The organism is Streptomyces sp. NPDC101234, from assembly GCF_044767525.1.
Classification (GTDB): Bacteria; Actinomycetota; Actinomycetes; order Streptomycetales; family Streptomycetaceae; genus Streptomyces; species Streptomyces sasae.
The window spans coordinates 1-54,615 of record NZ_JBIWOA010000001.1 but is presented as its reverse complement, the minus strand read 5'-3'; the positions used below and the strand labels follow the sequence as shown (position 1 = coordinate 54,615).

Below are 54,615 nucleotides of genomic sequence, written 5' to 3'. Positions count from 1 at the left end.
CACGGGCAGGAACGTAAGTCCGAATTATTAGGGGAGTGTTAGTGGAAGCGCGGTGAAGAGGTTTTCTTCGGAAAATCTCACGCTTCTCAGTCCCAGCTCACCCAAGGGTCACACTGGGCACGGGATTGCTCCCGCTCCAGGACGCGTTGAACCCGAAGGTCACCGAACTCCCGTCCGCGACCGTCCCGTTGTAGGAGGCGTTCGCACAGGACACATCCGCGCCCGACTGGGTGCAGGTGGCGTTCCAGGCCTGGGTGATCTGCTGTCCGGCGCCGTACGCCCAACTCACCTTCCAGGACGAGAGGGCGGCACCCGAGCAGGAGATCGTCACCTGGCCCGTGAAGCCGGTGTTCCACTGGTTCGACACGCTGTAGGCGGCGGTGCAGGCACCGGTCGGCGGTGTGGTGGTCGTCCCGCCGAGTGCTTCCGAGATGCCGTAGTACGCCGGTTTCGGCGCGTAGTTCGCGTCATACGGTGTCGCCGCCCCGTACCCCGGGAAGGTGCTGTCCACCCAGGAGTCGGAGTCGGTGAAGCCCCACACGGTGACGTTGACGCAGCGGGTCACGGCGACGCACGCGGCCACCACCGACTTGAAGTCGGCTTTCTGCTGGGCGAGTTTCGTGCTGTCGGCGGGCAGCGCCATCCGTACGTCCAGCTCGGTGATCGCCACGTCGACGCCGAGGTCGGCGAAGCGCTGGATGTTCTGCTGGAGCGTGGACGGGACCTGGCCGAGGATGAGGTGGGCCTGCAGACCGACCCCGTCGATCGGGACGCCCGCCGTCTTCAGGGACTTGACCAGGTTGTACAGGGCGTCGGACTTCGCGTTCACGCCCTCCACGTTGTAGTCGTTGATGTACAGCTTGGCGGCCGGGTCGGCCGCGTGCGCCCAGGTCAGGGCGTTGGCGATGTAGCCGGAACCGAGGCCGTTGTACCAGAGGGTGGACCGGTAGGTGCCGTCCTCGTTGAAGGGCTCGTTGACCACGTCCCAGGCGGCGATCTCGCCCTTGTAGCGGCCGACCTCGGTACTGATGTGGTTCTGCAGCAGACTGCTGAGCTGGGCGGACGTCCAGGTGCCGTTCGTCAGCCAGCTGGGGTTCTGGCTGTGCCAGACCAGGGTGTGGCCGCGCACCTGCTGGTTGTGGGCCTGGGCGAAGGCGACGATCTGGTCGGCCTCGGTCCAGTTGAAGGTGCCCTGGGTGGGCTCGACGGTCCCCCACTTCATGGCGTTGCCCGGGGTCAGCGAGCTGAACTGGCTGCCGGCGAGGTCACCGTACGTCCCGGTGAGCTTGGAGCCGGTGACCGCGGTGCCGATGACCTTGCCCTGCGCCGCGGCGAGGTCGCGCAGCGGGGTGTCGGCGGCGTGCGCGGGGAAGGTGCCGACGGTGAACAGGCCCGCGACGGCGACCAGGCCGGCCAGCCCGGCCCGTAACAGACCGCTGAAGGTTCTGGAGGTTCTCATGCGGGTAGCCTCCGAAAGTTTCGGTCGTGCAACCGATTGACTTCGGAGGAGTGTGGGGGCGGTCGCACCACCCGTCAATACGTCAACTTTTGGCCAAGCCCGCCTCACCCGGTCGCGGGCGCCGCCGTACTCGACCGCACCACCAGACTCGTCGCCAGCTCCACCCGGGTAGCCGTCGTGGCCTCCTCCGCCCGCCCCATCTCGAGGACCAGCCGCGCCGCCGCCTCGGCCATCTCGGTCAGCGGCTGCCTTACGGTCGTCAGCGGCGGCCCCACCCAGCGGGCCACCGGCAGATCGTCGAACCCGACGACGCTCACGTCCTCCGGGATCCGCAGCCCCAGCTCGCGCGCGGCCTCGTACAGCCCGAGGGCCTGGAGGTCGTTGCCGGTGAAGATCGCGGTGGGCCGGTCGGGCATCCGCAGCAGCTCCAGGCCGAGCCGGTGGCCGGCGTCGTGGTGGAAGTCGCCGGCCTTGATCAGCTCCTGGTCGACGGGCAGTCCGGCGGTCTCCAGCGCGGCCCGGTACCCGTCCACCCGGGCCCGGCTGCACATCATCCGGGACGGCCCGCTGATCGCCCCGATGCGCCGGTGCCCCAGCTCGACCAGGTGCCGGGTGGCGGCGAGCCCGCCCTGCCAGTTGGTCGCCCCGATCGACGGCACGTCCGGCCCCGGATCCCCCGCCGGGTCCATCACCACGAACGGGATCGACCGGCTCTGCAGCAGCGCCCGCTGCGACTCGTCGAGCCCCGACAGCACCAGCACCACTCCGTGCGGCCGCCGGGCCGCGACCTGGTCCGCCCAGGTCCGCCCGGGAGTCAGCCGCCCTGCGGACTCGCTGAGCACCACGCTCAGGCCGGCGTCCCGGGCCACGTTCTCCACCCCCCGGATGACCTCCATCGCCCAGGCGCTCTCCAGCTCGTGGAAGACCAGGTCGATCAACGGCGAACGGGAGGCCTCGGCGCGGCGGCGCCGGTAGCCGTAGGCGCGCAGCAGCTCCTCGACACGGGTGCGGGTCGCCGGGGCGACGTCGGCCCGGCCGTTGAGGACCTTCGAAACAGTCGGAGCGGACACGCCGGCCTCACGGGCGATTTCGGCGAGCGTCGCCGTCTGCGTTTCTGTGGGCTTGGGAGGCGTCATGCCCGCGATCGTATCCCTGCGCTCCCCCTTGACGAAGACCTTCGTGCGCCATAGGTTCCCGGAACATTCGGTGTGTGGTACGAAACATTCGTAGCAGCGTTCGTAGCAGAGAACCCCGCAGTGAGCACGCAGTGAGCACGCAGTGAGCATGCAGAGAGCAGAGACGGGAGTTTCATGACCACCGCTCCTTGGCGCGACCCCGCACTGCCCGCCACCACCCGAGTCGACGACCTGCTCTCCCGGATGACCCTGGAGGAGAAGACCGCGCAGCTCTACGGCGTGTGGGTGGGCGCCGCGACGGACGGCGACGGAGTCGCACCGCTGCAGCGCGAGATGACCGCGGACTACGCATGGGACGAGCTGATCACGCTCGGCCTCGGCCAGCTGACCCGTTCCTTCGGCACCGCCCCGGTGGCCCCGGCGCTGGGCGCGCGAGCACTGGCCCGCGCCCAGCGCCGGATCACCGCGGCCGGCCGCTTCGGCATCCCGGCGATCGCCCACGAGGAGTGCCTGGCCGGTTTCACCGCCTGGCAGGCCACCGCCTACCCGGTCCCGCTCGCCTGGGGCGCGGCCTTCGACCCGCCACTGGTCGAGGAGCTGGGCCGGAGGATAGGCGAGGACCTGCGCTCGGTCGGCGTCCACCAGGGCCTGGCCCCCGTCCTGGACGTGGTCCGCGACCCGCGCTGGGGGCGGGTCGAGGAGACGATCGGCGAGGACCCGTACCTGGTGGGCACGGTCGGCACGGCCTACGTCCGGGGTCTGGAATCCGCCGGGATCATCGCCACGCTCAAGCACTTCGCGGGCTACGCCTCCTCCGTCGGAGCGCGCAACCTGGCCCCGGTCCGGGCGGGCGTCCGGGAGTTCGCGGACGTCACCCTCCCCCCGTTCGAGATGGCGCTCCGGGAGGGCGGGGCCCGCTCGGTGATGGCGGCGTACAACGAGACGGACGGCGTACCGGCATCGGCGGACCCGCAGCTGCTGACCGAACTCCTCCGGGACGAATGGGGCTTCGAGGGCACGGTGGTCGCCGACTACTTCGGCATCGGTTTCCTGCAGTCCCTCCACCGGGTGGCCGGTACGGAGGCCGAGGCGGCCCATCTCGCGCTGGCGGCGGGCATCGACGTCGAACTGCCGACGCTGAAGTGCTACGGCCGCCCACTCGTGGCGGCGGTCCGCGAGGGCACGGTCCCTGAGGCGCTGATCGACCGGGCGGCCCGCCGGGTCCTGCTCCAGAAGTGCGAGCTGGGCCTGCTGGACGAGGACTGGGAGCCCGCGCAGGAGGGCCCGGTCGATCTCGACTCGACGGCCAACCGCGCCCTGGCCCGCCGCCTCGCGGAGGAGTCGGTGGTCCTGCTGGACAACCCCGACGGCGTCCTCCCCCTCGCCCCCGACACCCGTATGGCGGTGGTGGGCCCCCGGGCCGCCGACGCGCTCGCCATGCTCGGCTGCTACTCCTTCCCGTCCCATGTCCTCACCCACCACCCCGCGGTGGACCTGGGCATCTCCATCCCCACGGTCCTGGACTCCCTCCGCACCGAACTCCCGGACGCGAAGGTGACGTTCGCCGAGGGCTGCGACGTCTCCGACCCCGACACGTCCGGCTTCGAGGAGGCGGTGGCCCGTGCCTCGGAGGCGGACGTGTGCGTGGCGGTGCTCGGCGACCGCGCGGGCCTGTTCGGGAGGGGCACGTCGGGCGAGGGCTGCGACGTGACGGACCTGGGGCTGCCGGGCGTCCAGGGCGACCTGCTGGACGCGTTGGTCTCGACGGGCGTCCCGGTGGTCCTGGTCCTCCTCACCGGGCGCCCGTACGCACTGGGTCGCTGGCACGGCCGGCTCGGCGCGGTGGTGCAGGCGTTCTTCCCCGGGGAGGAGGGCGGCCCGGCGGTGGCGGGAGTGCTGTCGGGCCGCGTCAACCCGTCGGGCCGCCTGCCGGTGAGCGTGCCGAGCCTGCCGGGGGGCCAGCCGTGGACCTACCTCCAGCCCCCACTGGGCCTCGCGGGCGAGGTCAGCAACCTGGACCCGACCCCGCTGTACCCCTTCGGGCACGGCCGCTCGTACACGACGTTCACGTGGGAGACGGTCTCCGGGAGTGCGGCCGCGATCGGCACGGACGGTTCGTACGACGTGACGGTGACGGTCCGCAACACGGGCGAGCGGGCTGGCGCGGAGGTCGTACAGCTGTACCTGCACGACCCGGTGGCGTCGGTGACCCGCCCGGACGTCCGGCTGATCGGCTACCAGCGCGTGGACCTGACCCCGGGCGAATCGAGAAGGGTGACCTTCCACTTCCACGCGGACCTGTCGGCGTTCACGGACCGGGAGGGGGCGCGGGTGGTCGAACCGGGCGCCCTGGAACTGCGGGTGGCGGCGTCGAGCGCGGACGTCCGGGACACGGTGGCGCTCCAACTGACGGGACCGGTACGACGGTTGGGGCCGGACCGGGTACTGCGCTGCGAGACGGAGGTGGACTGACCGTCAGAACGCGGCGGAGTACGCTCCGCTGTCTACGGCTTCCGGGAATGCGGCAGCGGCAGCGGGAACAGCCTCCTCAGCCTGCGCAGCGCCTCCTCGTCACCGTCGGCCGACGCCTCGCCCGTCTCGATCGCCTCGGTGAACGTGAGGCCCTGGCCGGTCAGGCGGAGGAACGCCTCCTCACTGATCGTGACGGTCGCGTCGGGGTACTGGGCCGGACCGTGCACCGCCTCGACCGTCCCGTCGTCGATCCGGGCGTGGAACACCTCGTCGTCGACACGGAACTCGTACACCGCACGGAGCCCGGTCGCGGCCGCGGGGTCGAAGCAGGCGCGCAGGCCGAGCACGGCCCAGCCCGGATGGAACACCTCGGCGTCGCGACGCTCGCCCATCGCCCATTTGAGGCCCCAGCGGGCCAGCTCCAGGACGGCGGGACCGAGTTCTTCGCCGGCCGGAGTGAGGGCATAGGCGGGAGTCCGGGCCGGCGGCGGGAGTGTGATCTTGTGGGCGAGGCCCTCGCGCTCCAGGTGTTTCAGGCGGGCGGCCAGCAGTCCGGTGCCGAGACCGCGCAGGCTCGCCTGGAGATCGCCGTATCGCTTGGGCCCGGTCAGCAGTTCGCGGATCAGGAGCAGGGTCCAGCGTTCGCCGACGAGGTCGAGGGTGCGCGCGGTGGCGCAGTACTGGTTGTACGTTCGCTGTTCCACTTCGTCATTTTAGATCTCGTACTTCAATTTTCTGAAGCTGCGCCAGGACCCGGTCGTCGAACTCCTCCAGCCCCGGCAGCTCCGCCATGCGGCTGCCCTCCCGGCCGTCCTGCACTTCCGGATCATAATCCATTGACTTCTTGATTTTGAAGTGGGAGTTTCGAACTACGGTAACGACAAAGGGGGTTGGGATGAGCAACGCGCTGTACACGGCCCAGGCACATGTCACCGGAGGCCGGAACGGCCATGGGCGGACGGACGACGGGCGGCTGGACCTGGATCTGCGCCTGCCCAAGGAACTGGGCGGCGACGGCGAGGGCGTGAACCCCGAGCAGCTCTTCGCGATCGGTTACGCCGCCTGCTTCGGCACCACGCTCGCCCTCCTCGGGCAACGCGACGGGCTCCAGGCGGACGACGCGGAGATCGACGCGTCCGTCTCCCTGATCCCGGCCGGAGGCGGCCGCCTCCGGCTCGGCACCGAACTGCGGATCTCGCTGCCCTCACTCGCGGACGAACAGGCGACCGAACTGGCCAGGGCGGCCCACCAGGCCTGCCCGTACTCCAACGCCACTCGCGGCAACATCGATGTGGCCCTGACGGTCAACGGCACGCGGATCTGAGGACACCACCCGGGCCCCGGACCGGGCGTCGGACGTAGAACGCCCGGCGCCCGGTGCCGCTGCGCCGAGGCTGTCAGCCGTGGCCGTGCCGACTGCCGTGGGCGTGGCAGTCGGAGAGCCGGAAGGAAGCGAGCCTGGTGTTCCAGTTTCCGGTGCCGTCGGCCGGCTGGTACTGGTTGGTGTACCAGAACGTGCAGTCGTCCACCGGGTCGATCGCCATGGAGGTGTAGTCGCCCCAGCGGTTGCTCCCGGTCTGGGAGCCCGCGCCGGTCCACACGGTGGTTTCGCGGAACGTCATCCGGTTCGGCGGGTCGTTCGCCAGGCGTCCGGTGATACGGATCGAGGGACGGGTCCGGGAGGACGACTGCGAGTATCCGAGGGCGATGTCGCCGTTCCTGTTCATGGCCGCGGAGCCCATCCACCGGTAGGTGGAGTCCGGGGCATAGGTGTTCTGCTGACGGACGACCGGCCGGCCGTTGCGCAGCCCCAGTTCGTACCAGCGCACGCCGACAGCGCCGCGGGCGTCGACCGCGTGGTTGACGACCAGGGACTCGTGGTCGCCGAAGTTGCGGTAGGCGAACCGGTACATCGGGGAGTAGGAGAGCGAGTCCAGCTTCTGGGCGGTGCCGGCCTGGGGGACGCACTGGGTGGGATCGGTGCTCGCGCAGGCCGGGGTGTAGGGGGCCACCCGCAGCCGGAACGGTCCCGCGAGGGTGGTGCGGTCGTGGTTCTTCCAGTCCACGTGGAACTGCCAGTACTGCAGGCTGTCGTGGGTGGGGCCGAGGTTGATCAGCAGGTTGGGCTCGCCCCGCGGGGGCGGGGTCGTGCCGTCGAGGTCCGAGCCGATCGGGATGGTCGCCGCCGGGACGTTGAAGCACTGCTGGTCGGCGTCGGCTCCGCGCAACATCCTCTTCCGGTCCCAGGCGCACGACTCGAAGAGCGGACCGGCCGCGGTGGCGTTCATGTAGTAGGCGTCCGGCCACACCGCGAACTTCGGGTGGTCGGGGAGGTTCCGGTACCCGAAGGCGTAGCGGTAGTACTGGCCGGTGGCGTCCTCGGTGCGGGACACGGCCACGCACAGCCGGTTCGTGTTGGTCGCCACGTCGCTGGCGAACTGGTTGATGACCCAGCGGCGGGCCAGGGAGTCCCAGCGGACCTCGGGGTCCCCGAGAGCCTCGGTCGAGGCGTTCTCGCACGGTCCGCCGAACCCTTTGAACAGGGTCTGGGTCGTGAGCGGTCCCAGCTGCGTGGCACCGGACTTGGAGTACACCGCGAGTTCGAAGTTGGTGATCTCCACGACCTGGCGGGAGCCCACCGAGGCGTTGGGGTCGGGCGGGGTGCCGCCGCCTTCCCGGATGCCGTCGAAATTGACGCCCAGCCGGATCCGGTCCCGGCCGCCGGCCTTGGCGAGGGGCGGGTGCGACGCCTTTCCGCGGGGCACGGCCTGAGGGGTGGACCGAAACATCCTGGATCTCTTCCACAGCTCCCGCAGCGGTGGCGAGGTGTCATGGTGCACCGCGGGGCCGGAATCGGGGGACCGGGTGGCCCCCGTATGGACGGCCGGTTTGGGTACGGTGCCGGCGGCAGGCGTGGCGGACCACGCCGGGGAGGCCGTCAGGGCCGCTCCCACCGAGGCGACGGCGACGATCGAACGCAAGGCGCGGGGTACGTGCATCTACCCTCCGAACAGGTCGGTGAGCCGACCCGTTCGGCCAGGTAGCGAAGCCACACTGCGAGGGCGGGCGGCTCACTGCTGGTGTGGAAATCCAGTTATCCACCTCGCCCGTCCGGCGCTCGGCCGACCGACGTCGTGTCGGGTGCGGCTCAGCCTTTTGGCGCTGCCCGCGTGACGGCCGTCCGGGAACCGGGAACCCGCCGCCGCCCTCTGGCCGCCACCCTCTAGGGGGTGTCGCCCACCGACTCGAACCGCCAGCGGTGGACCGGCCGGGTGACCAAGTCGCCGGGCGGATCGGGGAGTTCGGGGATGCCCGGGTCGTCGTACGACGCCTCCCACCACGTGATGACCAGCACCCGGTCCTGCGGCGCCCGGAAGGTCTCCCGGCGCAGCGGCTCCACGGTGAGAGCCTGGCGCCGCGCCCAGGTCAGCAGCTCCTCGCCCCGGCCCTCCGTCGCCCGCGCCTCCCACATCGCCGCGACCGTCATGAGTAGAGGTTCTCCTTGCTGACCTCGTGCACGTGGTCGTGGTGGTGGCTGCCGGGGACGTGCGGGTCCGTCACCGGCAGGGAGCTGTCCGCCGAGAGGTCCCAGCCGGACGGGGTCCGGTTGCGCGCGACCATCTCCGCGCCGAGCGCGGCCACCATCGCGCCGTTGTCCGTGCACAACTTCATACGAGGCACCCGGAGCCGGATGCCGGCCGCCTCGCAACGCTCCTGGGCCAGCGCGCGCAACCGGGAGTTGGCGGCCACACCGCCGCCGATCATCAGGTGGTCGACGCCCTCGTCGCGGCAGGCGCGGACGGCCTTGCGGGTCAGGACGTCGACGACCGCTTCCTGGAAGGAGGCGGACACATCGCGGACCGGGACCTCCTCGCCCGCCGCCCGCTTGGCCTCGATCCAGCGGGCCACGGCGGTCTTCAGACCGGAGAAGGAGAAGTCGTACGCCGGGTCGCGGGGGCCCGTCAGACCGCGCGGGAAGGCGATCGCCCGCGGGTCGCCCTCCTTCGCGTAGCGGTCGATGACCGGGCCGCCGGGGAAGCCCAGGTTCAGCACGCGGGCGATCTTGTCGAAGGCCTCGCCGGCCGCGTCGTCGATGGTCGCGCCGAGCGGTCGTACGTCGGAGGTGATGTCCGAGGACAGCAGGAGAGAGGAGTGGCCGCCGGAGACGAGCAGCGCCATCGTCGGCTCGGGGAGCGGGCCGTGCTCCAGCTGGTCGACGCAGATGTGCGAGGCGAGGTGGTTCACGCCGTACAGGGGCTTGCCCAGCGCGTACGCGTACGCCTTCGCCGCCGTGACGCCGACCAGCAGCGCGCCGGCCAGGCCGGGGCCGGCCGTGACCGCGACGCCGTCCAGGTCCTTGGCGCTCACGCCCGCGTCCTTCAGCGCCCGCTCGATGGTCGGGACCATCGCTTCGAGGTGGGCACGGGAGGCGACCTCGGGGACGACGCCGCCGAAGCGGGCGTGCTCGTCGACGGACGAGGCGACGGCGTCGGCCAGCAGGGTGGTGCCCCGGACGATGCCTACGCCGGTCTCGTCGCAGGAGGTCTCGATCCCCAGAACCAGGGGTTCGTCAGCCATTGATCTCGGTTCCTTGTTCGGAGGTGGATCCGCCGGCGGAGCCACTGTCGGGTTTCGTGGTCAGGCGCATCACCAGGGCGTCCACGTTCCCCGGCTGGTAGTAGCCGCGTCTGAACCCGATGGGCTCGAAGCCGAACCGTTCGTAGAGCTTCTGGGCGCGGATGTTGTCGACCCGGCACTCGAGCATGACCTCGGCGCATTCGAAGGCGGTCGCGGCCCGCAGCAGTTCGGTGAGGAGCTCGCCGCCGAGCCCGGTGCCCCACTGGTCACGGCGTACGGCGATGGTCTGGATGTCGCCCACCGCGGCGGGGCCGCTGTCGGACGCGCCGCCCTGGGCGGCCAGCCCCGCGTACCCCACGACCTGGTCGCCTTCGAGGGCCACGACGTAGCGCCGGGTCGCCTCCGGTCCCCTCGCGTGCGCCAGCTCGGACCAGAACATGCCCCGCGACCAGGCGTCCTCGGGGAACAGGTCCTTCTCCAGCTCCAGGACCCGGTCGATGTCCCACCAGCGCATCTCGCGCAGTTGTGCGGTCACTTGGGCGTGACCACCTTGTAGTTCTTGGGCACCTGGGCGTCCGGGCGGCGCAGGTACAGCGGCCGGGGCGCGGGCAGTTCCCCGCCCGCGGCCAGCCGCTCGGCGGCGAGGGACGCCAGGGCCGCGGCGGAGACGTGCTCGGGTTCGTGCACGACGGGGAAGGTGTCGGGGTAGAGCAGCGCCCCGGCCCCGACCGCGGGCAGCCCCGCGACCTTCTCGGCGATGTCCGCCGGCCTGTCCACGGCCGGTTCCGTGAGCCGGGTGCGCGAGTCGGCGTACGTCGCCCAGTAGACCTCTTTGCGACGAGCGTCGGTGGCCACGACGAACGGGCCCTTCTCGATGTCGGCCGCGTAGGCCAGCGCGTCGAGCGTGCACAGGCCGTGCACGGGCACGCCCAGCGCGAGTCCGAAGGTGTCGGCGGTCATCAGACCGACCCGCAGGCCGGTGTAGGGGCCGGGACCGATGCCTACGACGATCCCGGTGACGGCGTCCAGCTTGACCCCGGCCTCGGCAAGGACGCGGTCGACGGCCGGCAGCAGCAGCTCGCCGTGCCGGCGTGCGTCCACCTGGCTCGACGAGGCGATGACGGCCTCACCGTCGTGCAGGGCGACGGTGACGGCGGGGGTGGCGGTATCCAGAGCGAGCAAGAGCACGCGAACAGCCTACGGCTCCGGCGCCGCGAGCACGGCCGCCAGGGACGGACGGTCACCGACTGCTACGGTCTGTACGTAGTACGACATATACGGCTAGACACGCAGCTACATACACGACCAGACGCACGGCTGGGCATTCGGCGAGTCAGAGGTGGCGCACGTGGCAGGGACCAGCTCGGGAATCGTGGCCGGCCTCACCGCGGCGGCCGTCGGGGCGGTCGGCCTCCTTGCCTACCAGGCCTCGGCCACCGTCCCGCCCGGCCTCGGCGGCAGGCCGGCGGCGAGCGGTATGCCCGGAGCACCGGGAGCGTCGGCATCCAAGGCCCCCCGCGACCACCGCCACCCCACCGCCCTGCCGGGCGCCTCCGGAACAGGTGAACGAGTGGTGTACTCGGTGGACGACGACCGGGTCTGGCTCGTCAACGAGCGCAACCGCGTGGAGCGCACCTTCAAGGTGAAGCCCGGCACCCTCGACCCGGCCCTCGGCGCCTACTGGGTGACGTCCCGCGCCAAGGCCGTGACGGGCACGGACGGCCTCCCCATCGAACACGTCGTCCGCTTCACCACGACGAAGGACGGCATGGCGATCGGCTTCAGCGCGGCTACCGCGAACGCGGCCACGGAACCCCCGGACCCGACGGTGCCGACGGGCGGCATCCGCGAGACCCGCCGCGACGGCGACGCGACCTGGAAGTTCGCAACGATCGGCGTGAAGGTGATCGTGATCCGCTAGCTGTTCAGGGGCGCCGGCACAGGCGCCCCTTCAGGGGCGCTGGGGGTACCCCCGGCCGAAGGCTGGGGGAGGAACTGCGCGACCAGCCACAACACACCCGCACAGACCCACCGGCCGACCCTGCCTAGGCAGCCTTACGGCCCTGCTCAACCGGCCTCACCGGCAGCTCCGGCGCTCTCGGAGGCCGGGACACCGCGTCAGCGGCCGCACAGGCCGCCAGAAGCTCACGCATGGAAACCCCGGCCACCACAACCGGCGGCCGCTCCGGGCACGGACCCGCGGACATGGGCGCCTCCTGAGGTACGGGGGCGGACGTAGTTAGGTACACCTAACTACGGACTGGATACCATGTGACCACGCCCGATACGTCCGGCGCAATATCTTGCCGACGCCTTGTCGGAATGTTCACGAGGTCCTCAGCCCGCACCCAGCACCCCCCCAGGCACCTCAGGCACCTCAGGCACCTCAGGCGGAGAGCACCCCCAGCTCCACCCCGGCCCACCGCTCCCCCAGCCCCGCCAGGGTCACATGGCGTACCTCGTCGGTCGTGTCCCCGACCGCCCGGTGGATCCGGACCATGAGCCGGTCCTCGGTCAGCTCCTCGACCTTGCCCTCGCCCCACTCCACGACGATCACGGACTCGGGCAGCGAGACGTCGAGGTCCAGGTCCTCCATCTCGTCGAGCCCGCCGCCCAGGCGGTACGCGTCGACGTGGACGAGCGGCGGCCCGTCCCCCAGGGCCGGATGGACCCGGGCGATCACGAAGGTCGGGGAGGTGACGGCGCCGCGCACGCCGAGCCCCTCGCCCAGTCCACGGGTCAGCGTCGTCTTGCCGGCGCCGAGTTCCCCGCTGAGCATCACTAGGTCACCGGCGCGCAGCAGTTTGGCCAGTCTGCGGCCCAGCTCCGCCATCTGCCCCGGGGAACTGACGATCAACTCGGTCTCAGCCTGGCTGTGCCGTGCTGCTGGTGCTTCCATAGCCACTTACCGTAGCCCCTGCCGGCACCGCGCCTGCGCGGGTGAGCAGGTCGGCAAGGCGGTCGGTGACCACTTCCGGGTGCTCCAGCATGACCAGGTGCCCGGCGTCCGGGACCAGCACCAGCTCGGCGTCGGGCAGCAGGTCGGCGATGACCTCGCTGTGCTCGCTGGGCGTGACGAGGTCCTGGACCCCGGCCAGCACCAGCACCGGCAGGTTCTGGAAGTGGGCGAGGGCCGCGGTCTTGTCGTGGTCGACGAAGGCCGGGTAGAACTCGGCGACCACGTCGATGGGCGTGGACTCGATCATCCGCTCGGCGAACCGCTCGACGGCCGGGTCGATGTCCCTGCTCGCGAACGAGTACCGCTTGATGACCCCGGCGAAGAGGTCGGCGGTGATCTGCCGCCCCTTCTCCACCAGCGCGGCCTGCGTCCCCAGCGCCTTCAGCACCCCGGGCAGCACCCGGCGCACCGCGTTGACGCCGGCGACGGGCAGCCCGAAGTTGACCTCGCCGAGCCGCCCGGACGACGTACCGACGAAGGCGGTCGCCACGACCCGCTCCCGCACCAGCTCGGGGAACTGCGCGGCCAGCGCCATCACGGTCATGCCGCCCATCGAGTGACCGACAAGGACGATCGGCCCTTCAGGAACGGCCGCGTCGAGCACGGCCTTCAGATCCCGGCCCAGCTGGTCGATGGTGACCGGCACGCCGTCCTCGTGCTGGGCGACGCCCCGCCCGGAGCGGCCGTGGCTGCGCTGGTCCCAGTGGACGGTGCGGACGACCCCGCGCAGGGCCGCGCGCTGGAAGTGCCAGGAGTCCTGGTTGAGGCAGTAACCGTGGCTGAAGACGACGGTGACGGGCGCGGGGGCCTTGCGGCCGAAGAGGCGGCGACGGCGCGGGGAGACGGCCTGGCCGGTGTCGGGTTCGGCGTCGTCGACCTCGTAGTACAGCTCGGTGCCGTCGTCGGCGATCGCCTTGCCGGGCGTGCCGCGCAGGGTGCCGTACGGTCCCGCCGAGTCCAGGGCCAGCCGGGCCTTGCGGCGCATCCCGCGGCCGACGGTCATCCGCTCCAGGGCGACCCCGGCGGCCGCGCCGGCGGCGAGCACTCCTATGGCGGCGCCGGCGACACCGGTCACCTTGCGCCAGCTGCCCCCGGCCGCCTCCGTGGCGGAGACGACGGCCGCCGCGGCGTCCGCTACGGCCTCCGCACTGCTCTCGCTCACGTACCGCTCCTCTTCGCCGTACTGCAGTTCGCTGCTTCGATGACACGGGTGTCACTGACGAGGCGGCGGCTGTTACCGCCGTTACGGCTGTTGCCGTTGTTGTGACTGTTGCCGCTGTTACAGGTGTAACCCGGTTGCGCCGCTGCCGAACCCCGGAGACTCAGTCGCCGTCCCCTGGTTCCTGCCCATTCGGTTCCTCGTTCACATAGACGCGGGGAACCCGGGTTCCGATGCGCGTGACGATTTCGTATGCAATCGTGCCCGCGGCCTGGGCCCAGTCCTCGGCGGTGGGTTCGCCCCCGTCGCCCGGGCCGAACAGCACGGCCCGGGAGCCGACTTCGGGCTCGTCGCCGCCGAGGTCGACGACGAACTGGTCCATGGCGACGCGCCCGGCGACCGTCCGCCATTTGCCGCCGACCAGCACCGGTCCGGTGCCGGAGGCGTGCCGCGGGATGCCGTCCGCGTAGCCCACGGGGACGAGCCCGAGCGTGGTCTCACCGGGCGTGACGTAGTGGTGCCCGTAGCTGACGCCGTGCCCGCCCGGTACGTGCTTCACCAGGGCGAGGGAGGCGGACAGGGTCATGACCGGCCGCAGGCCGAAGTCGGCCGCGCTGCCCAGCTCGGGGCTGGGCGAGACGCCGTAGAGCGCGATGCCCGTACGGACGAGGTCGAAGTGGGACTCGGGGAGGGTGAGGGTGGCAGGCGAGTTGGCGATGTGCCGCACCTCGGGGCGCACGCCCTGCTCCTCGGCGTACGCGAGCATCTCCCGGAAGAGGGTGAGCTGGGCGGCGATGGAGGGGTGCCCGGGTTCGTCGGCGCAGGCGAAGTGGGACCACAGCCCGGTGATCCGGACCCGTCCCTCGGCCTCGGCACGCAGCGCCGCGCTCACCAGCTCGGGCCAGTCGGCGGGCTGGCAGCCGTTGCGTCCGAGGCCGGTGTCGGCCTTGAGCTGGACACGAGCGGGCCAACCGGCTTCCCGGGCCGCCGCGACCACCTCGCGCAGGGCCCACATGCCGCTCACCGACACATCGAGGTCCGCCTCGACGGCCTCCCGCCAGGGCCCGCCCGGGGTCCACAGCCAGCACATGATCCGTACGTCCGCCGGCAGCCCGGGGTCCGCGCGCAGCTCCAGGGCCTCCTCGGGGGTGGCCGTACCGAGCCAGCTCGCGCCCGCCTCGACGGCCGCGCGGGCACACCGGACCGCCCCGTGGCCGTACGCGTCGGACTTCACCACGGCCATCAGTGCCGCGCCCGGCGCGAGGGCACGCAGGGTCCGCACATTGGCCCGCAGGGCGGCCAGATCGATCTCGGCGCGGGCGCGCAGGGGCGCGGTCGGTGCAGGTGCTGTCTCACTCATCGCGCCCCCAGTGTCTCAGAGGCCTCCGACAGCCCTCCGGCGCAGGCCCCCGGTACCGGGCCGGCAGTGGGCCCGGACACCTCAGGTACCCGTACGGTGGCCCCACACGTAGACCTTGTCGCCCTTCTTCAGCACGTCCCACAGCTTCTTCGCGTCGCCGAGCTCGAGGTTCACACAGCCCCAGGAGCCGACGGTGGTGTAGATGGAGCCGTACACGGCGTGGAAGGCCTGTCCGCCGTCGAAGAACTGGGCGTACGGCATGGGCGAGTTGTACAGCGTGGACCAGTGGTTCTTGTGCCGCCAGTAGACGGAGTGCCACCCGGCCCGGGTCGCGTACCCCTTGCGCCCGCTCCGCATGGGCACCGGTCCGAAGACGACCTTGTCGCCCTTCTGCACCCAGGTGACCTGCCGGTTGAGATCCACGCAGGCGACCTTGTACGACTTCACGGGGCAGTTCTTCTTGGCGTTCGGGTTCTTCTTCGCCGAGAGGAGCATCATCTGGTACCAGGTCACAGGGCCGGCGAACCCGATCGCCGGCTTGATCCTGTGCTGCGTCTGGAACTTCTGGATGGCCTTGCAGTCGGACGCGGACTGCCTGCCGTCCACCTTCAGCTTCAGCCACTGCTCGATCTGCTTCTGATACGGCCCGGTCTGCTTGGAGCAGCTCACCTTGGAGGCGGCGTCGCTGAGCGGCACGTACTCGATGAGGTCGTACGTCCCCGGCAGCGCCGCCTTGGGCTCGACGGCGTCCTCCTCGGCGCTGGGCGTGTACACCTTCGGCGGCAGCGCCTGGTCGGGGGTGTCGATCTGCCAGGGCTGCGCGGGCCCCGGCGCGACGCCGGGCACCAGGTCCGACTCGGGGATGGCGGCGGGGGGTTCGGGAACGGTGTCGGCGGCGACGCTTCCGGCGCCGAGGGAGAGCACGCTCACGACGGCGACGAGCCCGACCGCGACACCGCGAGCCGCACCACCCCGATCACGCACGATTCGTCCACTAATCATGCGATCAGACAACCCCGCACACCCAACGATTCCGCGAAGCCGCGCGGCGAGGTCACCCGAGGGATGCACGCGCCCGAGCCGAAGCGCCCCGCCAGGGGCGCGGGGAACTGCGCGCCCAGCCCCCCACGCACCCGCAGCCGAACCACGACCGCCTCCCGCAGGGTGACTCCTCGGCCTACCGAGGAAGCGCCCCGTAGGGGCACGGGGAACTGCGCGCCCAGCCCCCACCCACCCGCAGCCGAACCACCACCGCCTCCCACAGGGTGACCTCTCGGCCTACCGAGTCGGGTGGGTGGGTGGGAAAACCCCCCGCCAAGCCGACCCCAGCCGCTCAGCGACCGCGTGCGCAACCGTCGGCGCCCCCTCCGCCGCGAACCGCCCCGCGAGCCCGTGCAGATACGCGGCCACACTCCCCGCGTCCCGCCCGTCCAACCCCGACGCCAGCAGCGACCCCGCCAGCCCCGACAGCACATCCCCGCTCCCGGCGGTGGCGAGCCACGGCGTCCCCGTCGCGTTCACCCGTACGGCCACCTCTCCCCCCGGCTCCGCCACCAGCGTCGTCGACCCCTTCAGCAGCACCGTCGCCCGATAGGCCGCCGCCAGCTCCCGCACCGCCGCGAGCCGCCCGGCCTCGACCTCCTCACGCCGTACCCCCAACAGCGCCGCGGCCTCCCCGGCGTGAGGCGTCATCAGCGTGGGCGCCGTACGCCCGCGCACCACGTCCCGGCCGGCCAGCCGCAGCCCGTCCGCGTCGACCAGCACCGGCACCTCCTCCGCCAGCACCTCGGCGACGGCGTCGGCGTCGTCGCCGACCCCCGGTCCGACCACCCACGCCTGCACCCGTCCGGCCTTCCGCGGCCCCCCATCCGACACCAGCGTCTCGGGAAAACGGGCCAGCACCTCGTCCCCGGCGGGCCCGACGTAGCGCACGGCGCCCGCCCCGCCCCGCAACGCCCCCGCGACCGCGAGCACGGCCGCCCCCGGATAGCGCGCCGACCCGGCCGCGATCCCGACCACCCCCCGCCGGTACTTGTCGCTCTCCGCCGACGGCGCCGGCAGCAGCCGGGCCACGTCCACGTCCTGCAACGCCTCCAGCCCGGCCTCCTCGGGCAGCTCGAGGCCGATGTCGACCAGCCGTACCGAACCGGCGTACTCCCGCGCGGGGTCGATCAGCAGCCCCGGCTTGTGCGTCCCGAAGGTGACGGTGAGGTCGGCCCGTACGGCCGCGCCCCGCACCTCGCCGCTGTCCGCCTCGACCCCGCTCGGCAGGTCCACGGCGACGACGGCGGCCCGCGACCGCTCCACGACCGCGACCAGCGCGGCCGCCTCGGGCCGCAGCCCGCCCTTGCCGCCGATCCCCACGATCCCGTCGACGACGAGATCGGCCCGCAGGACCAACTCCTCGGCGGCGAGCGGAGAATCGGCCGCCACGACCCTCCCGCCCGCCCGGCGCAGCGCCGCGAGTCCGCCCCCGTGCGTACGCTCCGGCGCGAGCAGCACGGCCGCGACCCCCGCCCCTCGCCTCGCCAGCCGCGCCCCGGCGTACAGCGCGTCCCCGCCGTTGTCCCCGCTGCCGACGAGCAGCACCACCCGGCTGCCGTACACCCGTCCGAGCAAGTCGGCGCAGGCGGCGGCCAGCCCGGCGGCGGCCCGCTGCATCAGCGCCCCCTCCGGCAGCCGTGCCATCAGCTCCCGCTCGGCCGCCCGTACCGTCTCCACGCTGTAAGCAGTCCGCATGCCCCGAGTCTCCCCCGGAACCCACGGGACGCGCATCCGCCGACGGCCCCGGGGGTCACCCCTCCGCGATCACCACCGCCGACGCCACGCCCGCGTCGTGACTGAGCGACACATGCCAGGACCGCACCCCGAGTTCCGCCGCGCACGCGGCCACGCTGCCCTTCACCCGCAGCCGTGGCCGCCCGCTGTCCTCGACGAGCACCTCCGCGTCCGTCCAGAGCAGTCCGGGCGGCGCACCCAGCGCCTTGGCCAGCGCCTCCTTCGCCGCGAACCGCGCCGCGAGCGAGGCGACACCGCGCCGCTCGCCGCTCGGCAACCACAACTCCCGCTCCACGAAGAGCCGCCCGGCGAGCCCGGGAGTACGCTCCAGCGACTCCCGGAACCGGTCGATCTCGGCAACGTCGATTCCGACCCCGATGATGCTCATGGTCAGCACCCTAAGGTCACTCCACGGTGACCGACTTCGCCAGGTTGCGCGGCTGGTCCACCTCGTTGCCCCGGGCGGTGGCCAGTTCGCAGGCGAAGACCTGGAGCGGAACCGTCGCGACGAGGGGCTGCAGGAGGGTCGGGATGGCCGGGATGCTGATCAGGTGGTCGGCGTAGGGGACGACCGCTTCGTCGCCCTCCTCCGCGATCACGATGGTGCGGGCGCCGCGGGCCCGGATCTCCTGGATATTGGAGACGATCTTGTCGTGCAGGACCGAGCGGCCCCGCGGGGACGGGACCACGACCACCACCGGCAGGTCCTCCTCGATCAGCGCGATCGGACCGTGCTTCAGCTCGCCCGCCGCGAAGCCCTCGGCGTGCATGTACGCCAGTTCCTTGAGCTTCAGGGCGCCTTCGAGGGCCACCGGGTAGCCGACGTGCCGGCCGAGGAACAGCACCGTCTTCTTGTCGGCCAGGGAGCGGGCCAGCGCCCGTACCGGTTCCATGGTCTCCAGGACCCGGTCGACCTCGCCGGAGATCTGGGACAGGTCCCGGATCACGGCACTGATCTCGTCGCCCCACTTGGTGCCCCGGACCTGGCCGAGGTAGAGGGCCACCAGATAGCAGGCGACCAGCTGGGTGAGGAACGCCTTGGTGGAGGCGACCGCCACCTCCGGGCCGGCGTGGGTGTACAGCACCGCGTCCGACTCGCGCGGGATCGTCGAGCCGTTGGTGTTGCAGATGGCCAGCACCTTGGAGCCCTGCTCGCGGGCGTGCCGCAGCGCCATCAGGGTGTCCATGGTCTCGCCGGACTGGGAGATGGCGATGACGAGCGAGCGCGAGTCCAGGATCGGGTCGCGGTAGCGGAACTCGCTGGCCAGCTCCACCTCGCACGGGATGCGCGTCCAGTGCTCGATGGCGTACTTGGCGATCAGGCCGGCGTGGAAGGCCGTACCGCACGCGACGATGACCACCTTGTCGACCTCGCGCAGCTCGGCGGCGCCGATCCGGACCTCGTCGAGCTTCAGTGAGCCGTTCGCGTCGATGCGGCCCAGGAGCGTATCGGCGACCGCCTTGGGCTGCTCGGCGATCTCCTTGAGCATGAAGTAGTCATAACCCCCCTTTTCCGCGGCCGACGCGTCCCAGTCGACGTGGTACGAACGGACGTCCGCCGGGGCGCCGTCGAAGCCCGTGACGGTCACGCCGTCCCGGCGCAGCTCCACCACCTGGTCCTGGCCCAGCTCGATCGCCGACCGCGTGTGGGCGATGAACGCGGCGACGTCCGAGGCGAGAAAGGCCTCGCCCTCCCCAACGCCCACCACGAGCGGGGAGTTCCGGCGCGCGCCCACGACCACGTCCGGTTCGTCGGCGTGCGCCGCGACCAGCGTGAACGCGCCGTCGAGACGCCGGCACACCAGCCGCATCGCCTCGGCGAGATCGGCGGTGGCGGAGAACTCCTCGGCGAGCAGATGTGCGACGACCTCGGTGTCCGTCTCGGACGCCAGGTCGTGCCCGCGCTCCGCCAACTCGGCGCGCAGCGCGGCGAAGTTCTCGATGATCCCGTTGTGGACGACGGCGACCCGGCCCGCGTTGTCGAGGTGCGGATGCGCGTTGGCGTCCGTCGGCCCGCCATGGGTGGCCCAGCGGGTGTGCCCGATACCGGTGGATCCGGTCGGCAGCGGTCGTTCCAGCAGTTCCTTCTCCAGATTGACCAGCTTCCCGGCCTTCTTCGCCGAGGCCAGCCCGCCGTCCGCGAGCACGGCGACACCGGCCGAGTCGTAACCCCGGTACTCCAGCCGCTTGAGCCCGGCGACCACCACATCGAGCGCCGACTGCGCCCCCACGTATCCCACGATTCCGCACATGGGCGGCAGCCTAAGTGCCGGACCGCACCCCAACACGGCGCAGCGTGCCCGAAATCGGAAATTATACCGAGGTCAGAACCGGGCCGTCCTCACACCACCGTCGGCGGCTTTCCGCCATACGCCCGCTCCGTGCGCGACTTCACGCCATTCCGTGTGCGGTACCCGGAGCGAAATCGGTTGCCCGACCACGGAATCGGCTACATAGCATTACGCGCGCTTGCCCTGCACATGACCATGCGGGCGGGCGCGCACCGGCCGCCGACCGGGGCCGACGCCGCCGCGCCCATCACGTTCCACGACGGAAAGGAAAGGAAGCGATGACAAAGCTCGTGTCATTTCCCTCCAGCGAATCGGGGGAGGACCTCGACTGGTTCGCCACTTCCGCCCTTTTCGACGATGTGGCCGCCTTCGTTCTCCGGTATGTGGCGGACGATCAGGCGAAGCGAGATGTCACCGCGGGTATCGCGTCGGGCCATGTGTTCATCGGGGAACTTCCCGAGCCCGATCAGACGAATGTCCTGACCGCGTTGCGTGACGCGTTCGTCCAGTACGTCGATTCCGAGCTCTATCCACCGCAGGTGACCGCTCGGATGGACTACCCGGAGATCTTTGTCGTGCGCGCCAAGTCGCTCGCGCAGATGGCGAGCAGAAGCATCGCCCTGCGCAGCTCTTCCGGAGCCGGGCCGGCCGGCAAGGGCCGAGGGCCCCGGGCGGAGTGAGGAGAGCGGCGTGCGCCTCCGCGCTGCCGGAGTCCTCGATCACGCAGGTCGTCGGCGCGGAGCCGGCACCGCCGCGGGGCGGTCCGGGGCCCACGTGACGGACCCCACCCGCCATCCCGTTCAAACTCCGTTAACAATGGAATGTGATCTCTCCGGTCTCCTCGATCTCCCGGAGCGCCCACCGGCACAGGCCGGAGGCGACTCCCTACGTCGACCTCACCCGCTCCGAGTGGAGTGCGCTGCGCGACAAGACGCCGCTGCCGCTCACCGCCGAGGAGGTCGAGAAGCTGCGTGGCCTCGGCGACGTCATCGACCTCGACGAGGTGCGGGACATCTATCTCCCGCTCTCCCGGCTGCTCAATCTGTACGTCGGTGCCACGGACGGCCTCAGAGGCGCCCTGAACACCTTCCTCGGCGAACAGGGCTCGCAGTCCGGCACCCCGTTCGTGATAGGCGTCGCCGGCTCGGTGGCCTGCGGCAAGTCCACGGTCTCCCGGCTCCTGCAGGCCCTGCTCTCCCGCTGGCCCGAGCATCCGCGTGTCGAGCTGGTCACCACCGACGGTTTCCTGCTCCCCACCAAGGAGCTCGAAGCCCGCGGGCTGATGTCCCGCAAGGGGTTCCCCGAGTCGTACGACCGCCGGGCCCTGACCCGTTTCGTCGCCGACATCAAGGCCGGCAAGGACGAGGTCACCGCCCCCGTCTACTCGCATCTCATCTACGACATCGTCCCGGACCGCAAGCTCACGGTCCGCCGCCCGGACATCCTGATCGTCGAGGGCCTCAACGTCCTGCAGCCCGCCATGCCCGGCAGCGACGGCCGCACCCGGGTCGGCCTCGCGGACTACTTCGACTTCAGCGTGTATGTCGACGCGAGCGCTGAGGACATCGAGAACTGGTACCTCAACCGCTTCAGGAAGCTGCGGCAGACCGCCTTCCAGGACCCCGACTCGTACTTCAGGAAGTACACCCAGGTGTCGGAGGAGGAGGCCGTGGACTACGCCCGCGGCCTCTGGCGCACCATCAACAAGCCCAACCTGGTGGAGAACATCGCCCCGACCCGGGGCCGCGCCACCCTGGTCCTCAGAAAGGGCCCGGACCACAAGGTCCAGCGCCTGAGGCTGCGCAAGCTGTAGCGCCCCTCAGCGGGGGCGCCCCTCAGCTGGAGCGCCCCGTAAGGGGCGCTGGGGGTACCCCCGGCCGAAGGCTGGGGGAGGAACTGCGCGACCGGCCATGACGAACCGTCAGCCCGCGACGCACCTTCCCCGGCACCCCGAACCCGGAACGGCGTTACCCCAAAGCGGACTTGACGGCGTCAGCCAGCCGCCCCGCCACCGACCGCGCCTGCTCGATGTCCGCGGCCTCCACCATCACCCGCACCAACGGCTCGGTCCCCGAAGGGCGGAGCAGCACACGCCCCGTCTCCCCCAGCTCCCGCTCCGCCTCGGCCACCGCCGCCGCCAGGTCCGCCGAGGTCTTCACCCGCGTCCTGTCGACGTCCGGCACGTTGATCAGCACCTGCGGCAGCCGCTCCATCACACCGGCCAGCTCCCGCAGGGACTTCCCGGTCTGCGCGACCCGCGCCGCCAGCAGCAGCCCGGTCAGCGTGCCGTCGCCCGTCGTCGCGTGGTCGAGGATGATGACGTGGCCGGACTGCTCGCCGCCGAGGGCGTAGCCGTGCTCCTTCATCTCCTCCAGGACGTACCGGTCACCGACCGCGGTCTGGACGAGGTGCAGCCCCTCCCGCTCCAGCGCCAGCTTGAAGCCGAGGTTGGACATGACGGTGGCCACGACGGTGTCGGCGCGCAGCGCACCCCGCTCGCGCATGGCCAGGGCCAGGACGGCCATGATCTGGTCGCCGTCGACCTCCTCGCCGGAGTGGTCCACGGCCAGGCAGCGGTCCGCGTCCCCGTCGTGCGCGATGCCGAAGTCGGCCCCGTGCTCGACGACCGCGGCCTTCAGCGGGCCGAGGTGGGTCGACCCGCAGCCGGCGTTGATGTTGAGGCCGTCCGGCTCCGCGCCGATGGTGACGACCTCGGCACCGGCCCGGCGGAACGCCTCCGGCGAGACCCCCGCGGCCGCGCCGTGCGCTTCGTCCAGGACGATCTTCAGGCCTTCGAGCCGGTTGGGGAGGACGGCGAGCAGATGGGCGATGTACTGCTCGGCCCCCGCGTCGTACGACCGCACCCGGCCGACGCCCGCGCCGGTGGGGCGCTCCCAGGGCTCGCCGTGCCGGTGGGACTCGTACACGGCCTCGATCTTCTCCTCCAGCTCGTCGTCGAGCTTGTGCCCGCCACGGGCGAGGAACTTGATGCCGTTGTCGGGCATGGCGTTGTGGCTGGCGGAGAGCATGACGCCGAGGTCGGCGCCGAGCGCGCCGGTGAGGTGGGCGACGGCGGGCGTCGGGAGGACGCCGACGGTCAGTACGTCCACGCCCGCGCTCGCGAGGCCCGCGACCACGGCCGCTTCCAGGAACTCCCCGGACGCGCGCGGATCCCGTCCGACGACCGCCGTAGGCCGGTGGCCCTCGAACGTGCCCGCCTCGGCCAGCACGTGCGCCGCCGCGACGGACAGGCCGAGCGCCATCTCGGCGGTCAGGTCCGCGTTGGCGACACCGCGCACGCCGTCCGTGCCGAAGAGTCGTCCCACTTGTCCTCCTGAGGAAGCGTCCTTGCTGCCAGGACATGATGGCAGGCGCTTTGTGATGCGATCACACCAGCCTTTGAGCGTCTTGTGTCGTTATACGCCCTTGGCCGGGATAAACGAACGCCCCGACGGCACATGTGGCGTGCCGCCGGGGCGTTCGGAGTACGTTCCGGGCCAGTGGGACCCGTATGCGTACGAGCAGGCAGCTGGCGATTAACGCTTGCTGTACTGCGGGGCCTTACGGGCCTTCTTCAGACCGGCCTTCTTGCGCTCGACCGCACGGTCGTCGCGGCGGAGGAAGCCGGCCTTCTTGAGCGGGCCGCGGTTGTTGTCGACGTCGGCCTCGTTCAGCGCGCGGGCGACACCGAGACGGAGCGCACCGGCCTGGCCGGAGACACCGCCACCGGCGATGCGGGCGATGACGTCGTAGCGGCCTTCGAGCTCGAGCACCTTGAAGGGCTCGTTGACTTCCTGCTGGTGCACCTTGTTCGGGAAGTAGTCCTCGAGGGTGCGACCGTTGATCTTCCACTTGCCGGTGCCCGGGACGATCCGGACGCGGGCGATGGCGTTCTTGCGACGGCCCAGGCCGGCGGCCGGCTGCGGGTCGCCGAAGCGGGACGCGAGGGACTCGGAGGTGTACTCGCCCTCGACGGGGACGTCCGACTCCGTGGTGTAGCTGTCGATGTCAAGCTCTTCGAGCGGCTGCTCGGCAGTGGTCTCGGCCACGATGCTCCTCAGATTCTCTTCAGTCTTAGGGGGTGGCCGGAACTACTGCGCGACCTGGGTGATCTCGAACGGAACCGGCTGCTGAGCAGCGTGGGGGTGGTTCTCGCCTCGGTAGACCTTCAGCTTGGAAAGCATCTGACGGCCCAGGGTGTTCTTGGGGAGCATGCCCTTGACGGCCTTCTCGATGGCCTTCTCGGGGTTCTTGTCGAGCAGCTCGTCGTAACGGACGGAGCGCAGACCACCCGGGTAGCCGGAGTGGCGGTACGCCATCTTCTGGGTCCGCTTGTTGCCGGACAGGTGCACCTTGTCGGCGTTGATGATGATGACGAAGTCACCGGTGTCGACGTGGGGCGCGTAGATCGGCTTGTGCTTGCCGCGGAGAAGGGACGCGGCGGTGGTGGCGAGACGGCCCAGGACGATGTCCTGAGCGTCGATGACATGCCACTGGCGAGTCACATCGCCGGGCTTGGGGCTGTACGTACGCACTTCGCAGCCTTCTTCTTCAGTGGATGGGTGCTGACACATGGCATCACTGAAGCGATCGTGCAGCTGGGGACGACAATGCCGGGGACGCTGCCCGTATGCCGCCCACTGGTAACTGCTCCAGGGAACCTAGGTAGAGGCCACTCCCGTGAGAATGAGCGAGCCAATACACAACGAAGAGTCAGCGTACCGGGACGCCCCCGGGCGGGTCAAAACGAGCCCTCGGCGACACTCCCGGGACATCGAAGGCGCACGGCGGTACCGGGATGCTCCCCTGTGCCCCAAAGGTCCACTATCACCGTTCGTACTGTCGCACCGGCACCCCCCTTCGCCCGTCTAAGATGCGCCCCATGAGCTATGGGCAGGGGGGACCTCAGTCCCAGTGGGATCCCTGGAAACCGCAGTCGCAGCAGCCTTGGCGCGACAGCTCCGGGCCGACCCCGGACTGGGCCGCGCTCGCGGATGCCTCGGAAACGCGGAACAAGCGGCGCAGAGTGCTGTTCATCGGCGGCGGCGCGGTCGCCACGCTGGCGATCGGCACGGCCGTCGCCATGGCCGTGGTGTCCGCGAACGGCGACAACAACGCCTCCGGCACGCCCTCGAACCTGCCCGCGAGCGCCTCGCTGCCCAGCGACTCGGCCGACTCGGCGCCGTCCTTCGCGCCGACCAGCGCGCCGCCGCCGCTGGACCCGAAGGAGTTCATATCCAGCGTGCAGAAGGACACGGCTCCGCTGAGCGCTGAGACCCTCTTCCCGGGCACCCAGCTGACCATGGGCGCGACGGTCTACAAGAAGGGTGCGACGGCCGACACCAAGAACTGTGCGTCGGTCTCCAAGGGCACCCTCGGCGGCGTCCTCACCAAGAACAACTGCACGCGCATGCTGCGGGTCACCTACTCCAAGGACGGCGTGGCGGTGACGGTCGGCGTGGCCGTCTTCAACACCGAGGCCCAGGCCACGAAGGCCAAGACCGAGGCCGACAAGAAGGGCTTCGTCACCTCGCTCGCGGGCGCGGGCGTCAAGTCCTTCTGCGACTCGGGTGTCTGCCGTACGACGGTCAATTCCTACGGCCGCTACGCCTACTTCACCACCGCCGGCTTCCAGAACGGCAAGGACGTCACCACCAAGGACACGAAGGTCTTCCAGACCGGCGACGACCTGGCCGAGTTCACCTTCCGCCAGATCCGCAGGCGCGGCGAGGCCCAGGCGTCGGCGGCCGCGAACCAGTGATGCGCCCGCGCCCCCGACGGGACGCTCAGCAGCAGCCGGCGGACGGGAGCGACCGCTTGTTGCGCGCTTCCTTGTTGCGCGCCGCGAGCAGCTCGTCCGCCGGGTAGCCGACCTCTTCCAGGGTCAGCCCGTGCGGCCGTACGACGTGCACGGCCGAGTCCCTGACACCCGCGGCCAGCACCTTCCCGGGCCACTCGGGACCCCGGTGCCCGTCCCCCACGAACAGCAGCGCGCCGATCAGGGACCGCACCATGTTGTGGCAGAAGGCGTCGGCCCGCACGGTCGCCGTGACGACGCCGTCCGCCCCCCGCTCCAGGCTCAGCTCCTGGAGGGTGCGGATGGTCGTGGCCCCCTCTCGCCGCTTGCAGTAGGCGGCGAAGTCGTGCTCGCCCACCAGCCGCGCCGCCGCCTCGTTCATGGCCGCCACGTCCAGGGGCCAGTCGTGCCACAGGACGTGGTTGCGGAGCAGCGGGTCGACACCGCCGGGGTTGTCGGTCACGCGGTACGCGTAGCGGCGCCAGACGGCCGAGAAACGGGCGTTGAAGCCTGCCGGAGCCTCCGTGAGGGACCACACCCGGACGTCCTTCGCAAGCCGCCCGGCGAGCCGCTTCAGCAGCTTCTCGCGGTGCTCCGCCCACAGCCCGGCGGGCAGGTCCACGTGCGCGACCTGCCCGCGGGCGTGCACACCCGCGTCGGTGCGTCCGGCCACGGTCAGCTCGTAGGTCGTGTCCCTGGTACGGGTCACCGTACGAAGCGCGTCCTCGATCTCCCCCTGCACGGTCCGCTTCCCGCCGGCCTGCTTGGCCCAGCCGTGGAAATCGGTCCCGTCGTACGACAGGTCGAGACGGACACGGACGTAACCGGGCTGAACTTCGTCACTCACACGGAGATCCTCTCAGGTAAAGAAAAGCGGGCCCGCCCCTCGAAGGGAACGGACCCGCTCATGCGCCCCGTAGGGGGCGCGGGAACTGCGCGACCGGCCACGACGGACCGGCAGCCAAAGGACGGCCTTACGCCTCCTTCGGCTCCTCGGCCTCCGGCGCCGCGTCCTCGACGACCTCGTCGGCCTTGGTCTCCTCGACCTTGGCCTCCTCGGCCTCCTTGACCGCACGCTTCGTCGCGGCCTCGGCCTCACCGGTCGCCTGCTGCGCCACCGTCAGCGCCTCGACCAGCTCGATGACAGCCATGGGCGCGTTGTCGCCACGGCGGTTACCGATCTTGGTGATACGGGTGTAGCCACCCGGACGGTTCTCGTAGCGCGGGCCGATCTCGGTGAAGAGCGTGTGGACGATGCTCTTGTCCGTGATCACCTGGAGCACCTGACGGCGGTTGTGAAGGTCGCCCTTCTTCGCCTTGGTGACCAGACGCTCGGCGTACGGGCGCAGGCGGCGGGCCTTCGCCTCGGTGGTGGTGATGCGGCCGTGCTCGAAGAGGCTCTTCGCCAGGTTCGCGAGGAGCAGCTTCTCGTGCGCGGCGCTGCCGCCCAGACGGGCACCCTTGGTGGGCTTCGGCATTGTTCTTCTCCTGTGTGTCTGCCCCGGCCGTATCAGGTACCGGAGTCAGTATCCGAGCAGACGGTTGTCTGTCGGAGATCCGGGCGCCTTTTCAGACGCCCGGAGGGTCCACGCCCCGTAAGGGGCGCGGGGAACTGCGCGACCAGCCACAGCGGGCCCCGCAGCCGCAGAACCGGCCTCCTCGCGGAGCGCTCAGTACTGCTCGGTCTCGACGAACCCCGCATCCACGTCGTCGTCGGCGCCAAAGGCGTCCGCCGCAGCCGTGGGGTCGAATCCGGGCGGGCTGTCCTTGAGGGCCAGGCCCATGCCGGCCAGCTTCGCCTTGACCTCGTCGATGGACTTCGCACCGAAGTTGCGGATGTCCAGGAGGTCCGCCTCGGAGCGCGCCACGAGCTCACCCACGGAGTGGATGCCCTCACGCTTGAGGCAGTTGTACGACCGAACGGTGAGCTCCAGCTCCTCGATCGGCAGCGCCAGGTCGGCGGCGAGGGCGGCGTCCGTCGGGGACGGGCCCATGTCGATGCCCTCGGCGTCGATGTTCAGCTCGCGGGCGAGACCGAACAGCTCGACCAGGGTCTTGCCGGCCGAGGCCATGGCGTCACGCGGACGCATCGCCTGCTTCGTCTCGACGTCGACGATCAGCTTGTCGAAGTCGGTGCGCTGCTCGACACGGGTCGCCTCGACCTTGTACGTGACCTTCAGCACCGGCGAGTAGATGGAGTCGACCGGGATACGGCCGATCTCCTGGCCCACCTGCTTGTTCTGCACGGCGGAGACATAACCGCGGCCACGCTCGACCGTCAGCTCCATCTCCAGCTTGCCCTTGCCGTTGAGCGTGGCGAGGACCAGATCGGGGTTGTGCACCTCGACACCGGCCGGCGGCGCGATGTCGGCGGCGGTGACCAGACCCGGCCCCTGCTTGCGCAGGTACATCACGACCGGCTCGTCGTGCTCCGAGGAGACGACCAGCTGCTTGATGTTGAGGATCAGGTCGGTGACGTCCTCCTTGACGCCCGGCACGGTGGTGAACTCGTGCAGCACGCCGTCGATCCGGATCGACGTGACAGCCGCGCCGGGGATCGAGGACAGGAGGGTACGGCGAAGGGAGTTGCCGAGGGTGTAGCCGAAGCCCGGCTCCAGCGGCTCGATCACGAACCGGGAGCGGAACTCATCGACGACCTCTTCGGTCAACGAGGGGCGCTGAGCGATCAGCATGTGTGGATCAGATCCTTCTTTCGTGGACGCCCGCTATTTGACGCCCGACGGAACCGCACCCGTAGGAGTGCGGGTACTGCAAGGGTACGGGCGGCAGGCCCCTTACGGAGCCGACCGCCCGGACCCTGAAAGCCAGCCGTGCGTCAGACGCGGCGACGCTTCGGCGGACGGCAGCCGTTGTGCGGGGTCGGGGTGACGTCCTGGATGGAGCCGACCTCGAGGCCCGTGGCCTGCAGGGAGCGGATCGCGGTCTCACGACCGGAACCCGGGCCCTTGACGAACACGTCGACCTTGCGCATGCCGTGCTCCTGGGCGCGGCGGGCAGCCGACTCGGCGGCCATCTGCGCGGCGAACGGCGTGGACTTCCGGGAGCCCTTGAAGCCGACGTGGCCGGCGGAGGCCCAGGAGATCACGTTGCCGGACGGGTCCGTGATCGAGACGATCGTGTTGTTGAACGTGCTCTTGATGTGCGCGTGGCCGTGAGCGACGTTCTTCTTTTCCTTGCGGCGCACCTTCTTGGCAGCGCCCTGACGACCCTTGGGGGGCATCTACAAACTCCTACGGGGAGGTGGTCGGTCCTACAGCGAAGACCGCTGATGAAGCGTTGTCCGCTGAGGACTACTTCTTGCCCGGCTTCTTCTTGCCGGCGATGGCGCGACGCGGGCCCTTGCGGGTGCGGGCGTTGGTGCTGGTGCGCTGACCGCGGACGGGCAGGCCGCGACGGTGACGGAGACCCTGGTAGCAGCCGATCTCGACCTTGCGGCGGATGTCGGCCTGGATCTCGCGACGGAGGTCACCCTCGGTCTTGATGTTGTTGTCGACGTACTCGCGGATCGCGACCAGCTGCTCTTCGGTCAGGTCACGAACACGGGTGTTCGGGTCGATGCCCGTCTCCGCCAGCGTCTGCTGCGAAAGGGTCCGGCCGATGCCGAACACATAGGTGAGGGCGACCTCCACGCGCTTTTCGCGCGGGATGTCAACACCGGAAACGCGTGCCATTCAATGGCTCCTGGTGATCTTCGGAGGTCTTCCACAGGGACCGGTTCCCAGCCGCCGTACCAGGTACGAACTGGGTCCCCGGCCTCCGAACCGGGGGTGTCAGGCACCTTCGGCGCCTGGGTCCTGCGTATGAACAAATTCAGCTCGCGTCGCGCGAAACTCTGCGATGTCGATGCAGAGGGAATGGTCGTGCGTCAGCCCTGGCGCTGCTTGTGGCGCGGGTTCTCGCAAATGACCATGACCCGACCGTGACGGCGGATCACCCTGCACTTGTCGCAGATCTTCTTGACGCTCGGCTTGACCTTCATGGGATTGAGGTTCTCCGGGTCAGTTGCCGGCAGCCCCGCTCACACGGGACCTGGGCAAGATCTACTTGTAGCGGTAGACGATCCGGCCACGCGTCAGGTCGTACGGAGACAGCTCCACCACGACCCGGTCGTCAGGGAGGATGCGGATGTAGTGCATACGCATCTTGCCGCTGATGTGTGCCAGGACCTGGTGGCCGTTCTGGAGCTCGACCTTGAACATGGCGTTCGGAAGAGACTCGACGACAGTGCCCTCGATCTCGATGGCACCTTGCTTCTTGGCCACGCTTCGCCCTTCGAATCGACTACCTTGATCGACTCCCGCACTGTCCCTTGCGGGCGCATGCGGACATGCGGGTGCACGAGAGCCGACGAGTCAGTCTACGTCAGCGCACCCGGAAAGACGAATCGAGAAATCCTGCCCAAGAGCACAGATCATTAAGCGCCCATTATGGGGAGCGCCCCGTCTGCAGCGCCCCGTCAGAGGCGCGGGGAACTGCGCGACCAGCCCCCACCGGGGCCGCGCGTCAAAACGGTGCTCAGCCCAGCGGATCCGGCGCAGCCGTGATCCCGAGCTCGGCCAGCTTGGCCTTACCCCCGTCAGGAGAGGTGAGCACCAAGGGCCCAGCCTCGGTCAGCGCAACACTGTGCTCCCAGTGCGACGACCATGTACCGTCCGTGGTGATCACGGTCCAGTCGTCCGACAGGACCTCCGTGCGCGGCGTCCCCAGCGACACCATCGGCTCGATGGCCAGGCAGAAACCGGGAACCAGCTTCGGCCCCTTCCCGCGCCGCCGGTCGACGTAGTTCAGCAGGTGCGGGTCCATGTGCATCTCGGTGCCGATGCCGTGACCGCCGTAGTCCTCGATGATCCCGTACTTGCCGCCGCCCGGCTTCGGCTGCCGGCGGATGTACGTCTCGATCGCCCGGGAGACGTCGACGAGTCGGCTGCCCTGCTTCATCGCCGCGATACCGGCCCACATCGACTCCTCGGTGACCCGGGAGAGCTCGATCAGCTCCGGAGCGTGACCGGAGCCCACGAACGCCGTGTAGGCCGCGTCGCCGTGCCAGCCGTCGACGATCGCACCGCAGTCGATGGAGATGATGTCGCCGTCCTTGAGAACGACGTCCTCGGAGGGGATGCCGTGGACCACCACGTCGTTGACGGAGGTGCAGATGGTGGCGGGGAAGCCGCCGTAGCCGAGGAAGTTCGACTTGGCGCCGTGCTCGGCGAGGACCTTGCGGGCCACCTCGTCCAGGTCCTTGGTGCTGGCGCCGGGGACCGCGGCCTCGCGCGTCGCCGCGTGGATGGCCGCGACGACCAGGCCCGCCGCACGCATCTTGGCGATCTGCTCGGGCGTCTTGATCTGCACCATGGGTGGCCTGCGCTCTCCGTCACTCACGTCAACGTCAACTACACAACAGTACGGCCGCGGCACCCGAGGGGGGTACCGCGGCCGGAACCGCTGGAAAACTACTTCTCGTCGTCCCCGTCACGCCCCAGCGCGTCCAGCGCGCGCTTGGTGACCTCGTCCACCGGACCCAGAGCGGAGATCGTCGCGACCAGGCCCTGCGTCTTGTAGTAGTCGATGATGGGCTCGGTCTGCGTGTGGTAGACCTCCAGCCGCGTACGGACGGTGTCCTCGGAGTCGTCGTCGCGCTGGTAGAGCTCGCCGCCGCAGACGTCGCAGACGCCCTCGACCTTCGGCGGGCTGTAGGTCACGTGGAAGACGTGGCTGTTGTCCTTGCGGCACAGCCGGCGGCCCGCGATCCGCTTGACGACCTCGTCCTCGGGGACTTCGAGGTCGAGTACGGCGTCCAGCTTGATCTTCTCGGTCTTCAGCAGCTCGTCCAGCGCCTCGGCCTGCGAGACGTTGCGCGGGAAACCGTCCAGGAGGAAGCCGTTGACAGCGTCCTGCTGCTCCATGCGGTCCTTGGCCATGGCGATGGTGACCTCGTCGGGGACGAGGTTGCCGGCGTCCATGTAGGACTTCGCGAGCTTCCCGAGCTCCGTCTGCTGGCTGATGTTGGCGCGGAACAGGTCGCCCGTGGAGATGTGCGGGATCTTCAGCTCCTTGGCAAGGCGAACGGCTTGCGTTCCCTTACCGGCGCCAGGCGGCCCGACGAGGACGATTCGCATCAGCGGAGGAACCCTTCGTAATTGCGCTGCTGGAGCTGGCTCTCGATCTGCTTCACCGTTTCCAGGCCCACACCCACGATGATCAGGATGCTGGTGCCACCGAACGGGAAGTTGTTGCTCGCCCCAAAGCCCACCAACGCCATCGTCGGCACGAGAGCGATCAGCCCCAGATACAGCGAACCCGGCCAGGTGATCCGGTTGAGCACGTACGACAGGTACTCAGCGGTCGGTCGGCCAGCCCGGATGCCCGGGATGAAGCCACCATACTTCTTCATGTTGTCGGCTACTTCCTCGGGGTTGAAGGAGATAGCGACATAGAAGAACGCAAAGAAAACGATCAGCAAGAAGTACGAAACGATGTAAATCGGGTGGTCACCCTTGGTCAGGTTCTGGCTGATCCAGGTCTTCCAGCCCGAGTTCCCACCGGCGAACTGCGCCACGAGCGCGGGAATGTACAGCAGCGACGAGGCGAAGATGACCGGGATCACACCGGCCTGGTTCACCTTGAGCGGGATGTACGTGGACGTGCCGCCGTAGGAGCGGCGGCCGATCATGCGCTTCGCGTACTGCACCGGGATGCGGCGCTGAGCCTGCTCGACGAAGACCACCAGCGCGACCATGACCAGACCGACCGCGATGACCGAGCCGAACTCGATCCAGCCGCCGGCCAGGGTGCCCGACTTCTTGATGCTCCACAGCGCGGACGGGAAGGTGGCGGCGATCGAGATGAACATCAGGATCGACATGCCGTTGCCGATGCCGCGGTCGGTGATGAGCTCGCCCAGCCACATGACGACGGCCGTACCGGCGGTCATGCAGATGACCATCGTGATGGTGGTGAAGATCGCCTGGTCCGGGACGATGCTGGAGGCGACCGTGCAGCCGGAGAAGAGGGCGCCGCTGCGGGCGGTGGCCACCAGGCCGGTGCCCTGCAGGATGGCGAGCGCCACCGTCAGGTAACGGGTGTACTGCGTGATCTTCGCCGTACCCGCCTGGCCCTCCTTCTTCAGGGCTTCCAGACGCGGGATGACCACCGTCAGCAGCTGAAGGATGATGCTCGCCGTGATGTACGGCATGATGCCGAGCGCGAAGATCGTGATCTGGAGCAGCGCGCCGCCGCTGAACATGTTGACGAGACCGAACAGGCCCTGGTTGCCGGAGGCCTCGTTCACACACGTCTGGACGGCTTTGTAGTTGACGCCGGGGATCGGGATGTGGGTGCCGACCCGGTAGACCACGATGATGGCCAGCGTGAAGAACAGCTTCTTGCGCAGGTCGGGCGTCCTGAACGCCCGGGCGAACGCGGTGAGCACGGTGCCTCCTGCGACCCCCGCGCAACAGCGTCAAGGGTGACGGTCTTGAGGTTCGACGAATGGGAAAAAGAACAGTGCTGGCCACCTTACCGGCCGCACTGCCCCCCTAGGAACGACCAACCGGGGATACCCCATTGTGAGGTATCCCCGGTCGGGAGTTGCTTACGTCATCGAGACGTCCGAAAAAATCAGACGAGCTCGGTGACAGTGCCGCCGGCGGCGGTGATCTTCTCCTTGGCGGAGCCGGAGACGGCGTCGACCGTCACCTGCAGCGCCACGGAGACCTCACCCTGGCCGAGGACCTTGACGAGGCTGTTCTTGCGAACGGCACCCTTGGCGACGAGACCCTCGACGGTGACCTCGCCACCCTCCGGGTACAGCGCGGCCAGCTTGTCGAGGTTCACGACCTGGAACTCGGTCTTGAACGGGTTCTTGAAGCCCTTCAGCTTCGGAAGGCGCATGTGGAGGGGCATCTGCCCACCCTCGAAGCGCTCCGGAACCTGGTAACGGGCCTTCGTACCCTTGGTACCACGACCGGCCGTCTTACCCTTCGACGCCTCACCACGACCGACACGGGTCTTGGCGGTCTTGGCGCCGGGGGCCGGACGGAGGTTGTGGATCTTGAGCGGGTTGCTCTCCGCCATGATCAGTCGACCTCCTCAACCGTCACGAGGTGGCGGACGGTGTGCACCATGCCGCGGAACTCGGGGCGGTCCTCCTTGACGACCACGGTGTTGATCCCCTTGAGACCGAGGGACCGCAGGGTGTCACGGTGGTTCTGCTTGCTACCGATGTACGACTTCGTCTGCGTGACCTTGAGGCGAGCCATTACGCACCCGCTCCCGCACGCGCACGAAGCAGAGCCGCGGGGGCGACGTCCTCGAGAGGCAGACCGCGGCGGGCCGCGACCTCCTCCGGACGCTGCAGGCCCTTCAGGGCCTCCACGGTCGCGTGCACGATGTTGATCGCGTTGTCGGAGCCGAGCGACTTCGACAGGATGTCGTGGATACCGGCGCACTCGAGCACGGCACGCACCGGACCACCGGCGATAACACCGGTACCCGGGGACGCGGGCTTGAGCAGCACGACGCCGGCAGCCTTCTCACCCTGGATCGGGTGCGGGATGGTGCCCTGGATACGCGGGACCTTGAAGAAGTGCTTCTTGGCCTCCTCAACGCCCTTGGCGATGGCGGCCGGCACCTCCTTGGCCTTGCCGTAACCGACACCCACGGTGCCGTCACCGTCGCCCACCACGACCAGCGCGGTGAAGCTGAAGCGACGACCACCCTTCACAACCTTGGCGACGCGGTTGATCGCGACAACGCGCTCAACGTACGCGGTCTTCTCGGCGGCAGCAGCGCCGCCGTCACGGCCCTTCCGGTCCCGCCGCTCGCCGCCACCGGCACCGCCACCGCGGCGCTGGGGTCCAGCCATTGGATTACCTCTCTCTTTCCGCTAGCTACAAGCGGCTCAGAACTTGAGCCCGGCCTCGCGGGCGGCGTCCGCCAGAGCCGCGATGCGGCCGGCGTACTGGTTACCACCACGGTCGAACACCACGGCCTCGACACCGGCGGCCTTGGCACGCTCGGCGACCAGGGCGCCGACCTGCTTGGCCTGCGTGGACTTGTCGCCCTCGCCACCACGGACCGACACGTCCAGGGTGGACGCGGAAGCCAGGGTGTGGCCCTTCAGGTCGTCGATCACCTGCGCCACGATGTGGCGGTTGGAGCGGGTCACGACCAGACGGGGACGCTCCGCCGTACCGGAAAGGTTCTTGCGGATCCGGATGTGACGGCGCTTGATCGCGGCGCGCTTGTAGGCGTCGCCCTTGAGGATCTTCTGCCCGTATGCCATGGCTTACTTACCCGCCTTTCCGACCTTGCGGCGGATGACTTCGCCCTCGTACTTGACGCCCTTGGCCTTGTACGGGTCGGGCTTGCGCAGCTTGCGGATGTTGGCCGCGACCTCGCCGACCTTCTGCTTGTCGATGCCCTCGACCGAGAAACGGGTCGGAGCCTCGACCTTGAAGGTGATGCCCTCGGGGGCCTCGACCACGATCGGGTGGCTGTAACCGAGCGCGAACTCGAGGTTCGCACCCTTGGCGGTCACGCGGTAACCGACACCGCTGATTTCGAGCTTCTTCACGTAACCCTGGGTCACGCCGGTGATCATGTTCGCCACCAGCGTGCGGGACAGGCCGTGCAGGGCCTTGCTCTGACGCTCGTCGTTGGGGCGGGTCACCGCAAGAGTGCCGTCCTCGCCCTTGGCGATGTCGATCGGAGCCACGATGGTGTGGGTCAGCTCGCCCTTGGGGCCCTTGACCTGCACCGTGCGGCCGTCGATGGTGACGTCCACGCCGGCGGGAACCGCGATGGGGAGCTTGCCGATACGCGACATAGCTGTTTCCTCCGTTCCCTTCTGCTACCAGACGTAGGCGAGGACTTCCCCACCCACGCCCTTCTTGCCGGCCTGCTTGTCGGTGAGGAGCCCGTGCGACGTGGAGATGATCGCCACGCCGAGGCCGCCCAGCACCTTCGGCAGGGAGGTGGACTTCGCGTACACCCGGAGACCGGGCTTGGAGATCCGCTTGATGCCCGCGATGGAGCGCTCACGGTTGGGACCGAACTTCAGGTCCAGGACGAGGTTCTTGCCGACCTCGGCGTCCTCGACCTTCCAGCCCGTGATGAAGCCCTCCTGCTGGAGGATCTCCGCGATGTGAGACTTGATCTTGGACGCCGGCATCGTCACGGAGTCGTGGTATGCCGAGTTCGCGTTCCGCAGACGCGTAAGCATGTCTGCGATCGGATCAGTCATGGTCATGAATTGGCCTTCGGCCTCTCTCGCCGGGGTTTCCTGGTGCGCCATCCCTCTCCCCGATCCGAGACGGGACGGGTGCGGCGCGGTGGACCTACGGCGTAGTAAGTCGTACGGGCGACCGTCAGGCGCCCAACCCTCCAAGCCTAAGCCATGAAGAGGAGGGCGCCTGACACGCCCATTGCTTACCGAGAGCCTCTGAAATCCCTAAAAGCGGGGATTACCAGGAGCTCTTGGTCACGCCCGGCAGCTCGCCACGGTGAGCCATCTCACGAAGGCACACGCGGCAGAGGCCGAACTTGCGGTACACGGAGTGCGGACGGCCGCAGCGCTGGCAGCGCGTGTAGCCACGCACACCGAACTTGGGCTTGCGAGCAGCCTTGGCAATCAGAGCCTTCTTCGCCATCTCGCTCACGCCTCCTTGAACGGGAAGCCGAGGTGACGAAGGAGCGCGCGGCCCTCAGCGTCGTTGGTCGCCGTGGTGACCACGGTGATGTCCATGCCCCGGGTACGGTCGATCTTGTCCTGGTCGATCTCGTGGAACATGACCTGCTCCGTGAGACCGAAGGTGTAGTTGCCACGGCCGTCGAACTGCTTGGGGGACAGACCACGGAAGTCGCGGATGCGCGGCAGCGCGAGCGACAGGGTGCGGTCCAGGAACTCCCACATGCGGTCGCCACGGAGCGTGACGTGGGCACCGATCGGCTGACCCTCACGCAGCTTGAACTGCGCGATGGACTTGCGAGCCTTGGTGACCTGCGGCTTCTGACCGGTGATGGTGGTCAGGTCGCGGATCGCGCCCTCGATCAGCTTCGAGTCACGGGCGGCGTCGCCGACACCCATGTTGACCACGATCTTGACGAGGCCGGGGATCTGCATGACGTTCTCGTACTTGAACTCGTCACGCATCTTGCCCGCGATCTCCTCGCGGTACTTCAGCTTCAGACGCGGAGCAGTGGTGGTAGCCATCAGATGTCCTCACCCGTCCGCTTGGCAACGCGGATCTTGTTGCCTTCGTCGTCGAAGCGGTAACCGACACGCGTGACGACCTTGTTGCCGTCCTTCTCAACGACCAGCTGGACGTTGGAGACGTGGACGGGCGCCTCGGTCGTGACGATGCCGCCGGCCTGCGAACCGCGAGCGGTCGGACCGGCCTTGGTGTGCTTCTTGACCCGGTTGACACCCTCGACCAGGACCCGGTCCTCGCGGGGGTAGGCCGCGATGACCTTGCCCTGCTTGCCCTTGTCCTTACCGGTGATGACCTGGACCAGGTCGCCCTTCTTGATCTTCATGCTTACAGCACCTCCGGAGCCAGCGAGATGATCTTCATGAACTTCTTCTCGCGCAGCTCACGGCCGACCGGGCCGAAGATACGGGTGCCACGAGGGTCGCCGTCGTTCTTGAGAATGACAGCGGCGTTCTCGTCGAAGCGGATGTACGAGCCGTCCGGACGACGGCGCTCCTTGACGGTGCGAACGATGACCGCCTTGATGACGTCACCCTTCTTCACGTTGCCGCCGGGGATCGCGTCCTTGACGGTGGCGACGATGACGTCACCGATGCCCGCGTAGCGGCGACCGGAGCCACCGAGCACACGGATGCAAAGGATCTCCTTCGCACCAGTGTTGTCGGCGACACGCAGTCGCGACTCCTGCTGGATCACGTCTATCTCCTGTTTGTCTGCCGGTTCCCGGCAGGGGTCCGGTTACGGAACCCCTGCCGAGCCTGGCGGAACTGTCCTGCGAGGGATGCCCCGCAGGAGACTTACTTGGCCTTCTCGAGGATCTCGACGACGCGCCAGCGCTTGGTCGCCGACAGCGGACGGGTCTCCATCAGGAGAACCCGGTCGCCGACGCCGGCCGCGTTCTGCTCGTCGTGCGCCTTGAGCTTGTTCGTACGGCGGATGACCTTGCCGTACAGCGCGTGCTTGACGCGGTCCTCGACGGCGACGACGACGGTCTTGTCCATCTTGTCGCTGACGACGAGACCCTCACGGGTCTTGCGGAAGCTGTCGCGCGCCGCAGTGTTCTCAGTCACGTTGCTCTCGCTCATCAGGCGCTCTCCACCGTTTCGATGCCCAGCTCACGCTCGCGCATCAGGGTGTAGATCCGCGCGATGTCCTTGCGGACCGCCTTCAGACGGCCATGGTTCTCAAGCTGCCCGGTCGCCGCCTGGAAGCGGAGGTTGAACAGCTCTTCCTTGGCCTCGCGGAGCTTGCCCAGAAGCTCCTCGTTGCCCAGCTCGCGCAGCTCGGACGCCTTGGTACCGGCCGACATCACGCTTCACCTGCCTCGCGCTTGACGATCCGGCACTTCATCGGCAGCTTGTGGGCTGCGCGAGTCAGGGCCTCACGGGCGATCTTCTCGTTGGGGTACGACAGCTCGAACATCACGCGTCCGGGCTTGACGTTGGCGATCCACCACTCCGGGGAACCCTTACCGGAACCCATGCGGGTCTCGGCGGGCTTCTTGGTGAGGGGACGGTCCGGGTAGATGTTGATCCAGACCTTGCCACCACGCTTGATGTGACGCGTCATGGCGATACGAGCGGCCTCGATCTGACGGTTCGTCACGTACGCCGGGGTGAGCGCCTGGATGCCGTACTCGCCGAACGCAACCGAGGTGCCACCCTTGGCAGCGCCGCTGCGTCCCGGGTGGTGCTGCTTGCGGTGCTTGACCCTACGGGGGATCAGCATGTCGGTCAGGCCTCCGTTCCGGTGCTCTCAGCCGGAGCGGCGGCGGGGGCCTCGGCCTTGGGGGCCTCGGCGCCGGCAGCCTGCTGCGGCTTGCGACCACGCCGCTCGCCACCGCGGCCACCACGGGCCGGACGGTCGGCGGCGCCACCGCGGGCCGGGCGGTTACCCGCACGGGCGGCAGCGTTCTCGGCGCGGACCTCGGCGATGTTCTTGACGTCGCCCTTGTAGATCCAGACCTTCACACCGATACGGCCGAAGGTCGTCTTGGCCTCGAAGAAGCCGTAGTCCACGTTCGCGCGGAGCGTGTGCAGGGGCACACGGCCCTCGCGGTAGAACTCCGAGCGGGACATCTCGGCGCCGCCGAGGCGGCCACCGCACTGGATCTTGATGCCCTTGGCGCCGGCCTTCATCGCCGACTGCATGCTCTTACGCATGGCGCGGCGGAAGGAGACGCGGGAGGAGAGCTGCTCGGCAACGGCCTGGGCAACCAGCTGAGCGTCGGTCTCGGGGTTCTTGACCTCGAGGATGTTCAGCTGGACCTGCTTGCCCGTGAGCTTCTCGAGGTCGCCGCGGATGCGGTCGGCCTCGGCGCCACGGCGGCCGATGACGATGCCCGGACGCGCGGTGTGGATGTCCACCCGCACACGGTCACGGGTGCGCTCGATCTCAACCTTCGAGATACCGGCGCGCTCCATGCCGGACGTCATCATCCGACGGATGGCGACGTCTTCCTTGACGTAGTCCTTGTACAGCTTGTCGGCGTACCACCGGGACTTGAAGTCCGTGGTGACACCGAGCCGGAACCCATGCGGGTTAACCTTCTGGCCCATTACCGGGTTCCTTCCTTGCTGCTGACGACCACGGTGATGTGGCTGGTCCGCTTGCGGATCCGGTAGGCGCGGCCCTGGGCACGCGGACGGAACCGCTTCAGGGTCGGGCCCTCGTCGACGTACGCCTCGGAGATGAAGAGGCTGTCGGCGTCGGTGTGGTCGTAGTTGTGCGCGGCGTTGGCGATGGCGCTGTCGAGCACCTTGCCGACCGGCACGGAGGCTGCCTGCGGAGCGAATCGCAGAACAGCCTGAGCCTCCGTGGCATCCATGCCACGGATAAGGTCCACCACGCGGCGGGCCTTCATGGGCGTAACGCGGATGTACCGCGCCTGGGCCCTGGCTTCCATGGTTGTCCCTCTCAGTTACTTACGTGTCTGAATGCGATCCGCTACTAGCGGCGCTTCGACTTCCGGTCGTCCTTGACGTGGCCGCGGAAGGTGCGGGTCGGCGAGAACTCGCCGAGCTTGTGGCCGACCATCGACTCGGTGACGAACACCGGGATGTGGGTCTTGCCGTTGTGCACCGCGATCGTGTGGCCGAGCATGGCCGGGACGATCATCGAGCGACGGGACCAGGTCTTGATGACGTTCTTGGTGCCGGCTTCGTTCTGGACATCCACCTTCTTGATCAGGTGGTCGTCGACGAAGGGCCCCTTCTTCAAGCTACGCGGCATCTCAACCCGTCCTTAGCGCTTCTTGTTCGTCTTGCGGCGGCGGACGATGTACTTGTTCGACGCCTTCTTGGGCGAACGAGTACGGCCTTCCTTCTTGCCCCACGGGGACACAGGGTGACGACCACCGGAGGTCCGGCCCTCACCACCACCGTGCGGGTGGTCGACCGGGTTCATCACGACACCACGGACGGTCGGGCGAACGCCCAGCCACCGCTTGCGGCCGGCCTTGCCCCAGTTGATGTTCGACTGCTCGGCGTTGCCGACCTCACCGACGGTGGCGCGGCAGCGCGCGTCCACCATGCGGATCTCGCCGGACGGCATACGGAGGGTCGCCATGGCGCCCTCACGGGCGAGCAGCTGCACCGAGGCACCCGCGGAGCGGGCGAACTTGGCGCCGCCACCGGGACGGAGCTCGATCGCGTGGATCGTGGTACCGACCGGGATGTTGCGGAGGGCCAGGTTGTTGCCCGGCTTGATGTCGGCCCCGGGACCGTTCTCCACGGTGTCGCCCTGCTGCAGGTTGCGCGGGGCGAGGATGTAGCGCTTCTCGCCGTCCGCGTAGTGCAGCAGCGCGATGCGCGCGGTGCGGTTGGGGTCGTACTCGATGTGCGCGACCTTCGCCGGCACGCCGTCCTTGTCGTGACGACGGAAGTCGATCACTCGGTAGGCGCGCTTGTGTCCGCCACCCTGGTGGCGAACGGTCACACGACCGGCGTTGTTACGGCCGCCCTTGCTGTGCAGGGGGCGGACCAGCGACTTCTCCGGCGTGGACCGCGTGACCTCGACGAAGTCGGCGACGCTGGCGCCACGACGGCCCGGCGTAGTCGGCTTGTACTTGCGGATTCCCATTTCTCAGTCCTCGTCCGATATCGGACGATCCGACCCGCTTACGCGGTCGGACCGCCGAAGATGTCGATACGGTCGCCCTCGGCGAGGGTCACGATCGCGCGCTTGGAGCCCGCGCGCTGACCGAAACCGGTCTTGGTGCGCTTGCGCTTGCCCTGGCGGTTGAGGGTGTTGACCCCGGTGACCTTGACCGAGAAGACCGCCTGGACGGCCTGCTTGATCTGGGTCTTGTTGGCGTTCGGGTCGACGATGAACGTGTACTTGTTCTCGTCGAGGAGCGCGTAGCTCTTCTCCGAGACGACCGGCTTCAGCAGCACGTCACGGGGGTCCGTGTACGACTTGCTGAGCGGGGTCTCGACGGTGTTCTTGCCCTCGGCCTCGTGACGGCGCGCCTTGGCGACGCGCGCGGCCTTGGCGGCCTTGGCGGCCTTCGAGGCAATGCTCGGGTGACGGGTAGCCATCAGACCTCGGTCCCTTCGGTGTCGTTGGCCTTCGGGCCGGCGACGAAGGACTCGAGAGCGGCCTGGGTGAAGACCACGTCGTCCGAGACGATCACGTCGTACGTGTTCAGCTGGCCCGGCTCCAGGATGTGGACCTGGGGCAGGTTGCGGGCGGACAGCCACGCGGCCTCGTCGGCACGGTCGATGACCAGGAGCAGGTTCTTGCGCTCCGAGATCTTGCCGAACAGCGTGCGAGCGGCCTTGGTGCTGGGGGTCTCGCCCTCGATCACGCCGGTGACGACGTGGATGCGGTTGTGGCGCGCCCGGTCGGTGAGGGCGTGACGCAGAGCGGCAGCCTTCATCTTCTTGGGGGTGCGCTGCGAGTAGTCACGCGGCTGCGGGCCGTGGACGACGCCACCGCCGGCGAACTGCGGCGCGCGGGTCGAGCCCTGACGGGCGCGGCCGGTGCCCTTCTGGCGGTAAGGCTTCTTGCCACCACCACGGACCTCGCCACGGGTCTTCGTCTTGTGCGTGCCCTGGCGGGCGGCCGCGTTCTGCGCGACGACGACCTGGTGGATCAGCGGGATGCTGACCTTCTCCACGCCGAAGATCTCCGCGGGGAGTTCGACGCTACCGGTCTTCTCGCCGGCAGGCGAAAGGATGTCAACAGTGCTCATCGGTTACCTCAGGCCCCCTTGGCCGCGGTGCGGACCAGGACGAGGCCGCCGTTCGGACCGGGAACCGCGCCCTTGATGAGCAGCAGACCCTTCTCCGCGTCAACGGCGTGGACGGTCAGGTTCTGGGTGGTGACACGCTCGTTGCCCATGCGACCCGCCATGCGGAGGCCCTTGAACACGCGGCCCGGGGTGGCGCAGCCACCGATGGAACCGGGCGAGCGGTGCTTGCGCTGGGTGCCGTGACCGGCGCCGAGGCCCTTGAAGTTGTGACGCTTCATGACACCGGCGAAGCCCTTGCCCTTGCTCTTGCCGGTGACGTCGACCTTCACGCCGGCCTCGAAGACCTCGGCGGTGACTTCCTGGCCGAGCGTGTACTCGGAGGCGTCAGCCGTACGGATCTCGACAAGGTGGCGACGGGGGGTGACGTCGGCCTTCGCGAAGTGGCCCTTGAGGGGCTTGTTCACCTTGCGCGGGTCGATCTCGCCGAAGGCGATCTGGACCGACTCGTAGCCGTCGACGTCGTTGGTACGGACCTGGGTGACGACGTTGGGGCCGGCCTTGACGACGGTGACCGGAACAACACGGTTGTTCTCGTCCCACACCTGCGTCATGCCGAGCTTCTCGCCCAGGATGCCCTTGATCTGCTTAGCCATTCTCAGATCACCGGCCTCAGAGCTTGATCTCGATGTCGACACCGGCCGGGAGGTCGAGTCGCATCAGGGAGTCAACGGTCTTCGGCGTCGGGTCGAGGATGTCGATCAGGCGCTTGTGCGTGCGCATCTCGAAGTGCTCGCGCGAGTCCTTGTACTTGTGCGGCGACTTGATGACGCAGTACACGTTCTTCTCAGTGGGCAGCGGCACCGGGCCCGCGACCGACGCACCAGTGCGGGTCACCGTCTCGACGATCTTCTTCGCCGAGGAGTCGATGACCTCGTGGTCGTAGGCCTTGAGCCGGATGCGGATCTTCTGTCCCGCCATGGCTACTCAGTAGTCCTGTCTCTGTTAACGCTCTGGAACCCGGCAGTTACGCCTTCTTCTCCGACCCACGCGGTCGGGCGTGTCGCGCTCCCGCTGACACAGATGCCCCTTGTTCGAACATCCCTGCGGGGAATGCACACGGCCCTTCCGGAACCGCAAGCCGGGGGCGGAAGACCCACCGGGCGCCTGGCCGGTGCTGCACCGCACTTCCCGAAAGATTCCCGTACGTCCGCCCCAGTGCTGCCGTAGTGGCAGTTAGGACGACGAGTACTGTGGGACTCGCTTCCGGTCCTCCCGGCGGGAGGCGCGCAGCATCAACACTCGACCGAGCAACCCCGCTAGTCTGCCATACAGGGCGGGGGGCTGGCCAATCGGGCCGGGGAGCATACCCCCGGAGTGACGCAGGTCAAACCCGGGCCCTCCGCAGCGGCGTTCCCGAGGGCCTCGGCCGGTCCCGGCCGCGCCGTAATCCGCTCGCCCGCCGTCACCCCGCACCCCTACGCTGAGCAGGCACGACAGCTGTCACGGGGGACGTTCACCATGCGTACGCACTATCCACGGACCCGGCATCTGCCCTGGTCGCCCGGTGCGACTGTCGACGACCTCCGGGTCACCGACCTGTCCGGCCTGCGCGGCCGCGAGGTCGTCGTGACCGAGAAACTCGACGGCGAGAACACCACACTTTATGCCGACGGCCTGCACGCCCGTTCGCTGGACTCGGCCCACCACCCCTCCCGCACCTGGGTCAAGGCGCTCCAGGCCCGGATCGGCCACGCCGTCCCGGAGGGGTGGCGGGTGTGCGGGGAGAACATGTTCGCCCGGCACTCGATCGCGTACGACGACCTGGAGAGCTATTTCTACGGCTTCTCGGTGTGGGACCGGGAGGGCCGGTGCCTGGACTGGGACCGGACGGTGGTCTTCCTGCGCGGGCTCGGCGTTCCCGTTCCCCGGGTGCTGTCGCGAGGCGTGTTCGACGAGCGGGCGCTGCGCGCCCTGCGGCTGGATCCCGGGCGGCAGGAGGGATACGTCGTCCGGGTCGCGGACGGGTTCGCCGCACAGGAGTTCGGGGAGCGCGTGGCCAAGTGGGTGCGGGCCGGACACATACAGACGGACACGCACTGGATGCACGCGGCCGTCGTCGAGAACAGGCTCGGGGCCGGGGCGGCCCTGTGGGCGGTGCGATCGGGAGCGGCCGTCGACGTGCGGGCCCTGGAGGAGGCCGTGGGGCTGCCCGGCGCGGGGGACGCACGGGCCGCCGACCGCTTCGATCCGGCGGGGCGGTCCGGGGACGACCTGCTGGCCGGCGTCCTGGCCGCGCTGCTGCACGGAGTGCGGCGAGGACGGCTGGCGGCGCGGCTCGCCACGACGGCGGGCATACCGCTCGCCCGCCGGGTCGCCGACCTCGTGGGACTGCACCCGGCGCTGCACCGGCCGTATCCGGACGAGGACCGGCGGACCGGTCTGGTACGCCTGTCGTACGCCGCCGACCTGGGCCTGCTGCACGCGGTCGCCCGGGCCACCGCGGACACGGACGAGGCGCGCGAGCTGGTGGAGTGGTCGGCGCTGCACGCCGAGGACGTGCGGAGCCTCGGGCTGCGGGAGGCGTTCGCCGGGCTGCCGGCCGACACGGCCGCCCGGTGCCGCGCCGAGGCCCGGGAGGCGTACGCGCTGGGACGGATCGGCAGTGCCGACGAGGCCGTCGCCGCCACCTGGCGCTGGCGGTCCGGCGCGTTCCCGAAGCTGGTCCAGACGGTCGGTCCGGCCGGCAGCGGCAAGAGCACGTTCGCCCGGGGACTGCCGGGCGTGGACGCGTTCGTCTCCCTGGACGACCTGCGCGCGGCGCGCGGCGCACGCGCCGACCAGCGGGCCAACGGCGAGGTCCTCCGCGAGGGACTCGACCGGCTGGACCGGGCCCTGGCCGGCGGCGGGACCGTGGTGTGGGACGCCACGTCCCTCACCAAGCAGCAGCGCTCGCTCGTGCACACGATCGCCCACCGCCATGACGCCCTGATCACGCATGCCGTGGTCCTGGTCGACGAGGACGAGCTGGTACGGCGCAACACCCGCCGCGAGCACCCGGTGCCGCCCGAGGTGCTCACCCACCAGCTGCGGCGCTTCGTCCCGCCGTATCCGGGCGACGCCCATCGCACCTGGTACATCGGGGCGGGCGGGACCGTCGAGGAAGAGGTCTGAGGCGTGCGTACGAGCGAGGAGATCTATCACCGGGTGCGCTGGGACGCACGCTTCGACCCGGCCCGCTTCGTCCTCGGCGTCCTCCAGCGCGGCGCCGCGCCGAAGCGTGTGCCGCTGCCCGCTTTCGTGCCCGGGGGCGAGATCCCCTGGCACCGGGTGCTGTTCATCGAGGCCGACGGCGAGCTGGTGTGGGACCGGGTCACGGGGGTGGACCGGATCGACGCGACGGAGGCGGGCCGGGTCCGGGAGGCCCGGCTGCTCCGGGCGCCGTTCTTCACGGCCCGTACGTCGTACACATGGGACGGCGAGGACTGGCGGCCCGCGCCCTCGCGACGCGGGGACGCGTCCGGCGGTGTGCGGGCATCCGCGGGTGTGCCGGTATCCGGGGATGTGCGCGTATCCGGGGATGTGCGGGTGCTGACCTGGAACACGCTCTGGGACCGGTACGACGCCGACCGCATCGACAGTGCCAGGCGAAGGCCTCTCCTGCTGCGGGCCCTGCGCGACGCGGACGTGGACGTGATCGCGTTGCAGGAGGTCGAGGCGGAACTCCTCGCCCTGCTGCTGGGCGAGGAGTGGGTGCGGGCGTACTGGACCCTGGGCACGGACCCGCGAGGGCGGGACGTCGACGGGTGCGGTCTGCTGCTCCTGAGCCGGCTGCCCGTCATCGAGGCCGCGCACCACGAACTGGGCCCGCACAAGGCGGTGACCGCCCTGGTCGTGGAGGCGGGCGGACGGCCCGTGGTCGTCGCGGCGACCCATCTGAGCAGCGACCACTCGGAGAACGGCGCCGACCGGCGCACGGCGGAACTCACCCGCATCGCCGAGGGCCTGGCGGGTGTGGACGCCGAGCTGCTCCTGCTCGGCGACTTCAACGACGGCGGCGGCACACCGCAGCTGACGCTGGGCCTGCGGGACGCCTGGAGCGAGGTGCACGGCGCCGACGACACGACCCCGACCTTCGACCCGGGCGGCAATCCGCTGGCCGCGATCTCGTCGCTGACGGGCCGGGCCTCACGGCTGGACCGGGTGCTGCTGCGCGGGGAGGGGCTGCGGGTACGGAGCGCCGAACTGTGCGGTGACGTGCCGTCGGCGGAGGGGACGTACATCTCCGATCACTACGGCGTCCTGGCCGAGCTCGCGGTGGGCGTTCCGGAGGGGGAGTCCCTGGATTCCCTCGCCGAAGGACCGACGCCCCGTACGGCGCTGGCGTGGCTCCCGCCCGAGGAGCTGTGGGCCCCGCTGCAGGAGATCCGCCGGGACCACGACCCGCAGATCCGCCGCTGGCCCCCGCATGTGAACCTGCTCTTCGGATTCGTGCCGGAACACGCCTTCGAGCGGGCGGCGGCGGTGCTCGCGACGGCCGCCGCCGCGCCCTTCGACGCCCGGCTGGAGGGGGTGCAGTGGTTCGGCCACCGGGACGACGCGACCGTCTGGCTCGACCCCGCGGCCGCGGGTGAGGAGCCCTGGGCCGACCTGCACCGCACGCTCCTGCGCCACTTCCCCCGCTGCGGTGGCCGCCGCCCGGGCTTCACCCCGCACCTCAGCCTGGGTCGCACCACCGACCCGAACACCCTGGCCGACGCCTGCGCGGCCCGGCTCGCCCCGATGCCGGTCAGGGTCGGCGAGCTGGCACTGCTCTCGCGGCGCGGGGACGAGCCGATGCGGGTGCGGGCCACGGTGACGCTGGGAACGGGCGAGGTGCGGTGGGCGGAGGAGGCCGCGCAGGGCGGAGCGCACGACGTGGTGGCGCGACTGGCCGAGGAAACCACCCGCCGCATCGAGAACGCGCTCCCCGACGCTGTCGTACACGTCGTCGGCTCCCGGCGCATGGGCTGCGCGCTGCCCGGGGCGGACCTGGACCTGGTGGCGGTGCTGCCCGGCACGGTCGAACTCGCCGCCGTACAGGCGCGGTTGACCGCCGCTTTCCCCGAGGCGACGGATGTGCGCGAGGTGGTCGGGGCCCGGGTACCCGGTCTGCGGTTGCGGACCGACGGGCTGGACGTGGACCTGGTCGTGGTCACCACGGGTTCGACGGACCCCGCGGAGGCGGTGTCGCGCCGGACCGAGCTGGGCGAGGCGGCCGCGGTCGCGCTCAGCGCGGTGAGCGATGCCGACGCGGTACTGGCCTCGGTGGGCGGCCACGGGCCTGCCTTCGCCCGGCTGGCCACGCAGGTCAAGGCATGGGCGAAGGCCCGGGGCCTGGACTCGGCACCGTTCGGCGGCCTGCCGGGCCTGGCCTGGTCCGTCCTGGCCGCCCGCACCACGGCCGAGGCCGGCGATCTCGCGCCGGGCGATCTCCTACGGCACTTCTTCGCGACGTGGGCGGCCTGGGACTGGCGGGAGCCGGTGGGCCCGACGGCCGATCGCCCCCACCCCCTCTTCTTCCTCCCCCTCACCATCACGACCCCCTCCGCCCCCGTACGCCCCTGCACCGACCAGGTGACAGCGGGCATGCGCGACCTGGTGGCCCAAGAACTGTTCCGCGCCTGGGAACTGCTGGAAGGAACCACGGCCCCCTACCCCCGGGCCGAACTCCTCGCCCCTCCCCCGCTCCACCGCCGCCACGCGGCCTGGGCGGTCCTGACGGTGGGCACGGACGCGGACGAGGGCCGGGTGCGCGGCAGAATGCGCGCCCTCGTCACCGACCTCTCGACGTCGGCCCCCGACTGCCACGCCTGGCCCCGCCCCTTCACCACGAACCCGGTCCGCTACGCCATCGGCCTGGGCTCCACCCCACCGACCGCCGACCAGCTCGCGGCTGTCGCGGAACGCCGGCTGCGCGGCCTGACCGGCGTCACACTGACCCGGACCGAAGGGGGCGGCGTACCGACCCTGCGCTGACACTCCACGCCGGCCGGCGCGCGCTCAGAAGCCCCAGGGGTCGGGATGAGGCTTGGCCGTGGGGTCCTCTGACCAGGTCAGACGGGCCTCGATCTGATCCCCGGTGAGCCCGAGGAGCCGGTCGACGGCCCAGCCGTTCCACTGGACGGCACGCGGGAACTGCGGCAGCCGGAAGGCGGGCAGCCGGGCGGGCAGCGCTTGGGGGAGGTACACGGGCCGCTTGATCTCGCCGTTCCGCTTCGGCTTGGAGGACCTGCGGGGATCGAGACAGTCGACCACCTGGTCGACGACGTACAGCACATAGTCGTCACCACGCCTGCCGTTGCCGATCTCGACGGGCACCAGACTCCCGGCTGACAGCAGTTCGTCCCCGAACCGCTCGGCCAGCCGGCGGCTGAGCACGGGGGCACCGGGGCTGCCGCTGGGGAAATCGCTCCTGGGGGCGGAGTCGTCCATCCACTCGGCGCTCAGCCCGGTGGGCCGGTCCGCCTCGTCCCCCTCGCGTTGCCAGCGCATGAGCCTGCTCTGGCCGGAACCGTCCAGACGCAACGTCTCGTAGTCGTTCAGGCTCGGCAGGATCCGGTAGACCGCCGGGCCCCGTCGGGGGCTGCCTGACATCGCGTCACCATCCATACAGGCCAGGGGACCGGCCGATCGGGAGCACTGCGCGTGCCGGGATCACAACCCCCACGGATCGGGGTGCGAAGCGGCCGACGGCTCCGGTGACCACAGCAGGCGGGCCTCCAGACCGTCTCCGAGGACCTCGCCCAGCAGATCACGCATCCAGCCGGTCCAGCACACCGCGACGGGAAACTGCGGAACCCGGAACGCCGGCAACTCGGCAGGCACCGCCTCCGGATGGAAGACCATCTTCCTCATCTCACCGGTGGCCTTCTTCGGCTGGGCCGACCTGCGGGTGTCCACGCAGTCCACGAGAGGCTCCACCACGTACAGGGCGTAGTCGTCCGGCCCGGGGCCCGGTGTACGGACAGGGACCAGTCGCCCGGCCTGCTCCAACCGCTCCTGCCCGACCCGGTCGACGAGGCCTCGGCTCAGCATCGGCGCGCCCGGACAGTCGGAGGCGAAGTCGGCCTTGCGCGCCTTGGGGTCACCGGTCCACTCGGCCTCGAACGAGTCCGGCTGAGCGACCTGCGGTCCCTGGAACTGCCGGCGCTTGAGCTCGATCAGCGAATCACCGAGGCGCAACGTCCTCAAGTTCCCCGTGCCGGCCAGGAGGCGGTACACGGCGGAGGGGTGCGAGGGGTCCGGTGCGGAGGTCGGGTCAGAGGTCGGGTCAGAGGTCATCGAGTCATCCTTGTGTCGTCCAGTAGGCGGTACTCGGCACGGCGTGCGTGACACCGGCGAGCTCGCCCTCGATCTGCTTCCGACGCTTCGCAGTTCCCGGCGCCGACGTGGACACCACAGCCGACGCGCTGAGTCCCTCAGAACCCCCAGGGGTTGGGGTGCGGCACCGCCTCCGGATCCTCCGACCACACCAGCCGGCACTCCAGCTGCTCCCCGAGCAGTCCGCTGAGCAGCCGTGCGGCCCAGCCGTTCCAGCAGACGGCGGTGGGGAAGGCGGTGGTGCGAAAGGCCGGGACATCAACCGGGATGTCGCCCGCCCGGAAGACCGACTCCTTGATCCGGCCGATCACGTCAGGAGGCGAGGACTTCTCGCCGTCCAGGCAGTCGGCCACCCGCTCGACCAGATAGAGCAGGTAGTCGTCGTCCGCGTCCTTGATCCGTACCGGCAGCAGCTTTCCGGCCCCCTCCAGATCGCCCCACATCAGGTCGGCGATACGGCGGCTCAGGACCGGCAGGCCGGGGTCCCCGTTGGGAAACTCACTCTTCGGCCAGCGCGGGTCACCCCCCCACTCCGCGCCGAACCGCACGGGGTACGGCCCCTCGGAGCCGCCCCGCTGCCATCGCAGGAGGTCGATGACCTCGTCGCCGAGATGGAGCAGCTGGAAGTCCGCCATGGCGGGCAGGAGGCGGTACACAGACCGGTGTTCTTCGATGCCTTCAGTTGTCATGCCGCCTTCTAGGGGATTCTTGTCCAGCGTGCCGTCGGAGCCGGGGCGCCGTTCACCATCTGACCGGGTGAGAGTTCGTGCTTGACCTGCTGACCGACGGTCCGCAGCTCCGAACGGATCAGATCAGCCATCTTCGTCTTGCTGAGCCCCGCGGTGATTCCCCTCCGTTCCACCGCTGTCAGGTGCTGGTTCAGTCGCTGCAGGAAGGCGTCGGTGTGCGTGAAGTTGTGCGGGCGGGCGTGCCCCAGGGGGATGCCGTTCGCCGCCTCGTCGATGTCTACTCCGTACCTGGACAGGATGGCTCGGCTGTCGGCGGTTCGCCCGACCACCCGGTTCAGCGTGGAAGGCACGATATGGGCCGCGGCCTGCCCGGACTGGAAGACGACGCCTTCGGCCTCCATGTTCCCCCGGAGGATCTTGGAGTGGCAGATCAGGCCCAGATAGTCGACCCACAGCAGGGGGTTGGGCACGTATGCGTGGGCGTTCGGTCCGGCTTCCAGTCCCAGGGGGTCGGGGCTGAGGTACACGGCGGTGGCCGGGTCGTAGTGCCGCAGATTGTTGTAGTGCAGCCCGGACTCCTGGTCGAAGTACTGGCCCGGGAAGCGAAGGGGCGTGCTCGCGGCGGACGGGTCCCAGGTCGTCAGTCCCCACAGCGTGGCGCGTGACCTCCCGGCGACCGCTCCGGCCTCGTCGACGAGCTCCGTGGGGGCTCCCACCAGATCGCTGACGATCGCGAAGAAGCGTTCATCGACGACGTCCTGCCGGGCATCCGAATGGACCGTGCGTTCGGTCTGTGCGACGGGGACCAGTCCGTCACGGTCCCAGGTGAGCGTCACCTCCCGGTCGCCGCCGGCGACGCACGACGTCTGTTCCACGAGATGTGGTCCGTCCCAGGTGAAGCGGACCTCCTCCAGGACGGCGGCCTGGAGGTTCGGACCGTCGACCGCGGCGAGCCGCTGTTTGGCGATGCGCCGGCCCAGCGAGTCGTACACGTAGCGCCACACGGTTCCGTCCGGGGTGACGACGCTCGTGAGCCGGTCTTCGCCGTCCCAGGTGTACCGCCAGATGTCGGGCTTGCGGGAGAGCCTGGTCCGCCGCCTGAGGACGGTCCGTCCGGCGATGTCGTACTCGTAGTGAACGGAGCCGGCGCGGGTGACCCGGCTCCCGGACCGGTCCCGGTCCCCCCGGGCCTCGGGAGCCGGCTGCCGATCCGGCCAGGTGGCCTGTGCCTGATTACCCGCGGCGTCGTAGGCGTAGGTCTCGGTCCAGTCCGTCGCGTGCACCGCCGTGACGCGGCCGGCCGCGTCCAGGTCGAAGCGCCGGTGTCCGGAGTGCGGGTCGGTGACCGAGGCAGGGATGCCGTCCGCCTCGTACGTGTAGGTGCGGTCGATGGCCGGCCGCCGGGCTCCCGGGGCGGCATGCCTCTGGGCGACGAGGCGGTGCTGGGCGTCCCAGCTCTGGTGGAGTGCGAGACCCGCGGTGCCCATGCTGCGGACGGTCTCCCGTCCGAGCGGGTCGTACGCCGACAGGAGGGTGCGGCCCGAGGCCGTCAGTTCCGTGCGGTTGCCTGCGGCGTCGTAGCCGTACGTGGTCACGGCACCACCCGGGGTCGTACGCCGGACGGGCCGGCCCAGGGCGTCGTACGTGGTCGTGAGCGCACGTCCGTCCACGGCCTCGCTCGTGACACGCCCGGCCGGATCGTAGGTGTACATCAGTGTCGCCTCGGGGCCCGCGGCTTCCAGGACCCGCCCGGCGGAGTCATGGGTGTAGCGGGTCGTCCTGCCGTCCACCGTCTTCCGGCACTGGTTGCCCGCGGTGTCGTAGGCGAAGGCGGTCGTCTGGCCCACTGCGTTGGTACGGCTGAGGAGTTGACCCGCGGCATCGTGGACGTAGTCGACGACTCGGTTGTCGAAGTCCGACTCCCGCACCAGCCGACCCGCCGTGTCGTAGGTGTAGTCCCAGGTCAGTCCGTACGGTCCGACTACCTGGACCAGTCGCAACTCGGTGTCGTGCACGAAGGTGTGGCGGGTCCCGTCGCTTCCGGTACGCGTGGCGAGAACGCCGAGCGGGCCGTAGGCGCAGCGCGTGGTCCGGCCCGCCGCGTCGGTGTGCGTGATCAGGTTGCCCTCACCGTCGTACGTCCAGGACTCGGCCGTGCCGTCCGGGCTGACCCTGGCCGCAGGACGGCCCTCGACGGTCCAGGTGAAGCGGGTCGTGGCACCCGACGGGTCCGTCAAGCTGCTACGCCGGCCGAAGGCGTCATAGGCGGCCCGGGTCACCGCACCGAGCGGGTTGGTCACCGTGACCGGTTGGCCCGCGGGGTTGTTGACGAAGCGCGTCTCCGCACCCAGGGCGTCCGTCACCGAGGTCAGGGCACCGGACCGGTCGCGTGCGAAGCGAGTGACGGCTCCGTCCTCGGCGGTCAGGGCAGTGCAGTTGCCCCGTTCGTCCCAGTCCTGACGGAGGACCGAGCCGTCGTACCCGACTGCCTCGACCATCCGGTTCTGGTCGTCGTACGTCCACGCGGAGGCGGAGCCGTCCGGCAGACGTACACCGACGAGATGGCCCGCGGGGTCCCACCGGAGGCGGATCGTGCGGCCCAGCGCGTCGGTGCGGGACAGCAACCGGTCCCTCCGGTCCCACTCCTGCAGGACCAGGTGACCGAGCGGGTCGGTCTCGGCGACCAGCTGGTACGCATCGTTGAACTGGTACCTGGTGACGTGTCCGAGCGAGTTGCGGGCAGTGGTGACCAGGGTCTCGTCGTCGTACGCGAAGAAGTAGTCGAGGACTCCGTCGACACCCTGTGTGGTCACGCAGCGGTCGTGGTCGTCGTACCCGTACCGGTACCAGGCTCCGGTGCGGTCCTCCCAGCCGGTGATCCGGCGGCGGTCGTCGTAGTGGAACCGCTGCGGCCGGTCCGAGGAGTCGCGTATCTCCGTGAGATTGCCGTCGGTGTCATAGCCGTAACGCAGCAGAGCGGGCTGCCCGGGGGCGTTGCGCAGGGTCAGGCCGGTGATCCGCCCGTGCCGCGTCGTCACTCCGATCCGGTAGCCCCCGTGGTGGAGGACCTCGGTGGGCACTCCGTCCGCGTCATGGGAGATCGTCACGGTGTTGTCGTTGCGGTCGCGGATGACGGCCAGGGGCAGTTCACCCTCGGCTCCGCCCGGAAGCGGCCGGAAATGCAGGGTCAGCCCGCTGTCCGGCTGGTGCACCGTCAGGTCGCCGCCCGGGGTGCCGTCCCAGCCCAACGGCCAGTCCGGCCCCTCGACCGGGGACAGTTCCAGACCCGGCTCAGGCTTCGGATACGTGAGCACCATGCCGTCCGCGGTGGCGAACCGCACCCCCGTGGCGTCGAACAGCAGTCGCTGGTCGAGGGTGGAGGTCCAGCTCTCTCCGAACAGCCGTCCGCTCTTGACTCCGGTGCGGTAGTGGCGTTCGAGCACAACCGGGAGCACTCCGTCCAACCGGACGTCGGTGGCCGACATGACCATCTGACCGGTGGCCATGTCGATCGGGTCACCGCAGGTGAAGAGCTTCTTCATCTGCCGGCCCAGCGCGCGGGTGCCCTTCCCCAGCCCCTGCACGCCGAGTTCCATGCCCTTGAGCCCGCCCTTGAGGCTCTTCAGCTCCTTGAAGCCCTTGGCGAGTTTGCCGAGGCTGGTGATGCCCTTGCCGCCGGGTATGCAGTCCAGGGCGGCAAAGGCCACGTCCCATAGGGATGCCTGGCCTTTTGAGTATTTGTAGAGGGTGTCCGCGAGGACCACGAGCGCGGCGACGAGGACGATCGCGCCGAGGATGGGCCCGCCGATGATCATCGCGATGATCCCGACGACGGCGACGACGACCTTGCAGACGGTGACGATGGTGTCCCAGTTGTCCTCGAACCAGTGGCCCACGTCCTGCCACCAGTGCCGGTTCGGGATCCCCGCGTCGGAGGCCTCGTCGATCTTCCGCTTCGCCTCGCCCGCCGCGTCGTCACGCATCTTCCGCGCGTCCTCGGCCATCTTCTTCGCCGCGTCCAGCGCGCTCTGCGCGGACGTGACATCCGACTGGGCCTTGGTGTGGGCGGACTTGGCGCTCTGCACGTCCCGGGTGGCGGCCCGCACCTTCGCCTCGTCCGGCTTGTCGGCGTCCGACTTGCTGCCGGTGGGGT

Annotated in this window: 63 protein-coding genes (1 of these 63 only partly in view); 8 read left to right on the top strand and 55 right to left on the bottom strand. The window is 69.7% G+C overall.

The annotated features are described in order from the left end of the window. The 3 genes from ACIRR9_RS00315 to ACIRR9_RS00305 form a co-directional block, all read right to left on the bottom strand. Positions 1-3: the start of an LCP family protein gene (locus tag ACIRR9_RS00315; protein WP_403745966.1), read on the bottom strand. 1,053 nt of this gene lie to the left of the window's left edge; only the first 3 of its 1,056 coding nucleotides appear in the window; it begins with the start codon at positions 1-3; the stop codon falls past the left edge of the window. A 94-nt stretch (positions 4-97) separates the two neighbouring features. Beyond that, positions 98-1,459, bottom strand: a complete 1,362-nt coding sequence (locus tag ACIRR9_RS00310; protein WP_403745964.1) for an endo-1,4-beta-xylanase — start codon at positions 1,457-1,459, stop codon at positions 98-100. Between the two features lie 104 nt (positions 1,460-1,563). After that, positions 1,564-2,595, bottom strand: a complete 1,032-nt coding sequence (locus ACIRR9_RS00305; protein WP_403745961.1) for a LacI family DNA-binding transcriptional regulator — start codon at positions 2,593-2,595, stop codon at positions 1,564-1,566. 174 nt (positions 2,596-2,769) lie between these two features. On the opposite strand from ACIRR9_RS00305, the gene ACIRR9_RS00300 reads away from it, so the two are divergent. Beyond that, complete coding sequence (locus ACIRR9_RS00300) at positions 2,770-5,067, top strand: glycoside hydrolase family 3 N-terminal domain-containing protein (protein ID WP_403745958.1); 2,298 nt, start codon at positions 2,770-2,772, stop codon at positions 5,065-5,067. Positions 5,068-5,099: 32 nt separating this feature from the next. Here the strand turns inward: ACIRR9_RS00300 and ACIRR9_RS00295 are convergent, their stop codons facing one another. Next, on the bottom strand, positions 5,100-5,771 hold the full coding sequence (locus ACIRR9_RS00295) for a winged helix-turn-helix transcriptional regulator (RefSeq protein ID WP_403745956.1): 672 nt from the start codon (positions 5,769-5,771) through the stop codon (positions 5,100-5,102). 4 nt (positions 5,772-5,775) lie between these two features. Further along, positions 5,776-5,904, bottom strand: a complete 129-nt coding sequence (locus ACIRR9_RS00290; RefSeq protein WP_403745953.1) for a hypothetical protein — start codon at positions 5,902-5,904, stop codon at positions 5,776-5,778. Positions 5,905-5,962: 58 nt separating this feature from the next. Here ACIRR9_RS00290 and ACIRR9_RS00285 point away from each other — a divergent pair, with 58 nt between their 5' ends. Next, complete coding sequence (locus tag ACIRR9_RS00285) at positions 5,963-6,391, top strand: organic hydroperoxide resistance protein (protein ID WP_403250596.1); 429 nt, start codon at positions 5,963-5,965, stop codon at positions 6,389-6,391. 73 nt (positions 6,392-6,464) lie between these two features. Here the strand turns inward: ACIRR9_RS00285 and ACIRR9_RS00280 are convergent, their stop codons facing one another. The 5 genes from ACIRR9_RS00280 to tsaB form a co-directional block, all read right to left on the bottom strand. Then, positions 6,465-8,066: a hypothetical protein gene (locus ACIRR9_RS00280; RefSeq protein ID WP_403745951.1), complete on the bottom strand. Its 1,602-nt coding sequence runs from the start codon at positions 8,064-8,066 to the stop codon at positions 6,465-6,467. Between the two features lie 224 nt (positions 8,067-8,290). After that, entirely contained in the window at positions 8,291-8,554 is a 264-nt protein-coding gene (locus ACIRR9_RS00275) for a hypothetical protein (protein WP_403745948.1), read from the bottom strand. Next, entirely contained in the window at positions 8,551-9,645 is a 1,095-nt protein-coding gene (gene tsaD, locus ACIRR9_RS00270; RefSeq protein ID WP_365341458.1) for a tRNA (adenosine(37)-N6)-threonylcarbamoyltransferase complex transferase subunit TsaD, read from the bottom strand. Before tsaD ends, ACIRR9_RS00275 begins: the two co-directional genes overlap by 4 nt. Next, the gene (rimI, locus tag ACIRR9_RS00265) at positions 9,638-10,159 is read right to left on the bottom strand and encodes a ribosomal protein S18-alanine N-acetyltransferase (RefSeq protein WP_403746988.1); all 522 of its coding nucleotides are present in this window, start codon (positions 10,157-10,159) and stop codon (positions 9,638-9,640) included. Before rimI ends, tsaD begins: the two co-directional genes overlap by 8 nt. Positions 10,160-10,176: 17 nt before the next feature. Beyond that, positions 10,177-10,833, bottom strand: a complete 657-nt coding sequence (tsaB, locus tag ACIRR9_RS00260; RefSeq protein ID WP_365341461.1) for a tRNA (adenosine(37)-N6)-threonylcarbamoyltransferase complex dimerization subunit type 1 TsaB — start codon at positions 10,831-10,833, stop codon at positions 10,177-10,179. A gap of 160 nt (positions 10,834-10,993) precedes the next feature. On the opposite strand from tsaB, the gene ACIRR9_RS00255 reads away from it, so the two are divergent. Continuing rightward, positions 10,994-11,566 (top strand): hypothetical protein, encoded by a 573-nt coding sequence (locus tag ACIRR9_RS00255; protein ID WP_365341463.1) that lies wholly within the window; start codon positions 10,994-10,996, stop codon positions 11,564-11,566. A gap of 465 nt (positions 11,567-12,031) precedes the next feature. On the opposite strand, the gene tsaE is transcribed toward ACIRR9_RS00255, so the two are convergent. From tsaE to glmS, 7 genes are all read right to left on the bottom strand, one after another. Then, positions 12,032-12,544 (bottom strand): tRNA (adenosine(37)-N6)-threonylcarbamoyltransferase complex ATPase subunit type 1 TsaE, encoded by a 513-nt coding sequence (tsaE, locus tag ACIRR9_RS00250; protein ID WP_365341465.1) that lies wholly within the window; start codon positions 12,542-12,544, stop codon positions 12,032-12,034. After that, positions 12,510-13,766, bottom strand: a complete 1,257-nt coding sequence (locus ACIRR9_RS00245) for an alpha/beta fold hydrolase (RefSeq protein ID WP_384568429.1) — start codon at positions 13,764-13,766, stop codon at positions 12,510-12,512. The genes tsaE and ACIRR9_RS00245 overlap by 35 nt, the downstream gene beginning before the upstream one ends. A gap of 160 nt (positions 13,767-13,926) precedes the next feature. Then, positions 13,927-15,123, bottom strand: coding sequence for an alanine racemase (gene alr / locus ACIRR9_RS00240; protein WP_403745942.1), 1,197 nt, complete (start codon positions 15,121-15,123; stop codon positions 13,927-13,929). An 81-nt stretch (positions 15,124-15,204) separates the two neighbouring features. Continuing rightward, complete coding sequence (locus tag ACIRR9_RS00235; RefSeq protein ID WP_403745939.1) at positions 15,205-16,125, bottom strand: L,D-transpeptidase family protein; 921 nt, start codon at positions 16,123-16,125, stop codon at positions 15,205-15,207. A gap of 276 nt (positions 16,126-16,401) precedes the next feature. Continuing rightward, positions 16,402-17,862, bottom strand: coding sequence for an NAD(P)H-hydrate dehydratase (locus ACIRR9_RS00230; RefSeq protein WP_403745937.1), 1,461 nt, complete (start codon positions 17,860-17,862; stop codon positions 16,402-16,404). Positions 17,863-17,917: 55 nt separating this feature from the next. Further along, on the bottom strand, positions 17,918-18,289 hold the full coding sequence (locus tag ACIRR9_RS00225; RefSeq protein ID WP_365341475.1) for a holo-ACP synthase: 372 nt from the start codon (positions 18,287-18,289) through the stop codon (positions 17,918-17,920). A 16-nt stretch (positions 18,290-18,305) separates the two neighbouring features. Then, positions 18,306-20,153: a glutamine--fructose-6-phosphate transaminase (isomerizing) gene (gene glmS, locus ACIRR9_RS00220; protein WP_403745934.1), complete on the bottom strand. Its 1,848-nt coding sequence runs from the start codon at positions 20,151-20,153 to the stop codon at positions 18,306-18,308. A 317-nt stretch (positions 20,154-20,470) separates the two neighbouring features. Between glmS and ACIRR9_RS00215 the strand changes: the two genes are divergently transcribed. Further along, positions 20,471-20,872 (top strand): hypothetical protein, encoded by a 402-nt coding sequence (locus tag ACIRR9_RS00215; protein WP_403745931.1) that lies wholly within the window; start codon positions 20,471-20,473, stop codon positions 20,870-20,872. A gap of 143 nt (positions 20,873-21,015) precedes the next feature. Beyond that, a complete protein-coding gene (coaA, locus tag ACIRR9_RS00210) occupies positions 21,016-22,005 on the top strand; it encodes a type I pantothenate kinase (protein ID WP_403745929.1) in 990 nt (329 codons plus the stop codon). A 154-nt stretch (positions 22,006-22,159) separates the two neighbouring features. Here coaA and glmM read toward each other — a convergent pair whose 3' ends face one another. The 3 genes from glmM to rplM form a co-directional block, all read right to left on the bottom strand. After that, positions 22,160-23,518: a phosphoglucosamine mutase gene (gene glmM, locus ACIRR9_RS00205; RefSeq protein ID WP_403745926.1), complete on the bottom strand. Its 1,359-nt coding sequence runs from the start codon at positions 23,516-23,518 to the stop codon at positions 22,160-22,162. 210 nt (positions 23,519-23,728) lie between these two features. After that, entirely contained in the window at positions 23,729-24,241 is a 513-nt protein-coding gene (gene rpsI, locus ACIRR9_RS00200) for a 30S ribosomal protein S9 (RefSeq protein ID WP_123974782.1), read from the bottom strand. Positions 24,242-24,283: 42 nt separating this feature from the next. Then, the gene (gene rplM, locus ACIRR9_RS00195) at positions 24,284-24,727 is read right to left on the bottom strand and encodes a 50S ribosomal protein L13 (RefSeq protein WP_123974783.1); all 444 of its coding nucleotides are present in this window, start codon (positions 24,725-24,727) and stop codon (positions 24,284-24,286) included. Positions 24,728-25,074: 347 nt separating this feature from the next. Between rplM and ACIRR9_RS00190 the strand changes: the two genes are divergently transcribed. Next, the gene (locus ACIRR9_RS00190) at positions 25,075-25,953 is read left to right on the top strand and encodes a hypothetical protein (protein WP_403745924.1); all 879 of its coding nucleotides are present in this window, start codon (positions 25,075-25,077) and stop codon (positions 25,951-25,953) included. A 25-nt stretch (positions 25,954-25,978) separates the two neighbouring features. Here the strand turns inward: ACIRR9_RS00190 and truA are convergent, their stop codons facing one another. The 31 genes from truA to rpsJ form a co-directional block, all read right to left on the bottom strand. Further along, positions 25,979-26,836: a tRNA pseudouridine(38-40) synthase TruA gene (gene truA, locus ACIRR9_RS00185; protein ID WP_384569874.1), complete on the bottom strand. Its 858-nt coding sequence runs from the start codon at positions 26,834-26,836 to the stop codon at positions 25,979-25,981. A gap of 127 nt (positions 26,837-26,963) precedes the next feature. After that, positions 26,964-27,467, bottom strand: coding sequence for a 50S ribosomal protein L17 (gene rplQ / locus ACIRR9_RS00180; RefSeq protein ID WP_384569871.1), 504 nt, complete (start codon positions 27,465-27,467; stop codon positions 26,964-26,966). 192 nt (positions 27,468-27,659) lie between these two features. Continuing rightward, the gene (locus tag ACIRR9_RS00175) at positions 27,660-28,682 is read right to left on the bottom strand and encodes a DNA-directed RNA polymerase subunit alpha (RefSeq protein WP_019055532.1); all 1,023 of its coding nucleotides are present in this window, start codon (positions 28,680-28,682) and stop codon (positions 27,660-27,662) included. Between the two features lie 143 nt (positions 28,683-28,825). Continuing rightward, a complete protein-coding gene (gene rpsK, locus ACIRR9_RS00170) occupies positions 28,826-29,230 on the bottom strand; it encodes a 30S ribosomal protein S11 (RefSeq protein WP_003956432.1) in 405 nt (134 codons plus the stop codon). A 70-nt stretch (positions 29,231-29,300) separates the two neighbouring features. Beyond that, the gene (gene rpsM / locus ACIRR9_RS00165; RefSeq protein WP_031167100.1) at positions 29,301-29,681 is read right to left on the bottom strand and encodes a 30S ribosomal protein S13; all 381 of its coding nucleotides are present in this window, start codon (positions 29,679-29,681) and stop codon (positions 29,301-29,303) included. A 194-nt stretch (positions 29,682-29,875) separates the two neighbouring features. Then, a complete protein-coding gene (gene rpmJ / locus ACIRR9_RS00160) occupies positions 29,876-29,989 on the bottom strand; it encodes a 50S ribosomal protein L36 (RefSeq protein WP_003998809.1) in 114 nt (37 codons plus the stop codon). Positions 29,990-30,050: 61 nt separating this feature from the next. Then, positions 30,051-30,272 (bottom strand): translation initiation factor IF-1, encoded by a 222-nt coding sequence (gene infA / locus ACIRR9_RS00155; RefSeq protein ID WP_003948620.1) that lies wholly within the window; start codon positions 30,270-30,272, stop codon positions 30,051-30,053. A 253-nt stretch (positions 30,273-30,525) separates the two neighbouring features. Then, positions 30,526-31,362, bottom strand: a complete 837-nt coding sequence (map, locus tag ACIRR9_RS00150) for a type I methionyl aminopeptidase (protein WP_403745920.1) — start codon at positions 31,360-31,362, stop codon at positions 30,526-30,528. Positions 31,363-31,460: 98 nt separating this feature from the next. Continuing rightward, positions 31,461-32,126, bottom strand: coding sequence for an adenylate kinase (locus tag ACIRR9_RS00145; RefSeq protein WP_403745917.1), 666 nt, complete (start codon positions 32,124-32,126; stop codon positions 31,461-31,463). Then, positions 32,126-33,439, bottom strand: a complete 1,314-nt coding sequence (secY, locus tag ACIRR9_RS00140) for a preprotein translocase subunit SecY (protein ID WP_403745915.1) — start codon at positions 33,437-33,439, stop codon at positions 32,126-32,128. The genes ACIRR9_RS00145 and secY overlap by 1 nt, the downstream gene beginning before the upstream one ends. A 188-nt stretch (positions 33,440-33,627) precedes the next feature. Beyond that, on the bottom strand, positions 33,628-34,083 hold the full coding sequence (rplO, locus tag ACIRR9_RS00135; protein ID WP_123974791.1) for a 50S ribosomal protein L15: 456 nt from the start codon (positions 34,081-34,083) through the stop codon (positions 33,628-33,630). A 2-nt stretch (positions 34,084-34,085) separates the two neighbouring features. Further along, positions 34,086-34,268 carry a 50S ribosomal protein L30 gene (gene rpmD / locus ACIRR9_RS00130; protein WP_006376032.1) on the bottom strand — a complete coding sequence of 61 codons (183 nt, stop codon included), beginning with the start codon at positions 34,266-34,268 and terminating at the stop codon, positions 34,086-34,088. Further along, a complete protein-coding gene (gene rpsE, locus ACIRR9_RS00125; RefSeq protein ID WP_015658456.1) occupies positions 34,268-34,873 on the bottom strand; it encodes a 30S ribosomal protein S5 in 606 nt (201 codons plus the stop codon). Before rpsE ends, rpmD begins: the two co-directional genes overlap by 1 nt. 36 nt (positions 34,874-34,909) lie before the next feature. Then, the gene (gene rplR, locus ACIRR9_RS00120; RefSeq protein ID WP_365341498.1) at positions 34,910-35,293 is read right to left on the bottom strand and encodes a 50S ribosomal protein L18; all 384 of its coding nucleotides are present in this window, start codon (positions 35,291-35,293) and stop codon (positions 34,910-34,912) included. A gap of 3 nt (positions 35,294-35,296) precedes the next feature. After that, entirely contained in the window at positions 35,297-35,836 is a 540-nt protein-coding gene (rplF, locus tag ACIRR9_RS00115) for a 50S ribosomal protein L6 (protein WP_365341500.1), read from the bottom strand. A gap of 24 nt (positions 35,837-35,860) precedes the next feature. Then, entirely contained in the window at positions 35,861-36,259 is a 399-nt protein-coding gene (rpsH, locus tag ACIRR9_RS00110; RefSeq protein WP_089099428.1) for a 30S ribosomal protein S8, read from the bottom strand. A gap of 214 nt (positions 36,260-36,473) precedes the next feature. Further along, positions 36,474-36,659 (bottom strand): type Z 30S ribosomal protein S14, encoded by a 186-nt coding sequence (locus ACIRR9_RS00105; protein WP_003948630.1) that lies wholly within the window; start codon positions 36,657-36,659, stop codon positions 36,474-36,476. A 5-nt stretch (positions 36,660-36,664) separates the two neighbouring features. Next, on the bottom strand, positions 36,665-37,222 hold the full coding sequence (gene rplE / locus ACIRR9_RS00100) for a 50S ribosomal protein L5 (RefSeq protein WP_123974794.1): 558 nt from the start codon (positions 37,220-37,222) through the stop codon (positions 36,665-36,667). Then, positions 37,222-37,545, bottom strand: coding sequence for a 50S ribosomal protein L24 (gene rplX, locus ACIRR9_RS00095; protein ID WP_030967306.1), 324 nt, complete (start codon positions 37,543-37,545; stop codon positions 37,222-37,224). The genes rplE and rplX overlap by 1 nt, the downstream gene beginning before the upstream one ends. A 2-nt stretch (positions 37,546-37,547) precedes the next feature. Beyond that, positions 37,548-37,916 carry a 50S ribosomal protein L14 gene (gene rplN / locus ACIRR9_RS00090; protein WP_003992364.1) on the bottom strand — a complete coding sequence of 123 codons (369 nt, stop codon included), beginning with the start codon at positions 37,914-37,916 and terminating at the stop codon, positions 37,548-37,550. Positions 37,917-38,017: 101 nt separating this feature from the next. Next, positions 38,018-38,305, bottom strand: coding sequence for a 30S ribosomal protein S17 (gene rpsQ / locus ACIRR9_RS00085; RefSeq protein ID WP_123974795.1), 288 nt, complete (start codon positions 38,303-38,305; stop codon positions 38,018-38,020). Continuing rightward, positions 38,305-38,529: a 50S ribosomal protein L29 gene (rpmC, locus tag ACIRR9_RS00080; RefSeq protein ID WP_030174543.1), complete on the bottom strand. Its 225-nt coding sequence runs from the start codon at positions 38,527-38,529 to the stop codon at positions 38,305-38,307. Before rpmC ends, rpsQ begins: the two co-directional genes overlap by 1 nt. Further along, the gene (gene rplP / locus ACIRR9_RS00075) at positions 38,529-38,948 is read right to left on the bottom strand and encodes a 50S ribosomal protein L16 (protein WP_123974796.1); all 420 of its coding nucleotides are present in this window, start codon (positions 38,946-38,948) and stop codon (positions 38,529-38,531) included. Before rplP ends, rpmC begins: the two co-directional genes overlap by 1 nt. A gap of 5 nt (positions 38,949-38,953) precedes the next feature. After that, positions 38,954-39,778, bottom strand: coding sequence for a 30S ribosomal protein S3 (rpsC, locus tag ACIRR9_RS00070; RefSeq protein WP_123974797.1), 825 nt, complete (start codon positions 39,776-39,778; stop codon positions 38,954-38,956). Further along, positions 39,778-40,125, bottom strand: coding sequence for a 50S ribosomal protein L22 (gene rplV / locus ACIRR9_RS00065; RefSeq protein WP_003974262.1), 348 nt, complete (start codon positions 40,123-40,125; stop codon positions 39,778-39,780). Before rplV ends, rpsC begins: the two co-directional genes overlap by 1 nt. Positions 40,126-40,169: 44 nt before the next feature. Further along, positions 40,170-40,451, bottom strand: coding sequence for a 30S ribosomal protein S19 (rpsS, locus tag ACIRR9_RS00060; protein ID WP_003948639.1), 282 nt, complete (start codon positions 40,449-40,451; stop codon positions 40,170-40,172). Positions 40,452-40,463: 12 nt separating this feature from the next. Next, on the bottom strand, positions 40,464-41,300 hold the full coding sequence (gene rplB, locus ACIRR9_RS00055; RefSeq protein ID WP_041665436.1) for a 50S ribosomal protein L2: 837 nt from the start codon (positions 41,298-41,300) through the stop codon (positions 40,464-40,466). Positions 41,301-41,338: 38 nt separating this feature from the next. Further along, positions 41,339-41,758 (bottom strand): 50S ribosomal protein L23, encoded by a 420-nt coding sequence (gene rplW / locus ACIRR9_RS00050; RefSeq protein ID WP_123974798.1) that lies wholly within the window; start codon positions 41,756-41,758, stop codon positions 41,339-41,341. Then, the gene (gene rplD / locus ACIRR9_RS00045; protein WP_362601095.1) at positions 41,758-42,414 is read right to left on the bottom strand and encodes a 50S ribosomal protein L4; all 657 of its coding nucleotides are present in this window, start codon (positions 42,412-42,414) and stop codon (positions 41,758-41,760) included. Before rplD ends, rplW begins: the two co-directional genes overlap by 1 nt. 8 nt (positions 42,415-42,422) lie before the next feature. Continuing rightward, positions 42,423-43,067, bottom strand: a complete 645-nt coding sequence (rplC, locus tag ACIRR9_RS00040) for a 50S ribosomal protein L3 (RefSeq protein ID WP_062706771.1) — start codon at positions 43,065-43,067, stop codon at positions 42,423-42,425. A gap of 16 nt (positions 43,068-43,083) precedes the next feature. Further along, positions 43,084-43,392, bottom strand: coding sequence for a 30S ribosomal protein S10 (gene rpsJ / locus ACIRR9_RS00035; protein WP_003948644.1), 309 nt, complete (start codon positions 43,390-43,392; stop codon positions 43,084-43,086). A 540-nt stretch (positions 43,393-43,932) separates the two neighbouring features. On the opposite strand from rpsJ, the gene ACIRR9_RS00030 reads away from it, so the two are divergent. Beyond that, a complete protein-coding gene (locus tag ACIRR9_RS00030) occupies positions 43,933-45,585 on the top strand; it encodes an RNA ligase family protein (protein WP_403745905.1) in 1,653 nt (550 codons plus the stop codon). Between the two features lie 3 nt (positions 45,586-45,588). Then, the gene (locus ACIRR9_RS00025; protein ID WP_403745902.1) at positions 45,589-48,429 is read left to right on the top strand and encodes a poly(A) polymerase; all 2,841 of its coding nucleotides are present in this window, start codon (positions 45,589-45,591) and stop codon (positions 48,427-48,429) included. Between the two features lie 24 nt (positions 48,430-48,453). Here the strand turns inward: ACIRR9_RS00025 and ACIRR9_RS00020 are convergent, their stop codons facing one another. The 4 genes from ACIRR9_RS00020 to ACIRR9_RS00005 form a co-directional block, all read right to left on the bottom strand. Further along, positions 48,454-49,047: a hypothetical protein gene (locus tag ACIRR9_RS00020; RefSeq protein ID WP_403745900.1), complete on the bottom strand. Its 594-nt coding sequence runs from the start codon at positions 49,045-49,047 to the stop codon at positions 48,454-48,456. Positions 49,048-49,107: 60 nt separating this feature from the next. Further along, entirely contained in the window at positions 49,108-49,734 is a 627-nt protein-coding gene (locus ACIRR9_RS00015; protein WP_403745898.1) for a hypothetical protein, read from the bottom strand. Between the two features lie 137 nt (positions 49,735-49,871). Then, positions 49,872-50,462 (bottom strand): hypothetical protein, encoded by a 591-nt coding sequence (locus ACIRR9_RS00010; RefSeq protein ID WP_403745895.1) that lies wholly within the window; start codon positions 50,460-50,462, stop codon positions 49,872-49,874. 8 nt (positions 50,463-50,470) lie between these two features. Continuing rightward, positions 50,471-54,615: DUF6531 domain-containing protein (locus tag ACIRR9_RS00005; RefSeq protein ID WP_403745892.1), on the bottom strand; the 4,145-nt coding region annotated here is incomplete at its 5' end.

Bases quoted from the DNA above. Each gene is read 5' to 3' on its own strand.
- ACIRR9_RS00310 (WP_403745964.1), bottom strand. From the start codon at position 1,459: ATGAGAACCTCCAGAACCTTCAGCGGTCTGTTACGGGCCGGGCTGGCC.
- ACIRR9_RS00305 (WP_403745961.1), bottom strand. From the start codon at position 2,595: ATGACGCCTCCCAAGCCCACAGAAACGCAGACGGCGACGCTCGCCGAA.
- ACIRR9_RS00300 (WP_403745958.1), top strand. From the start codon at position 2,770: ATGACCACCGCTCCTTGGCGCGACCCCGCACTGCCCGCCACCACCCGA.
- ACIRR9_RS00290 (WP_403745953.1), bottom strand. From the start codon at position 5,904: ATGGATTATGATCCGGAAGTGCAGGACGGCCGGGAGGGCAGCCGCATG.
- ACIRR9_RS00285 (WP_403250596.1), top strand. From the start codon at position 5,963: ATGAGCAACGCGCTGTACACGGCCCAGGCACATGTCACCGGAGGCCGG.
- ACIRR9_RS00280 (WP_403745951.1), bottom strand. From the start codon at position 8,066: ATGCACGTACCCCGCGCCTTGCGTTCGATCGTCGCCGTCGCCTCGGTG.
- ACIRR9_RS00275 (WP_403745948.1), bottom strand. From the start codon at position 8,554: ATGACGGTCGCGGCGATGTGGGAGGCGCGGGCGACGGAGGGCCGGGGC.
- tsaD (WP_365341458.1), bottom strand. From the start codon at position 9,645: ATGGCTGACGAACCCCTGGTTCTGGGGATCGAGACCTCCTGCGACGAG.
- rimI (WP_403746988.1), bottom strand. From the start codon at position 10,159: ATGCGCTGGTGGGACATCGACCGGGTCCTGGAGCTGGAGAAGGACCTG.
- tsaE (WP_365341465.1), bottom strand. From the start codon at position 12,544: ATGGAAGCACCAGCAGCACGGCACAGCCAGGCTGAGACCGAGTTGATC.
- alr (WP_403745942.1), bottom strand. From the start codon at position 15,123: ATGAGTGAGACAGCACCTGCACCGACCGCGCCCCTGCGCGCCCGCGCC.
- ACIRR9_RS00235 (WP_403745939.1), bottom strand. From the start codon at position 16,125: ATGATTAGTGGACGAATCGTGCGTGATCGGGGTGGTGCGGCTCGCGGT.
- ACIRR9_RS00230 (WP_403745937.1), bottom strand. From the start codon at position 17,862: ATGCGGACTGCTTACAGCGTGGAGACGGTACGGGCGGCCGAGCGGGAG.
- ACIRR9_RS00225 (WP_365341475.1), bottom strand. From the start codon at position 18,289: ATGAGCATCATCGGGGTCGGAATCGACGTTGCCGAGATCGACCGGTTC.
- glmS (WP_403745934.1), bottom strand. From the start codon at position 20,153: ATGTGCGGAATCGTGGGATACGTGGGGGCGCAGTCGGCGCTCGATGTG.
- ACIRR9_RS00215 (WP_403745931.1), top strand. From the start codon at position 20,471: ATGACAAAGCTCGTGTCATTTCCCTCCAGCGAATCGGGGGAGGACCTC.
- ACIRR9_RS00190 (WP_403745924.1), top strand. From the start codon at position 25,075: ATGAGCTATGGGCAGGGGGGACCTCAGTCCCAGTGGGATCCCTGGAAA.
- rplQ (WP_384569871.1), bottom strand. From the start codon at position 27,467: ATGCCGAAGCCCACCAAGGGTGCCCGTCTGGGCGGCAGCGCCGCGCAC.
- ACIRR9_RS00175 (WP_019055532.1), bottom strand. From the start codon at position 28,682: ATGCTGATCGCTCAGCGCCCCTCGTTGACCGAAGAGGTCGTCGATGAG.
- rpsK (WP_003956432.1), bottom strand. From the start codon at position 29,230: ATGCCCCCCAAGGGTCGTCAGGGCGCTGCCAAGAAGGTGCGCCGCAAG.
- rpsM (WP_031167100.1), bottom strand. From the start codon at position 29,681: ATGGCACGCGTTTCCGGTGTTGACATCCCGCGCGAAAAGCGCGTGGAG.
- rpmJ (WP_003998809.1), bottom strand. From the start codon at position 29,989: ATGAAGGTCAAGCCGAGCGTCAAGAAGATCTGCGACAAGTGCAGGGTG.
- map (WP_403745920.1), bottom strand. From the start codon at position 31,362: ATGGTGCAGATCAAGACGCCCGAGCAGATCGCCAAGATGCGTGCGGCG.
- ACIRR9_RS00145 (WP_403745917.1), bottom strand. From the start codon at position 32,126: ATGCGAATCGTCCTCGTCGGGCCGCCTGGCGCCGGTAAGGGAACGCAA.
- rplO (WP_123974791.1), bottom strand. From the start codon at position 34,083: ATGGCGGAGAGCAACCCGCTCAAGATCCACAACCTCCGTCCGGCCCCC.
- rpmD (WP_006376032.1), bottom strand. From the start codon at position 34,268: ATGGCTCGCCTCAAGGTCACGCAGACGAAGTCGTACATCGGTAGCAAG.
- rpsE (WP_015658456.1), bottom strand. From the start codon at position 34,873: ATGGCTGGACCCCAGCGCCGCGGTGGCGGTGCCGGTGGCGGCGAGCGG.
- rplR (WP_365341498.1), bottom strand. From the start codon at position 35,293: ATGGCATACGGGCAGAAGATCCTCAAGGGCGACGCCTACAAGCGCGCC.
- rplF (WP_365341500.1), bottom strand. From the start codon at position 35,836: ATGTCGCGTATCGGCAAGCTCCCCATCGCGGTTCCCGCCGGCGTGGAC.
- rpsH (WP_089099428.1), bottom strand. From the start codon at position 36,259: ATGACCATGACTGATCCGATCGCAGACATGCTTACGCGTCTGCGGAAC.
- ACIRR9_RS00105 (WP_003948630.1), bottom strand. From the start codon at position 36,659: ATGGCGAAGAAGGCTCTGATTGCCAAGGCTGCTCGCAAGCCCAAGTTC.
- rplE (WP_123974794.1), bottom strand. From the start codon at position 37,222: ATGGCTACCACCACTGCTCCGCGTCTGAAGCTGAAGTACCGCGAGGAG.
- rplX (WP_030967306.1), bottom strand. From the start codon at position 37,545: ATGAAGATCAAGAAGGGCGACCTGGTCCAGGTCATCACCGGTAAGGAC.
- rpsQ (WP_123974795.1), bottom strand. From the start codon at position 38,305: ATGAGCGAGAGCAACGTGACTGAGAACACTGCGGCGCGCGACAGCTTC.
- rpmC (WP_030174543.1), bottom strand. From the start codon at position 38,529: ATGTCGGCCGGTACCAAGGCGTCCGAGCTGCGCGAGCTGGGCAACGAG.
- rplP (WP_123974796.1), bottom strand. From the start codon at position 38,948: ATGCTGATCCCCCGTAGGGTCAAGCACCGCAAGCAGCACCACCCGGGA.
- rpsC (WP_123974797.1), bottom strand. From the start codon at position 39,778: ATGGGCCAGAAGGTTAACCCGCATGGGTTCCGGCTCGGTGTCACCACG.
- rplV (WP_003974262.1), bottom strand. From the start codon at position 40,125: ATGGAAGCCAGGGCCCAGGCGCGGTACATCCGCGTTACGCCCATGAAG.
- rpsS (WP_003948639.1), bottom strand. From the start codon at position 40,451: ATGCCGCGTAGCTTGAAGAAGGGGCCCTTCGTCGACGACCACCTGATC.
- rplB (WP_041665436.1), bottom strand. From the start codon at position 41,300: ATGGGAATCCGCAAGTACAAGCCGACTACGCCGGGCCGTCGTGGCGCC.
- rplW (WP_123974798.1), bottom strand. From the start codon at position 41,758: ATGGCTACCCGTCACCCGAGCATTGCCTCGAAGGCCGCCAAGGCCGCC.
- rplD (WP_362601095.1), bottom strand. From the start codon at position 42,414: ATGAGCACTGTTGACATCCTTTCGCCTGCCGGCGAGAAGACCGGTAGC.
- rplC (WP_062706771.1), bottom strand. From the start codon at position 43,067: ATGGCTAAGCAGATCAAGGGCATCCTGGGCGAGAAGCTCGGCATGACG.
- rpsJ (WP_003948644.1), bottom strand. From the start codon at position 43,392: ATGGCGGGACAGAAGATCCGCATCCGGCTCAAGGCCTACGACCACGAG.
- ACIRR9_RS00030 (WP_403745905.1), top strand. From the start codon at position 43,933: ATGCGTACGCACTATCCACGGACCCGGCATCTGCCCTGGTCGCCCGGT.
- ACIRR9_RS00020 (WP_403745900.1), bottom strand. From the start codon at position 49,047: ATGTCAGGCAGCCCCCGACGGGGCCCGGCGGTCTACCGGATCCTGCCG.
- ACIRR9_RS00015 (WP_403745898.1), bottom strand. From the start codon at position 49,734: ATGACCTCTGACCCGACCTCTGACCCGACCTCCGCACCGGACCCCTCG.
- ACIRR9_RS00010 (WP_403745895.1), bottom strand. From the start codon at position 50,462: ATGACAACTGAAGGCATCGAAGAACACCGGTCTGTGTACCGCCTCCTG.